General features: G+C 44.3%; 40 protein-coding genes and 2 pseudogenes. 22 read left to right on the plus strand and 20 right to left on the minus strand.

Translation table 11 applies throughout. The annotated features are described in order from the left end of the window. Positions 1-134: 134 nt before the first annotated feature. From QTN94_RS10565 to QTN94_RS10575, 3 genes are all read left to right on the plus strand, one after another. Complete coding sequence (locus QTN94_RS10565) at positions 135-1,352, plus strand: hypothetical protein (RefSeq protein WP_331427620.1); 1,218 nt, start codon at positions 135-137, stop codon at positions 1,350-1,352. Then, positions 1,352-2,362 carry a hypothetical protein gene (locus QTN94_RS10570; RefSeq protein ID WP_331427621.1) on the plus strand — a complete coding sequence of 337 codons (1,011 nt, stop codon included), beginning with the start codon at positions 1,352-1,354 and terminating at the stop codon, positions 2,360-2,362. The genes QTN94_RS10565 and QTN94_RS10570 overlap by 1 nt, the downstream gene beginning before the upstream one ends. A 700-nt stretch (positions 2,363-3,062) precedes the next feature. After that, the gene (locus QTN94_RS10575; protein ID WP_138973198.1) at positions 3,063-3,512 is read left to right on the plus strand and encodes a dCMP deaminase family protein; all 450 of its coding nucleotides are present in this window, start codon (positions 3,063-3,065) and stop codon (positions 3,510-3,512) included. Between the two features lie 121 nt (positions 3,513-3,633). Here the strand turns inward: QTN94_RS10575 and QTN94_RS10580 are convergent. Next, positions 3,634-4,626, minus strand: a pseudogene (locus QTN94_RS10580) (sensor histidine kinase); the annotation flags it as partial. Here QTN94_RS10580 and QTN94_RS10585 point away from each other — a divergent pair. After that, on the plus strand, positions 4,606-4,932 hold the full coding sequence (locus QTN94_RS10585; protein WP_331427622.1) for a hypothetical protein: 327 nt from the start codon (positions 4,606-4,608) through the stop codon (positions 4,930-4,932). The pseudogene QTN94_RS10580 and the gene QTN94_RS10585 overlap by 21 nt on opposite strands. A 337-nt stretch (positions 4,933-5,269) precedes the next feature. After that, complete coding sequence (locus QTN94_RS10590; RefSeq protein WP_331427623.1) at positions 5,270-6,706, plus strand: glyceraldehyde-3-phosphate dehydrogenase; 1,437 nt, start codon at positions 5,270-5,272, stop codon at positions 6,704-6,706. A 195-nt stretch (positions 6,707-6,901) separates the two neighbouring features. On the opposite strand, the gene QTN94_RS10595 is transcribed toward QTN94_RS10590, so the two are convergent. Continuing rightward, positions 6,902-7,108, minus strand: coding sequence for a hypothetical protein (locus tag QTN94_RS10595; protein ID WP_331417481.1), 207 nt, complete (start codon positions 7,106-7,108; stop codon positions 6,902-6,904). Between the two features lie 101 nt (positions 7,109-7,209). After that, the gene (locus QTN94_RS10600) at positions 7,210-8,982 is read right to left on the minus strand and encodes an amidohydrolase (RefSeq protein WP_331417482.1); all 1,773 of its coding nucleotides are present in this window, start codon (positions 8,980-8,982) and stop codon (positions 7,210-7,212) included. 296 nt (positions 8,983-9,278) lie between these two features. Between QTN94_RS10600 and QTN94_RS10605 the strand changes: the two genes are divergently transcribed. Further along, positions 9,279-9,764 (plus strand): acyl-CoA thioesterase, encoded by a 486-nt coding sequence (locus QTN94_RS10605; RefSeq protein ID WP_269375683.1) that lies wholly within the window; start codon positions 9,279-9,281, stop codon positions 9,762-9,764. A gap of 123 nt (positions 9,765-9,887) precedes the next feature. Continuing rightward, entirely contained in the window at positions 9,888-10,133 is a 246-nt protein-coding gene (locus tag QTN94_RS10610; protein ID WP_269375684.1) for a hypothetical protein, read from the plus strand. A gap of 336 nt (positions 10,134-10,469) precedes the next feature. Here QTN94_RS10610 and malG read toward each other — a convergent pair whose 3' ends face one another. From malG to malE, 3 genes are all read right to left on the minus strand, one after another. Further along, on the minus strand, positions 10,470-11,360 hold the full coding sequence (malG, locus tag QTN94_RS10615; RefSeq protein ID WP_331427624.1) for a maltose ABC transporter permease MalG: 891 nt from the start codon (positions 11,358-11,360) through the stop codon (positions 10,470-10,472). A gap of 12 nt (positions 11,361-11,372) precedes the next feature. After that, complete coding sequence (malF, locus tag QTN94_RS10620; protein WP_331427625.1) at positions 11,373-12,947, minus strand: maltose ABC transporter permease MalF; 1,575 nt, start codon at positions 12,945-12,947, stop codon at positions 11,373-11,375. 74 nt (positions 12,948-13,021) lie between these two features. Further along, positions 13,022-14,203 carry a maltose/maltodextrin ABC transporter substrate-binding protein MalE gene (gene malE / locus QTN94_RS10625; RefSeq protein ID WP_331417484.1) on the minus strand — a complete coding sequence of 394 codons (1,182 nt, stop codon included), beginning with the start codon at positions 14,201-14,203 and terminating at the stop codon, positions 13,022-13,024. A gap of 653 nt (positions 14,204-14,856) precedes the next feature. Here malE and malK point away from each other — a divergent pair. Then, positions 14,857-15,975 (plus strand): maltose/maltodextrin ABC transporter ATP-binding protein MalK, encoded by a 1,119-nt coding sequence (gene malK / locus QTN94_RS10630; protein ID WP_138973190.1) that lies wholly within the window; start codon positions 14,857-14,859, stop codon positions 15,973-15,975. Positions 15,976-16,201: 226 nt separating this feature from the next. On the opposite strand, the gene QTN94_RS10635 is transcribed toward malK, so the two are convergent. Further along, positions 16,202-17,032, minus strand: coding sequence for a phosphate ABC transporter substrate-binding protein (locus QTN94_RS10635; protein WP_331427626.1), 831 nt, complete (start codon positions 17,030-17,032; stop codon positions 16,202-16,204). 172 nt (positions 17,033-17,204) lie between these two features. Here QTN94_RS10635 and QTN94_RS10640 point away from each other — a divergent pair, with 172 nt between their 5' ends. After that, on the plus strand, positions 17,205-17,558 hold the full coding sequence (locus tag QTN94_RS10640) for a DUF3024 domain-containing protein (RefSeq protein WP_331427627.1): 354 nt from the start codon (positions 17,205-17,207) through the stop codon (positions 17,556-17,558). A gap of 305 nt (positions 17,559-17,863) precedes the next feature. After that, positions 17,864-18,475 (plus strand): response regulator transcription factor, encoded by a 612-nt coding sequence (locus QTN94_RS10645; protein ID WP_331427628.1) that lies wholly within the window; start codon positions 17,864-17,866, stop codon positions 18,473-18,475. Positions 18,476-18,558: 83 nt separating this feature from the next. On the opposite strand, the gene rnb is transcribed toward QTN94_RS10645, so the two are convergent. After that, the gene (rnb, locus tag QTN94_RS10650; RefSeq protein WP_331427629.1) at positions 18,559-20,565 is read right to left on the minus strand and encodes an exoribonuclease II; all 2,007 of its coding nucleotides are present in this window, start codon (positions 20,563-20,565) and stop codon (positions 18,559-18,561) included. 405 nt (positions 20,566-20,970) lie between these two features. On the opposite strand from rnb, the gene QTN94_RS10655 reads away from it, so the two are divergent. After that, positions 20,971-22,899, plus strand: a complete 1,929-nt coding sequence (locus QTN94_RS10655) for a DEAD/DEAH box helicase (protein WP_331427630.1) — start codon at positions 20,971-20,973, stop codon at positions 22,897-22,899. A gap of 57 nt (positions 22,900-22,956) precedes the next feature. On the opposite strand, the gene QTN94_RS10660 is transcribed toward QTN94_RS10655, so the two are convergent. Then, positions 22,957-23,943: a chemotaxis protein gene (locus QTN94_RS10660; protein ID WP_138973184.1), complete on the minus strand. Its 987-nt coding sequence runs from the start codon at positions 23,941-23,943 to the stop codon at positions 22,957-22,959. A 179-nt stretch (positions 23,944-24,122) separates the two neighbouring features. Then, complete coding sequence (locus QTN94_RS10665) at positions 24,123-24,545, minus strand: hypothetical protein (RefSeq protein WP_331417489.1); 423 nt, start codon at positions 24,543-24,545, stop codon at positions 24,123-24,125. Between the two features lie 135 nt (positions 24,546-24,680). Here QTN94_RS10665 and QTN94_RS10670 point away from each other — a divergent pair, with 135 nt between their 5' ends. Continuing rightward, on the plus strand, positions 24,681-24,818 hold the full coding sequence (locus QTN94_RS10670; protein ID WP_331417490.1) for a hypothetical protein: 138 nt from the start codon (positions 24,681-24,683) through the stop codon (positions 24,816-24,818). Positions 24,819-24,834: 16 nt separating this feature from the next. Here QTN94_RS10670 and QTN94_RS10675 read toward each other — a convergent pair whose 3' ends face one another. From QTN94_RS10675 to rbsD, 6 genes are all read right to left on the minus strand, one after another. Then, entirely contained in the window at positions 24,835-25,839 is a 1,005-nt protein-coding gene (locus tag QTN94_RS10675; protein ID WP_331417491.1) for a substrate-binding domain-containing protein, read from the minus strand. A 27-nt stretch (positions 25,840-25,866) separates the two neighbouring features. Further along, positions 25,867-26,793 (minus strand): ribokinase, encoded by a 927-nt coding sequence (rbsK, locus tag QTN94_RS10680; protein WP_331417492.1) that lies wholly within the window; start codon positions 26,791-26,793, stop codon positions 25,867-25,869. A gap of 123 nt (positions 26,794-26,916) precedes the next feature. After that, a complete protein-coding gene (rbsB, locus tag QTN94_RS10685; protein WP_331427631.1) occupies positions 26,917-27,795 on the minus strand; it encodes a ribose ABC transporter substrate-binding protein RbsB in 879 nt (292 codons plus the stop codon). 60 nt (positions 27,796-27,855) lie between these two features. Beyond that, the gene (gene rbsC / locus QTN94_RS10690; protein WP_331427632.1) at positions 27,856-28,839 is read right to left on the minus strand and encodes a ribose ABC transporter permease; all 984 of its coding nucleotides are present in this window, start codon (positions 28,837-28,839) and stop codon (positions 27,856-27,858) included. After that, the gene (rbsA, locus tag QTN94_RS10695) at positions 28,836-30,341 is read right to left on the minus strand and encodes a ribose ABC transporter ATP-binding protein RbsA (RefSeq protein ID WP_331417494.1); all 1,506 of its coding nucleotides are present in this window, start codon (positions 30,339-30,341) and stop codon (positions 28,836-28,838) included. Before rbsA ends, rbsC begins: the two co-directional genes overlap by 4 nt. Positions 30,342-30,365: 24 nt before the next feature. Next, positions 30,366-30,785: a D-ribose pyranase gene (gene rbsD, locus QTN94_RS10700; RefSeq protein ID WP_331417495.1), complete on the minus strand. Its 420-nt coding sequence runs from the start codon at positions 30,783-30,785 to the stop codon at positions 30,366-30,368. Between the two features lie 309 nt (positions 30,786-31,094). Here rbsD and QTN94_RS10705 point away from each other — a divergent pair, with 309 nt between their 5' ends. Then, on the plus strand, positions 31,095-31,358 hold the full coding sequence (locus QTN94_RS10705; RefSeq protein WP_331427633.1) for a DUF3012 domain-containing protein: 264 nt from the start codon (positions 31,095-31,097) through the stop codon (positions 31,356-31,358). Positions 31,359-31,420: 62 nt separating this feature from the next. Here QTN94_RS10705 and QTN94_RS10710 read toward each other — a convergent pair whose 3' ends face one another. The 4 genes from QTN94_RS10710 to QTN94_RS10725 all read right to left on the minus strand — a co-directional run bounded on the left by QTN94_RS10710 (position 31,421) and on the right by QTN94_RS10725 (position 35,390). Then, the gene (locus tag QTN94_RS10710; RefSeq protein ID WP_331427634.1) at positions 31,421-32,089 is read right to left on the minus strand and encodes a LuxR C-terminal-related transcriptional regulator; all 669 of its coding nucleotides are present in this window, start codon (positions 32,087-32,089) and stop codon (positions 31,421-31,423) included. Positions 32,090-32,296: 207 nt separating this feature from the next. After that, a complete protein-coding gene (locus tag QTN94_RS10715) occupies positions 32,297-33,292 on the minus strand; it encodes a trypsin-like serine protease (RefSeq protein WP_331427641.1) in 996 nt (331 codons plus the stop codon). A gap of 100 nt (positions 33,293-33,392) precedes the next feature. Beyond that, positions 33,393-34,511, minus strand: coding sequence for a glycine cleavage system aminomethyltransferase GcvT (gene gcvT / locus QTN94_RS10720; RefSeq protein ID WP_269375707.1), 1,119 nt, complete (start codon positions 34,509-34,511; stop codon positions 33,393-33,395). Between the two features lie 258 nt (positions 34,512-34,769). Then, positions 34,770-35,390, minus strand: coding sequence for a helix-turn-helix domain-containing protein (locus QTN94_RS10725; protein ID WP_138973173.1), 621 nt, complete (start codon positions 35,388-35,390; stop codon positions 34,770-34,772). Between the two features lie 372 nt (positions 35,391-35,762). Here QTN94_RS10725 and QTN94_RS10730 point away from each other — a divergent pair, with 372 nt between their 5' ends. The 9 genes and pseudogenes from QTN94_RS10730 to QTN94_RS10770 all read left to right on the plus strand — a co-directional run. After that, positions 35,763-37,058: a serine hydroxymethyltransferase gene (locus tag QTN94_RS10730; protein WP_331427635.1), complete on the plus strand. Its 1,296-nt coding sequence runs from the start codon at positions 35,763-35,765 to the stop codon at positions 37,056-37,058. Positions 37,059-37,092: 34 nt separating this feature from the next. After that, positions 37,093-37,473 carry a glycine cleavage system protein GcvH gene (gene gcvH / locus QTN94_RS10735; protein ID WP_138973171.1) on the plus strand — a complete coding sequence of 127 codons (381 nt, stop codon included), beginning with the start codon at positions 37,093-37,095 and terminating at the stop codon, positions 37,471-37,473. Between the two features lie 121 nt (positions 37,474-37,594). Next, a complete protein-coding gene (gcvP, locus tag QTN94_RS10740; protein ID WP_331427636.1) occupies positions 37,595-40,468 on the plus strand; it encodes an aminomethyl-transferring glycine dehydrogenase in 2,874 nt (957 codons plus the stop codon). A gap of 619 nt (positions 40,469-41,087) precedes the next feature. Further along, positions 41,088-42,584 carry an apolipoprotein N-acyltransferase gene (gene lnt / locus QTN94_RS10745; RefSeq protein ID WP_331427642.1) on the plus strand — a complete coding sequence of 499 codons (1,497 nt, stop codon included), beginning with the start codon at positions 41,088-41,090 and terminating at the stop codon, positions 42,582-42,584. Further along, on the plus strand, positions 42,577-43,104 hold the full coding sequence (locus QTN94_RS10750; protein ID WP_331427637.1) for a hypothetical protein: 528 nt from the start codon (positions 42,577-42,579) through the stop codon (positions 43,102-43,104). The genes lnt and QTN94_RS10750 overlap by 8 nt, the downstream gene beginning before the upstream one ends. Next, complete coding sequence (locus QTN94_RS10755; protein WP_331427638.1) at positions 43,101-50,165, plus strand: RHS repeat-associated core domain-containing protein; 7,065 nt, start codon at positions 43,101-43,103, stop codon at positions 50,163-50,165. The genes QTN94_RS10750 and QTN94_RS10755 overlap by 4 nt, the downstream gene beginning before the upstream one ends. Next, on the plus strand, positions 50,143-50,505 hold the full coding sequence (locus tag QTN94_RS10760) for a hypothetical protein (RefSeq protein WP_138973163.1): 363 nt from the start codon (positions 50,143-50,145) through the stop codon (positions 50,503-50,505). Before QTN94_RS10755 ends, QTN94_RS10760 begins: the two co-directional genes overlap by 23 nt. Positions 50,506-50,864: 359 nt before the next feature. Next, a complete protein-coding gene (locus tag QTN94_RS10765) occupies positions 50,865-51,458 on the plus strand; it encodes an outer membrane protein (protein WP_331427639.1) in 594 nt (197 codons plus the stop codon). A gap of 369 nt (positions 51,459-51,827) precedes the next feature. After that, a pseudogene (locus QTN94_RS10770) lies at positions 51,828-51,975 on the plus strand (IS5/IS1182 family transposase); the annotation flags it as partial.

The following is a 51,975-nucleotide window of genomic DNA, read 5'->3' on the forward strand; positions in this document are numbered from 1 at the left end:
AGGCCACGGGCGGCGAAGATGAGAATTTAGATTTTTTCTTCTTCATGCATTAAGCATGACGGCTAGAAATGATCACTCAATTAGGAATGTTGGATCAATTGCGTTAACTCACACTTTTTGTCAATGGACTGCTGGTGAACGCTTACCAAAATTCTACAGATGAGTTATTTGAAGAAGTACAGCTATCGCTACTTGGTGCATTAATTGACAGTGAAGGTGAACCACTAACCACACCAGAAAAGATCAACACTTATCTAGAAAATTCTAGTGTTGATTCTCTTGATCTATTGGTATGGCAATTTGAAGAGCAATTAGCCTCCCCTATCCTTAATAGTAAGGTGTTTAAGGGTGCTATGAGCCACTTGGAGCAGTTTAAAGGTATGTTTAAGGCAATGTTACCAGATGTAGAACAAGACGCTGAGACTGTAGCTGAATCAACATTTAATGCTAAAACTGGTGAGTTTGAGAAGGGTGAAGGTAGTATCCTACTCAACAAACTATTAGAAGCGGGTGTTATTGATGGTAGTAAAGAGTCAGCTAATAAATTTTTTGAGGGTGACAGTGTTGAGGTAGTCAAAAAGATTGCAGCAGCTACTCAAGGGATGGATCAGAAACAACTTACATTTGCACTAGAGGCATTTGGTTCAGACCTTACTAATGTTGTTGTTGGTATGCGCTCAGAGGAATTTAAAACGGCCTCCGCTAATGCTACTACTTTTAACGATAGTGATATGGCAGATGCTAACCGCTTTATGTCTGAGTTGAATAAGTTCACTTCACAGCTTGCTGCTATCCCTCTTGGTATGTTCAAAGAATTTACTAATAGCTTATCCCCTAGCACTCTGGAGATGTTTGGGAAGATTGGTAAAGTGTTAAGTAATGTAGCTACAGTGTTTGGTGAGATGTTAAGTGTAGTTTTAAATGTTATAAGTTTAGCACTTAATCCCCTTCTGGATGTGTTCGTATCCCTAACGGATGCCTCAAAAGCTACGTGGAGCGCATTAGCAGAGGGAGTGGAGGAAATGACTACTTGGTTAGATGACCTACTCAAACCTTTACAAGATGCACTGACAGCAACTATTAACGCTGTGATTGATAGTGTGTTGAGTATTGTTCCTGATTTTATGTTACCTGACGATCTTAAATCAGAGAACCGACAAACTAAGCCTATTATCCCTAATACACCAGTAGCTACAACACCTAAACCTACAACTCAAACGGTTACTGTAAACCAAGGTAACAGTGAAGTAGCTGTGTACAGTACGTTAACCCTAGATGGTAATGTAGTTGCTAGACAAGTGGTAAATACAGAGGCTTTTAAAAATGCACAATATAGTAACGGGTGGTATTAATGTTTTATAAAAAATGGCAAGAATATTGGGGTATTAGTTACCGTATCAGTTTTGGTATTAACACCTCTCTCAAAAGTAACAATATTGATGGGGCTATTGCAGCCCCTGAAAAGCAAGATAGAGATTTACAAGAATTGTTTGTATTACCCTCGAAACACTATGTAAAACATAACCTAGATGACCCAAGAGGTTTTACATTTGAGTTTGAAGGGCAACAAATTGCTAGTGCTCACGGTAACACGACGGAGCAACAAATACTGAGTTTATACAACTTAAGTAAAGAAGAGGTTGCAGAGCTAAGTGATCCTCGTTGTGTTGTACAAATCGAAGCAGGTTGGCAAGGTAAAGTAGTTCCCGTGTTTTTCGGTACTGTTAAGCGTATAAAAACAACAGGTTTACCGCCAGACCTTCGCTACGATATCAGCTTAAGTAGTGCAGGTATGCAGTTTAACAACACATTACTTAACGTTAGATATGCAGAAGGTTTAAGTGAAGCCGATGTTGTAAGGGATTTGATTAAAAAAGGTGGGCTTAATGCAGGTACTTTAGTAATTAATCACCTTGAGCAAAAGAAGCTTAGATCCGGTGGTAGAGGTTACAGAGAAAAGGTAGATACAGCTTTAAACCGTACATTAGATAAGCATGATTTAATTTATAGTGTGGTTAACGGTAAAGTTAATATCTTTCCTAAACTTTGGCAACCTATTCACAACGATTCAACCTTGACCCGTACAGTGTATGATATTCCTGTAGAGGCCATTAAACAGATAACAGATGTTACAGAAAATGAAATGGTAACAGAAGATATGGGTGAAGCTACTGCACGAACACTAACCCTTAATATGTTGTATGAAAATATTAACATCGGGGACTTTATCACTATACCAAACAGCGACTACACAAAAGAGTTTACAGGTAGCTGGATTGTTACAGGTAGACGTACCATTTTACAAAGTGTTGGTGCATGGGATATCGTTTTACAAGTGGAAGAACCGATATTTAAAAACTAGCAACACTAATACTATAGCCTCCCTTCGTGGGAGGTTTATTCATTGCATAAAAATAACCCCACTAGAAAAAAACTTCTTGACTTAAGCTTCGCCTAGTGGGGTCTATTCTTACTCGCAGCAATCCGGCTACTAATAGGTGCTCCCTGCATCTATTCCTTGATAGTACGCTGAATCCTTCAGCACTTTCCTTATCATCGCCTTCCTAGCGGTGTCCTTCGCTTTCCATGCCAATTATTCATCCTGAATAATCGAATCTTCTTCCTGAAGATGACCTATCCTTGGGTCTTTCCTGTTCCGTGTCTGCATCCTGCCGACGAATTAAGATTAAGCGAACGGTATTTTTTCACAACGGGTAAATTTTCATTTTTGATAACTTTTCCTTTGCTCAAGAAACATACAAAACATTTAATATTAATAAGTTACGATTAACTTTACTGTTTTTCTCAAACAACCAAGCTCTCAATGCTCACGACCTCGTGAGAGATCTCGCACAAGGTGACAGGCGCATCACTGCATTCTTCTATTTTGATAAAGTGACTTGGATCACTAAGCCTCCTTGTACGAGAGTGAATCCACCAAACAGAAGCGCTTTTTTCTGGACTAACTGCACTTAAATTAGGATATTATGACCAGATCAATATCACAGAACTCAATTAACCTAGTTCAATTCTAGGCCGATATCTTTTAGAGGACAGACTCAATGATTTCTAAGTGGGCTCAACGTTTTTACCAAATGGCGGAATTAGTCGGCTCTTGGAGTAAAGATCCGTCTACTCAGGTTGGCGCCGTTATTACTAAACAGAACCGAATTGTCTCTGTGGGTTTCAATGGCTACCCACACGGTATTTCCGATAGCGCGATGACCGATGATCGAGAGATGAAATATTTGAAAACGCTTCACGCAGAAGAAAACGCCATTTTGTTTGCTAAACGTGATTTAGATGGATGTGAAATCTGGGTAACTCACTTTCCTTGCCCGAATTGCGCCGCTAAAATTATCCAGACAGGTATTTCCGCAGTCCACTGCCCTGAGCAAACAGCTGACTTTCTATCCCGTTGGGGAGACAAAATCACCGTAAGCCAAGAGATGTTTTTGCAAGCCGGCGTAAAAGTGAACTGGCTGCCATTGAGCGAACTTGGTCAACCTTAATTAAAATTTAAGGTCTCAAACAATTGTTGTGATTTGTAGGGTTTAGGCAGATAAGCGTCCATACCAACGCCAAAACAATTCTGAATTTCTTCAGGCAATACGCTAGCCGTCAAGGCAATAATCGGCGTGTAATACTGCCATCCTCTTGAGTAAATGGCTTGAAAATTTCACTCAGCTTTTCCTGTGAAATGCCTACCCCACTGTCAGCAACATGACAAACGAGGAACCCTTCCTGTGCTGCCACTTCAATACTGACCGATCCCTGTTGGGTGAACTTCACCGCATTACTGAGCAAGTCCATCAGAACTTGTTTAAAGCGAGAGTCATCGATATCAATATGGTTAGAAAGATCATCCGCGAACTCAACTTTCAATTCGACGTCCTGCTTTAGCGCTTTTGAACTAATCATATTAATTGTGTCAAACACCATTTCTCGTAAACTGACGCTGTGAATTGATAGCATCAGGTTTCCAGATTCAATCTTAGACAAATCTAAAATATCGTTGATCAGCACTAGCAGGGCATGAGACAAGGTATCAATGTCCGACAAAATCTCTTTCTGGCTGCTCGATAGATGGCTATCCGAGAGTATTTCCGCCATGCCAATAATTCCGTTTAGGGGCGTGCGAATCTCATGGGACATATTGGCAAGAAAGATACTTTTTGCTCGGCTGGCTGCCTCAGCGTCTTCTTTTGCCATTACCAGTTTTTGTTCATACTCTTTTTGTTGTTCTATGATTTGGTTGAGCTCGCTGTTGATTCGCATCAGGGTGCTATATCCCCAGGTAAACATCACAGTAAAAATGGTAACGCCTAAAATTGCGATTAACCACAGTGCTTGCTGAAAATCTCGGCTAGCCAAAATGTCGAGTAGCACATCGATCTGCTCAGAGTCCGCGCCGAGATTAATAAATTTGTCCAAATAGAACTGCTGCCTTTCACTGATACGAAAGTACTCCTCCGCATAATCTGTGTATACCCAACCGAACCAGTTGATTTCCTGAGTCAGCCAAGCCTCTCTCTCCATCCAGTAATAGAGCCAACTCAAATCAGAAAGCACCAAATCTAAGCTGTGAATCGCAATCGAAGAGTTATGGCTAGCCAGTGGTTGCACTTTCAAGCAGAAGCTATCTTAACCAAGGATATTAGTGCTAACTGGTATGCGGGGCTAGATTACAGTTTGGGGAAAATCACACCTTATATTCAATATGGTCAGGCTCGGGTTTCAAGAACCAGCGAAAGCTACTTAGTCGGATTTCGTTATGACTGGACACCACAAATCAATACATCTCTCGAATGGCAACGGTTCACAGGAGAGCAAAACGTGATCAGTGGACAGTTTACTCAGTTGCAAGATCCGAGCAAACCGCTCGCGTCTAAAGTCGATGTCGTTTCCGCGGGTGTATCGTTTACCTTTTAAGTGTATTAATCAACTCTGATCACAGACAGGAGAGATAAATCGCATTCTTGTTACACATTTTATGTGTGACAAGTATTTTTTATCACGAAATAAGCTACATCCTTTAAAAATGTCAATAGGCGATCCCTCGTACTCATTACAGTATTTTTCGCCAAATCACCCTCAATCTATGGCCTTTAGGTCTCATATTAATTTTACTAGCAGAATAAGATGTTAGACCTTACAATCCTGCCGCATAAAAATTACAAAAATAATACATAGTTTATTTATCTCTACCTGCTCCCCTACAACAGCAAAGTAGAGTCAGTCCCCAAAACGTGAAAGGTCCAAACGAAACATGAGTCCAGAGAAACATCTTTTAGACTGGCAAACTAGCCAAACGATTGCGGAATCTATTTCTCCCCTGCTTGGTCAGCTTTACCGTCAGAAAGGCGTAGAAGTTTTACTTTTCGGTAAAACACTAGTCAACGCGGCAACCATTGATATCATCAAAACTCACCGTCTAGCACGCCGTTACACAGGTACTTCTCTTACCCCAGAACAAACTCTTCCACTGATTAAAGCGTTATCTGAAATGGAACTGTCACCATGTCGTGTCGACGTTGGTCAGCTTGCGCACGAGTTCTGGAAAGGACGAGATGATGAGCATGGCGTAAAGGATTTCCTTCACACTGCTCTAATGGGTGCTATGGATGGCAAGAGCGTTACGGAACCACGTGACGTCGTGCTTTACGGCTTTGGTCGTATAGGCCGTCTGCTTACTCGTCTACTTGTTGAGAAAAGCGGCCCAGGCTACCCACTAAGATTAAAAGCCGTTGTCGTTCGTGGTGGTAAAAAAGGCGATCTAGAAAAACGCGCGAGCTTGCTACGTCGTGATTCTGTTCACGGTCAGTTCAATGGCAGCATCATTGTTGATGAAGAGCGCAAAGCAATCATTGCAAATGGCAACTTTATCCAGTTTATCTACGCAAACAAACCACAAGAAATTGATTACACCAGCTATGGCATCAAGAACGCTCTCGTTGTTGATAACACAGGTGTATGGCGTGATGCTGAAGGTCTGAGCCAACACCTAGAGTGTAACGGCGCAGAAAAAGTTCTGCTGACGGCTCCAGGCAAAGGCGACATTAAGAACGTTGTGTTTGGTGTTAACGACAGCGTTATTCAACCTGAAGACACGATTATTTCTGCGGCGAGCTGTACAACGAACGCTATTACTCCGGTACTAAAAGCGATCAATGATAAATACACTGTCACTTCTGGTCACATTGAAACCGTTCACTCGTTCACTAACGACCAAAACCTAATAGACAATTTCCACTCAGGAGAGCGCCGTGGTCGTAGCGCTTCGCTAAACATGGTATTGACTGAAACGGGTGCAGCGAAAGCGGTTGCCAAAGCACTACCTGAACTAGCAGGTAAGCTAACTGGTAACGCAATTCGAGTACCAACTCCTAACGTCTCTATGGCTGTTGCAAACCTTAACCTAGAAAAAGGGACTAACAAGGAAGAGTTGAACAACTACCTACGTGAAGTCGCTCTGACCTCTGAGCTAGCGGCCCAAATCGATTACACTGAATCTACTGAAATCGTATCAACAGACCTTGTTGGTTCTCGTTTTGCTGGTGTCGTTGATGGCGCGGCGACGATTGCTCAAGATAACCGTTGTGTTCTGTACATTTGGTACGACAACGAATTCGGCTACAGCTGCCAAGTTGTTCATTGTATGGAACAGATGATGGGTGTTCGTTACAAAACGTTCCCTACAAAATAATCTCGCGGGATAAATAAGCGGGTTCTATTGAATAGAGCCAGCTTATAACAGAATATCGCTCTCACCTTCTCGGGAGCAAAACTCCACAACACTAATACCTATAATAATCCCCCGTAGTTGCCACTTCTGTTTTATGGAAGTGGCCTTTTTGTTTTCACCACGAGAGAGTATCAAGTGCCGTCTATGCTACGGTTTTTATTTGGAGACTTCTTCAAATTCACCCTCAATAACGTTTTTACGATTACCTTGGCTGAACATAGGGTGGTTCATTTTAATTGCTCGTTCGAGTTTTTTACCTGTAATAAGCGCCGCTATCGTTAGCGGTATAGCTAGAATCAAGCCAAATATGAGGGTAAATAAACCGATGAAAAGCGCAAATACGCCAGTAATCATTCTATTCATAATCAATCCTCTATTAAGTTAGCTTTAGCTTAACGAACTCAAAATGAATCAAACATGAACAGAAGTTTTAAAAAAACGCCCAACAGTGTTGGGCGTTATTGTTACTTATCGATTGGGAATAATTTGCTTTCAAATACCGTCGCGTAAACGGGTATATCTTTAAGATTGTGTACATCCACTTTGTACGGGTCTTGCTCTAGAATCGTAAAGTTCGCCACTTTACCTACTTCAATACTGCCCAGACTGTCTTCCATTCCCCAAGAGTATGCCGCTTCAATCGTAATACCACGAAGTGCTGCATCCAGTGACAAGGCGAGATCCGGACGCAGGGCTTGTCCTTGGTTTGTTTGACGTGTTACAGCGCTCCACGCTAACAACAATGGATCTGATGGAGCCATAGGCATATCAGAGTGAAGTGACACAGGAATTCCTTCTTTCTCGATCGTGGCTAGGCGCACCATAGAGTGAGCTCGCTCTTCACCTAGACCCACCTCACCAAAACGTTGGCCAAATCCAGTAACGTAATATGGATTGACGCTGATAATAGCCCCTAACTTTTTCAACTCTTTGATCTGTTCATCGGTCGAGTTTGCAAAGTGAACGATTGTAAAGCGGTGATCATCACGAGGATATTCAGCCTGACGACGCTTCATAATCTCTATTAGTTTTTCAACACCTTCGTCACCATTTACGTGTACGAGGATCTGGTAATCTTTTTCCCAGAACGCTTTCGTAATGGCTTCCACATCTTCTGGTGTTTGGATCCACTCTCCATGGTGACCATCCAAGTAGCCATCTTTCATTTTCATCAGCTGTGAAATGATTGCGCCATCAAACAAGATCTTAATCTGCTTGTCGAAATAACGAACTTTTCCCTCTTCCGGTAAGGTTTTAGTCACCTCTTCGACCGCTTTAACCACTCCTTCTTTACCCTTCATTAGGAAAGGCGTTTTGCTCTCAGGAGTGAAGAATGAATACATAGGCGTCGATTCTGCGCCTAATATTCTCAGATACGTTTCTGTCATCTCGGCTGGGATAAATGCCCCTGGCTCATTGTAGGCTGTGACGCCTTTTTGATGCAGCATCTCAACCATCTGATTTAGACCAAACTCGAATCTTTCCTGATTGCCAAGATCTTTGTAGATACGTGGCAGCAAGTAAATAAGCGCCCCACCTTCCCAGAAATGGCCGTTAGCAAGATCAGATTGCCCTTGCACTTCAGTGCCAAGTGTATCTATATCCTGTTGATTTAGACCATAGCGTTCGACAAAGGCGCTATTAACATAGAACTCGTGCGCCGAACGGTGCCAAACGGCGATCGGGCGAGTTTTGGAAACGCTATCCAGTACCTGGCGATTTAACTCACCATGGAAAAAATTGTTATAGCCCCATGTCCAAAGTACCTCATTGGGATCAGTCAGTTCAGCCTCAACCGTTTTGAGTGCAGCTAGATATTCCTCATGACCTTCAACAGCTGGCCATGTGCGGCTTGGAAGTTGCCACTCTTCTGGAGCGATCACTGGCATGCTCAATGTAAGAGCACCTAAGAAGGGGTGAAGATGTTGCTCTATAAAGCCTGGCATAATCACTTTATCACCGAGATCAATCACTTTCGCGCTCGGATAAAGTGCTTTCGCCTTATCTTCTTGACCAACAAATAGAATCTGACCTTGATCATCAGCAAACACGGCTTCCGCTCTCGGCTGCTCGTCGTTCATGGTAATCACAGAGCCCCCCAAGTAAAGCGTACCTGATGGCGCGGGTGAACTGTTTGCAGTATCAACTTTGTCTGCTGGGCTGCATGCACTTAATAACGCAGACATACCGAGTACCGCAGCAGCCAAATATGTTTTTCTAGCCGTAAATAACTTCATATTATCTCTCTTACTTATCTATTCGAATCCTGCATCAAAACAAACGATTTTCTTGGCAGACGATTTCATAACTGACGCGTATTTATCCACATTTAACAAACAAATAATGTAGGGCAATACCTCATTCCCTACGCGTATCAAAAATGAGACTTCTTAAATCTGCATACGACTACAATATCAGGCTTCAGACCTTGTTTTTGCGTCTAAACTCCAATAGATGTTGCAGATAATTGACAGTTTTGTTATCTAGTGTTTTAACGAGTCGCAAACACACCTATAACAATAAGGATTGACAGATGAGTACTGGTCAACGAGATATAACCTTACGTTTTCTAGCTGAGCCCGGAGATGTTAACTTTGGCGGTAAAGTCCATGGTGGCGCCGTAATGAAATGGATAGATTTAGCGGCATATGCTAATGCTGCCGGATGGAGTGGTAAGTATTGTATTACTGCCTACGCAGGCGGAATTCGCTTTGTTCAACCTATTCATGTGGGTAACTTGGTCGAAGTCAGTGCCAAAGTGATTTACACAGGTCGAAGCTCCATGCATATCGCAATCGATGTACAGGCTTGCGATCCTAAAGAGCTCAAAAATCGTCTTACAACTCACTGCATCGTGATCATGGTAGCAGTGGATGAAACAGGTACACCAACGTCTGTTCCAGAATGGATTCCAGAGACACCTGAAGACATCGAATTACGCGACTCAGCCATCCGTCTGATGAATATGCGCAAGCAGATCGGTGAAGAGATGGAAGCTCACGTCAAGTATCTGAAATAACCCATTCAACACACGGTTGTGATGGCAGAGAGTGTTTTGGCACCACAACCCAGCCTCTGTCATTTTTCTTTCATGTTTCTTTGTTTAAATCCTTGAGCACAGACACAATTGAAGGAATAGACCTTGAACCTGAGTCAAACCACATTGAGTGAAACAACGCTGTTAAACCTTAAAGCGATCGAATATCAATGGGTGAGAACAATGTACGTTGAAGGATATAACGACACAGAGATTAACCACTACATTCGTACTTGCTTCGGTGGTGATGAGCTGTTTGCTGATCTCTTTCGCAAAGTGGCGTTATCACAGGAAAGTATCTACGTGCTTCTGCAACATTTAGGCTGTGCACCTTCTAACCGCGAGCTATAAATCCTAGCATTTCTGTGTTTTTTGCCGCAACTATCTGCAACGCGTCTATGCGTTGCATTTTGTAATCACCGCCTCCTCGCAACACAGCTATTCGACCCTGCCGTTCCATTTTTGCCTCCGTATAATCCCTTGGTAGCTGAATTTCAGACATAAAAATACCCGGACAAGCCGGGTAATGGTTACAAAAACTGTTAGTAGTCAATAGTAAGGAATCTAGCTAACAGCCAGCTATGCGTAACGCCAGTTATGCTCTCTTCTTAACTGATCGGCGGCCAAACCAAAAGTGTTAAGCAGAGAAACAAATGGGCGACCTTGCGGTCGCCCTTATCGTTCTTATTAACCTTTCACACCACCGGCGGTCAATCCTCCGACCAACCAGCGCTGAGCAAGTAAGAATACGATGGTTATTGGTAAGGCAGACAGTACTGCTGCCGCTGCAAAATCGCCCCACAAATAGTTTTGAGGGTAGAGGTATTGCTGCATACCAACCGCTAATGTGTAAGAGTTTACATCAGAAAGTAGCAGCGACGCCACAGGAACTTCTCCTACAACACCAATGAACGACAGAATAAACACTACCGCAAGAATTGGCACAGAAAGAGGGAGTAGTACCAATCTAAACGCCTGCCAAGGTGTCGCGCCATCAAGAGCTGCGGCTTCTTCCAATGAGGTGTCAATCGTTTCAAAGTACCCTTTGATGGTCCAAACATGCAGTGCGATACCACCAAGGTAAGAGAAAATTAGACCACCGTGTGTATTCAAACCAAGGAACGGAATGTACTGACCCAACTTATCAAACAGCGCATAAAGTGCCACAAGGGCTAGCACGGCTGGGAACATCTGAAAAATCATCATTGCTTTCAGAATCGTTTCTTTGCCTTTAAAACGCATACGAGCAAAAGCGTACGCTGAAGTAGTAGACAGAGCCACAATAAGCACAGATGTAATACTCGCAACTTTCACAGAGTTCCACAACCAAGTAAGAACAGGGAACGGCGGTGGTGTAACCGAGCCATCAGCGTTTGTAACAGAGAAACCTAATGCCAGTTTCCAGTGCTCCAGTGACGGATTATCTGGAATCAGGCTACCCGTTGCGAAGTTACCTTCACGGAATGAGATCGCAACCACCATCAGTAGTGGGAAGATAATCGCTGACAAGAAAATCCATAGGGCAATATGCGTCGCCCATACGCGGTATTTAAGTGACTTACCTTGTACCATTGCCATTGTCAGTACTCCTTAATCTTGAGACAGCTTAGTGAAGCGTAAGTTGAGTAGTGCCAATCCACCAACCAATAGGAAGATAAGCGTTGCGATAGCACTTGCCAGACCAAAGTCCTGTCCACCACTACCTTCAAAAGCGATACGGTAGGTGTAACTTACAAGTAGGTCGGTGTAACCCGCTGGCTCAGAAGTACCAATCATGTTTGGTCCACCTTGAGTCAACAACTGAATTAGAACAAAGTTGTTAAAGTTGAACGCGAAACTCGCAATAAGTAACGGAGTAAGCGGCTTGATCATCAACGGCAATGTGATAGTACGGAAGTTATCAAAGAAGTTAGCACCATCAATTGCCGAGGCTTCGTAAAGGTCATCCGGAATCGCTTTAAGCAGACCCATACACAGAATCATCATGTAAGGGAAACCTAGCCAAGTGTTAACGATGACGATCATTGCCTTCGCCGTTAGCGGGTCTGAAAACCACGATGGACTGATACCAAATAGTGCTTCTAGTACCATGTTGATCTCACCAAAGCTTTGGTTAAACAAACCTTTAAAGATTAGGATTGAGATAAACGCTGGCACTGCGTAAGGCAAAATTAGCAACACTCGGTAGATTGCACGACCCTTAATCTCCTCCCATTGAACGATACTCGCAAGTACCAGACCAATGATCACGGTCAGACCAACGGTCAACGCTGAGAAAAGAATTGTCCAAATGAAGATGCTGACAAACGGTTCTTTAATACCTTCGTCTTTCCAAACTCGCTCAAAGTTCTTCGCACCAATGTCGACGACAAAACCTGGAGATACCGTCGCACCACTAAATTGGCCGTTCTCATCAATAGGCTGGTAGAAACCAATCTCCATGTTTGGACGTAGAGTTTCACCAGTACGGTTGTTGTAGAGCGTCTCGCCGTCATCTTGCATCGTGTAGAGCGGTACAACCGCAGCAAACTTACGTAAGCCGCTCATGCGGATATCGTCACCATTTGGAAGGTGCAGGTCGAGATTACCCAGTGCCACTTTGTGGCTGATAATCGTCTTAATTTGTTCCTTGTCACCCTCGATCGAGTCAACAGGCTTCAAATCCATATCGGTTGCTGTCAGGGAAGCAAGGTCAAAAACATCAGTTGCTAGCAGTTGATCACCCTTCTTAATTGAAAGAAGGTGACCTGTCTCTGTTTTATACAGAGTGAATGGATAGCTATCACCACTTTGGAATGTACGATCCATCAGTACCACTTGGGCACGGTCAAATGAAAGTTGGTTTTTCGCACTGTAGTTAGTGAAAGCAAGACTGACCGTGTAAGCAAGAGGGAACAGGATGAATAGAATCATGCCTGCGATGCCTGGATAAATGTAACGGTGTGCGTATGTCTTTTTACTACCAAAAATGTACAACGCCAGAGCGGTTAAAATAAGGGTAAGTAGCGCAAAAGCCGTCTCACCACGAGAATACATAAGAACGGTTGCGTAGCCATTAACAATACCAACAGAGGCCAATACGCCCCATTTGATGAATACGCTTTTACTTGATGGCAAGCTCGTTGTTGTAGATGGCATAACATCTGTACCTTGAACTGACTGCATAAGAGAACCTGCTAGCGATAATAAAACTTGAAAAGGAGGAGAGGTTACCCTCTCCTCAAAAGGGTATTACTAAATTATTTGGTCATTTGTTTTTCTGCATCAGCAAGTGCTGCATCTACAGTTTGGCGACCGTCAACAACGTTAATGATTGCGTTTTTAGCGGCACCCCAGAATGCGCCCATTTGTGGGATGTTAGGCATGATTTCGCCATTCATTGCGTTGTCCATTGTGGCTGCAATACGCTTGTCAGCATCAAGTTCACGTTGGAATGAGTTAAGAGCAACCGCACCAAGTGGTTTGTCGTTGTTTACTTTACGTAGACCCTCGTTGGTTAGTAGGTAGTTCTCAATGAACTCAACCGCGAGATCTTTGTTTGGTGAAGCAGTGCTGATACCAGCAGTTAGTACGCCAACAAAAGGTTTTGAAGATTGGCCGTTGAACTTAGGTAGCGTCGTTACACCGTAGTTAATGCCAGACTTTTCAATGTTACCCCAAGCCCATGGGCCATTGATTGTCATTGCTGTTTTACCTTGGTTGAACGCTGACTCAGAGACAGAGTAATCCATGTCTGAAGAAATCACGCCTTTGTCGACAAGACCTTTCACAAAGTTCATTGCGTCTTTAACGCCATCTTTCGCGATACCTGCATCTTTCACATCGTAGCCAGCTGCACCATATTTGAATGCGTAACCGCCATCAGCTGCCATTAGAGGCCATGTGAAGTACGGTTCTTTCAGGTTCCACATGATTGCGGATTTGCCATCTGCTTTTAGCTTAGCGTCTAGAGCCGCGACTTCTTCCCAGCTCTTAGGTGGATTTGGTACAAGATCTTTGTTGTAGATAAGAGATAGAGATTCTACCGCTACTGGGTAGCCGATTAGCTTGCCGTTGTACTTAACTGCATCCCAAGCAAAATCGACAATACCTTCTTTAAGTTGTTTTGACGGGTTCACTTCAGCCAGTAGACCCGCTTCTGCGTAGCCACCGAAACGGTCGTGGGCCCAGAACACAATATCAGGACCGTCGCCAGTTGCAGCAGTTTGTGGGAACTTGTCTTGAAGTGCGTCAGGGTGAGCAACTGTTACCTTGATACCAGTATCTTCTTCAAACTGTTTACCTACTTCAGCAAGTCCATTGTAGCCTTTGTCACCATTGATCCAGATCGTTAGTTGACCTTCTTCGATAGCAGCATTTGCGCCAAATGAGCCAAGAGCAACAAGAGTTCCTAGTGCTACTGTGCTTAGGGCATTTTTCATGTTCATATCCTTTTTATATTTGTGTTGTAGGGCTCAACCAGAGGCTTCACCGTATTTCAGCAGTTATTTTCAGCCAAACGAATCAATGGCTCATCCTCCTACTCCCTACGCCCTCGCTATTATGGACTATTTTCGTGATCTCCATCGATACAGGTTAGCGACCTAAGTCACAAATCAACTCTCGAACGTGATCGAACTCTATATAAATGCAAGCAATAATTTGAACTTGATCTCTTTGTGCTTTCTCATCCCTTGATAACCTCATCCCCTCCTACTCCCCCTACAATTATTGCGTATAGGAGGATGTCGCTGACCTCATTTTTCCGCAAACTGCAGTCATCCAAGAGTGGATGGTAAGAACCCTTTCCAGTAAGACATGAATCATGTCACTGGTTGCAACGCCGCGAGGGTTTGCTAAGAGTACACAAGTGACATAGGTATTCAGGTAACTGATTCAACCGGGGGAGACGCTTGTGTTACACGGGGGAAGTAAACTTGACTTTGGCTTGATGGGTGTCGCGAGGAACTCCTTCACCCATATTTTCTTACCTGTAAAAAATCCATTTTCTTACCTAATTCCTACTATTATTGCCTTGTCCATAATTCATATAATGATAGGCAGTAAAATATAAAATTGATCGAGGACGAGCTAGATGGCGAGTGTCACGTTAAAAAATGTATGTAAAGCTTACGGTGACTTACTGATTTCAAAGAATGTAGATCTAGACATTCAAGAAGGTGAGTTTGTCGTATTTGTTGGTCCATCAGGCTGTGGTAAATCTACACTGCTACGCTGTATCGCTGGCTTAGAGGACATCACTTCCGGCGACCTATATATTGGCGATGAACGAATGAACGACGTTGAGCCATCAAAGCGTGGGGTCGGCATGGTGTTCCAGTCGTACGCACTTTATCCTCACCTAAACCTTTACGACAACATGTCTTTTGGTCTCAAACTTGCCAAAGCGGATAAAAACGAAATAGATAAACGCGTTGAACACGCAGCGGAAATCCTCCAGCTCAGTCATCTTCTAGAACGTCAACCAAAAGCGCTTTCTGGTGGTCAGCGTCAACGTGTTGCAATCGGGCGAACACTCGTTTCGCAACCCGATGTATTCCTACTAGACGAACCTCTGTCTAACCTAGATGCTGCGCTTCGCGTACAGATGCGTTCAGAGATCACAAAGCTACAGCGCAAACTGGGCTGCACCATGATCTATGTAACGCATGACCAAGTAGAAGCGATGACCATGGCTGACAAAATCGTGGTATTGGATGCTGGTTTTGTCTCTCAAGTGGGCAAGCCTTTAGAACTTTACCACTACCCACAAAACCGATTTGTTGCAGGCTTCATTGGCTCTCCTAAAATGAACTTTATGAGTGTATTTATCGAAGCCGTTGAGAAAGAGCGCGTTATGGTTCAGTTGGCAAACGGGACGACTTTCTGGATCCCTGTCGATGGCACGACAGTGACGCGTGGTGAACGTATGTCACTGGGTATCCGTCCTGAACATTTACTACCGTCAAATCAAGGTGACGCAATCATTGAAGGTGAAGTCAATATCGTCGAAAAACTAGGTAACGAGACACAAGCTTATCTACATATCGATGCCGCTGATGCAGACATGATCTTCCGTCAACCGGATACCCTAGCGGTTGAACCAGGTGATAAGTTATCTGTAGGCATTCCAGCTCACCGTTGCCACTTGTTCCACAGTGACGGCAAAGCATGTCGTCGATTGTATAAAGAATCTGGAGTGGAGCTCGACTAACAAGTCTGCTCATTAAAACTCCCGCTGATAGAAAGCCCCTACTCATAGGGGCTTATTTAATCTCTATAGGCGATCATCATTGTTTCAGCCATACCTAGCCCTGTTTTCTTGTTTTGTAACGAGGTTTCAGCATAAGGCTACGCTGATTAACTGATGTAGCTGATCAGATCGTAACTTCCTGATTTAGTTCCATCAAATTACCCAACAAAGTCGTGGAAAATCGCTATTACTTCTGTTTTTTGTCTCTGATGGAGGTATAACCGTACTCATCAATCAGATTTTTCGCTTCATCTTCCGCCAAGTAGTGTACAAACTCTTGAGCGCTTTCGCTCAGACGACTTTGATCGTAAAGCACTAAGAACGGGCGGGCCAATCCATACTTCCCTGACGCAATGTTATTGGTATTAGGATCGACTCCCTCAAACTGAATTGCTTTAATCGAACTATCTACCGAACCCGTTGAAATAAAACCAATCGCCTGCTTGTTATGGTTAATGATCGTTTTAACCATACTATTGCTATTAACGACTAAGTTATCTGGATTGATGTCCGAGACCATTCGACCGTTAATCGTCTTAGTTAAGCCCATTAAGCTTTCAAAGCTATAACGCGAACCTGAAGACGCTTCTCGCGTTACCACAGCAATTTTTTGGTCACTACCACCGATCTGCTTCCAGTTAGTAATCTTGCCCTTGTAGATATCAAACAACTGATCTCGTGTCACATTGTCAACCATATTCGACTTATTCACGACAACAGCGAGTCCATCGTAAGCAATTGGCATCACCGTCAATGATTCAGTTTGTTCACTCTCAGTCAGGTAACGCGAGCTCATTCCTATGTTTGCAACACCCTTATTAACAAGCGTGATTCCCGCACTTGAGCCTACACCTTGAACCGCTATAAAGCTTTCAGGGTGAGTGGCATTGAATTTTTCCGCTAAGACATCCATGATACGTGCAACAGAAGTTGAACCTGATACGTTTACTTCTTTCGCAAATATTGGCGCTGAAACCAATGATGTAGATAAAAGTGCAGCCAGCGCAATGCGAATCATATTTTTCTCCTGATAGTTGATAGACTCGAGTTAGCCGACCTCATAATATTTCCATAAGATGACAATTTTGTGAAAAACTGGGCAGATAAATAGTTCTGATGTAAATAGTATCTGTATACATTAGGTATTCTGCTCTGATTAGAATACAGCACATTACTGAAGTGAGAGTGCAATGGGATTAGTAAGTTTGCTACAACGTCAGGTTGAAAGTCGTGCAGAGTCGATCTGTAAAATGAGAAACCAAAACACACCAGCCGAGTTAGGTAAAGCCCGTTACGAGGTCACCAATAACGGTGTCATCTTCATAAAACAGCATTTCTTACTCGATTCAGCTCACTGCGATTACATGGATTATATTGCGAAACTATCTTGGTGCGCCAATACCCAACGTTGGCAGTTGTTCATCCCCCATGAAACTCAAATAGACACTTGGATACCTTACCCATTTCTACCTCACAGTACCGACTTGACCGCCCTGATACGAGAAATAGATAAAGATCCCAAACAGATGTTCTGGAGTGATTGATAGCGAGCGCATTCCATTGCCCAATAAACAAGGCCACTCCCATTTCTCATCTTCTTTGTGTAGGAAATATCGTATTTAATCCAAAACTATAAATGTTACTCCTATAAATCAGGTTATATTCTATGAAGGTATTATAGAATATGACATGTATTAATATGAACAGTTGAGTAAGAATTGACATACATGAGTCACATCTAAATAAGGATAAGGGAAAAGCAATTACTTAATTACCTATATCGATCATGTAGCTAATGTTTTTATTCAGCTCACGTAACAGTAGCACAAAACTAAAAAGAAGTAATGGAATGGAAAAACACACCGTCCTTATATATGATGACCACCCTATCGTGTGTGAGTCACTTAAAATCATCTTATCCCGAATTAAATCGGTTGATAATATTATCTGTACTAGCAATTACAAACAGGCTATCAGCATTATCTCTTCACATGAGTTTGATCTATTAATCTTGGACGTCAACTTAGATAGCGCCGATGGATTTCAGTTTTTCCGACGAGCAAAATCTCACGGATACAGTGGAAAAACTGTGTTTTTCTCCTGTAATAGCCAAGACTACTGCTCTAAAGTTGCTTATGAACTGGGAGCAAATGGCTACATAGATAAATCGGAGGGTCAGGACGTTATTATTAACGCCTTGGAAACGGTACTGAGTGGTTATAACTTTTTTAAGTCAAATCAGAGAGATATATCATCTAAGGTGCCCAAACTATCCAATCGGGAGGTGATGGTATTGAACTACTTATTGCAAGGAAAATCAAATAATGACGTGTCGCATATTTTGGGGTTGAGTCCAAAAACAGTGAGTACATATAAGCGAAGAATCTTAGACAAATATGGCGTATCAAGCGTTATTGAGTTAATTGAAGTCAGTAAGCGAGAAGCAATTACTGGTGATTAACCTTTTTTGAGAATAAAAAATATGCGCAACGGTTATTTGAAATGCCAGTCAGACGACTGGCATTTTTTCGCAGGTAAGAAAGGTTACGAATCTGTCTCAGAAGCGGCCTCTTCTACACACTCTAAGTCAGCAAATACTTGAGTAGGTTTGGCAACTAAACTACGCGTATCCTGATTAACTTCCGTTAACACCACTTCAAGAACATCACCCAAACGGTATGTTAGTTCTTTGTCGACAGAAACTGTGCCCATGTCACCATTGCAATCCAGACGCTCTTTATTGGCTAAGATGAGAGAACCAGGGATAAAGGCTGCGGCACCATTCTCTAATAAACGAACACGCATGCCTGCACGGTTGATATCAAAGATTTCACCTTGGAATTTGGTTTCTTTCGCTGGCTCTTCCGCCAACGTACGAGCATATAGCCAGTCACCAACGTTACGTTCAGCAATCTTGTGGTGCTTTCTATGAATCGCCAACTCTTCGCCAACGGTTTCATCTGCAACTTGCTCAGGCTCTTTGCCTAAAATATGCGCTTTCAACATACGATGATTGATCATGTCACCATACTTACGAATTGGTGAGGTCCAAGTCGCATAAATGTCTAAACCCATCGCATAGTGTGGTAACGGCTGATTGCCCATTTCACTGTAACTTTGGAATTTGCGAATGCGGTTGTCCAAGTAACTCGTCTCTTGTTGGCTTAACCAACGACGTAACTCAGCAAATCCTTCCAACGTTGCCACAGACTCTACAGTGAACGGCAAATCGCCTTCTGCATTGACGAACGAGATAACATCTTGGAGTTTCTCAGCTTTAAAGCCAGAGTGAGTGTTAAACACACCTGAATTAAACGCCTGCTTCAGTGTACGTCCTGCGCAAATATTGGCGGTAATCATCGCCTCTTCAACCAAACGGTTCGCACTGCGGCGCATATCGGCATGAATCGCGACCACATCGTTGTCTTCACTGAGTTCAAATCGATAGTCTGGACGATCAGGGAACACCACTGCATTCTGTTCACGCCACTGTGCACGAGCCAATGAAAAGTCGTATAAGTCACGGACAACTTGCGCCATTACTTCGCTTGGTTGCCACTCACTGGATGAACCAGACTCTAACCAATCAGACACATGGTCGTACACTAGGCGTGCATGAGACTTGATATTGGCGGCAAAGAACTGGATATCATCCGCAATCACACCATCTTGTCCGACGGTCACAGTACAGCAAAGGGCTGGGCGAACTTCATCTTGCATTAATGAACATAATTCATCAGCAAGGTCTCTCGGCAACATTGGGATATTACGCCCAGGTAAATAGATAGTAAAACCACGTTCGCGTGCCACCTTATCCATTTCACTGTCTGCTGAGATATACGCCGTTGGATCCGCAATAGCGATAGTGAGTTCAAAATCACCGGATTGAGTTCTCTTTGCATACAGAGCATCGTCCATATCTTTGGTAGATGCGCCATCAATTGTGACAAACGGAATGTGAGTCATATCGATACGTTCTAGATCGGCATCATCTTTAATTTCCCAGTGTTCAATACCAGCAGGTTCACTATTGGGTAAATCATTCTGAGCCAGTGTTACCCACCAAGGTGCGATCTTATCGTCCGCATCGGTGATTTTGTGGCTAATCTCGACAAAGAAACCATTGTCACCTTTTAGCGGGTGGCGAGTTAAATGACCGACGACCCAGTCGCCCTCTTTTAGATCATCGCTTTTAATACCTTTGCGTGTCTTCGCTTTTAAAGCCAGCTTTTTAAACTGCGGATGATCGGGGGTGACATTTAGGTTGCCTTTGATCAGTTTCACGCGACCAATAAAACGAGTTAGACCTTGCTCAATCAGCTCCTCAGGTTCCGCTACTTCACGCTCTTTCTCTGTACGGATAATGGCTTTGACTTTGTCACCATGCATACATTTCTTCATATATGGTGGTGGAATAAAGAAGCTCGTTTTACTGTCGACTTCTAAGAAGCCGAAGCCTTTCTCAGTTGCCTTAATCGTGCCTTCTTTCTTAGGAAGCGTTTCTTGAATTTGCTGCTTGAGTTGAGCCAGTAGAGGGTTATCTTGGAACATCTATCTTGTTTTACCGAGTAAGTATCTAACCAAAAACACTCCGCCCACTATATCACTGCGTCTATAGCCTAGCTAGCGCATAAACATGACAACTTATCGTTTCGTCATTAATTCAATCAGTTACCCTATGCCGTAAAATGGTCAGATTTCATGCTATTGGTGTATCGAGATGAGCAAGATATAAACTAGATGACTTAATTCAGGGAATAATTGTGATGAAATTCAATTTTTTCTAGCTTTTTTTATGCTTTTAGGGAATAATCCGCCCCCTTATTTACGTCCCTAGTGGCTTGATGCGATTTACGACTTTTCCGCATCTGAATGGAATCAGCTCTCAACTGGATTGGTATTGGAATTGGTAGAGCTCGTGGGACCTTTTGTTGACATATATAAAGTAGGATCCCAATGACAGATTCCGTAATTCAGTTCAGCGACCTAGCACTTAACGACTCAATCCTTTCAGCTCTTGAAGGTATGGGTTTCGTTTCACCAACTCCAATTCAGGCTGCGGCTATCCCGCACCTATTGGCAGGTAAAGACGCACTAGGTAAAGCTCAGACTGGTACTGGTAAAACTGCGGCTTTCTCTCTACCTCTTCTTAACAAGCTAGACCTAGCACAACGTAAGCCTCAGGCTATCGTTCTTGCACCAACTCGCGAACTTGCGATTCAGGTAGCGGCTGAAATTAAGAACCTAGGTAAAAACATCGATGGCCTTAAAGTGCTCGAGATCTACGGTGGTGCATCTATCGTTGATCAAATGCGTGCACTTAAGAACGGTGCGCAAATCGTAGTCGGTACTCCTGGTCGTGTTCAAGACCTTATCAACCGTGATCGTCTGCATCTAGACGAAGTTCATACATTCGTCCTTGATGAAGCAGACGAAATGTTAAACATGGGCTTTGTTGATGATGTAACAGAGATCATGGAGCACGCTCCAGAATCTGCGCAACGCGTACTATTCTCAGCGACTATGCCTCCAATGCTGAAAAGCATTGTTGAACGTTTCCTTCGTGATCCAGAAACGATTGACGTTGCTGGTAAAAACCACACGGTAGACAAAGTAGAACAACAATTCTGGGTTGTTAAAGGCGTAGAAAAAGACGAAGCGATGTCTCGTCTTCTAGAAACTGAAGAGACTGACGCGTCAATCGTATTCGTACGTACTCGTCAAGACACAGAGCGTCTAGCAGACTGGTTATGTGCACGTGGCTTCAAAGCATCGGCACTACACGGTGATATCCCTCAGTCTCTACGTGAGCGTACTGTTGATCACATCAAACAAGGTGTTATCGATATCCTAGTTGCAACTGACGTTGTTGCACGTGGTCTTGACGTTCCACGTATTACGCACGTATTCAACTACGACATCCCATTCGATGTTGAATCATACATCCACCGTATCGGTCGTACAGGCCGTGCTGGACGTAAAGGTAAAGCAATCCTTCTAGTTCGCACTAACCAGCTACGTATGCTGCGTACTATCGAACGTGTGACTAAATCATCAATGGAAGAGATTCAACTTCCTCACCGTGACAAAGTTGCAGAGTCTCGTCTAGCTAAACTAGGCGCAGAACTAGAAACAGAAAAAGAACACAAAGCACTAGAAAAATTTGCTGAGCTTGTAGAAAAGCTTCAAGAATCTCTAGAACTAGACGCAGCGACATTAGCCGCTATCCTGCTTAAGCGCCAACAAGGTAAACGTCCACTGTTCTACATTGGCGAAGACCCAATGACTGAAGCAATTGAGCGTGACAAGCAACGTCGTAAAGAGCGCCGTGAAGGTGGTCGTGACGGCGGACGCGAAGGTGGTCGCTCATTCAATACTCAAGATTGGGATACTTACCAACTTCAAGTTGGTCGCGAGCAAGGTGTTCAGGTTAAAGATATCGTTGGTGCACTTGCAAACGAGCTGGGGCTGACTAAAGGTTCTATCGGTGCAATCAAACTAGCACAAGGCGAAACTTACGTTCAGCTACCAAAAGCGATGTCTTCTGAAACTGCTGGCAAACTACGTAAGCTACGTATCCGTCAGAAGCAAGTTGACGCTGTAGTCTGTGACTTCAACGATTTCCGTGAGCCACGTCGTAGCGGTCGCGATGGTGGACCTCGTCGTGACGGCGGTTTCCGTGGTAACCGTGAAGGTGGTAATCGTGAAGGCAACCGTGAAGGTGGCTACCGTGGTAACCGTGAAGGCGGTCGTGATGGCAACCGTGAAGGTGGTCGTGCTCGTCGTGAAGGTGAACGTCGCTTTGACCGTAACCGTGGTGGTGATCACCGTGGTAACTACCGTGGCGAACGTGGTCACGGTAGTAGTACTCGCAGCGAAGGTTAATCTACTGCTTGAATACAAAAAAGGATACGCATTGCGTATCCTTTTTTTATTTGTTAATCATTTAGCATTGTCGCGAAAAACATACTTATCCATCATCGACACCATGCGACCAATTTCTGGTTTAGTAATCGTGTCATTTGCACCTAAGGCCAATGCTTTCGCTCGGTTGTCTTCGCTCATCAGTGACGAAAACATCACAATTGGAATGTTAGCGTAAGCTTCACTATCTCGTAACCGTTTGACCAAGTGCATACCATCCATTCGCGGCATTTCCACGTCAGTCACTACGCCGTCGATCAATTCACTGACTGGTAGATTCTCTTCTTTGGCAACTTCAATCAAATTCATTAATTTGTCGTGTGCCTCACCGCCATCTTTACACGCAATGACGTTGTAACCAGAAGAGCTCAATGTATCTTGAATCATCGAGCGGATGAACGCTGAATCGTCAACCACCATCAGAGTCTTGGCGTTGCGCTTCTTGACCATACGTTGGTTAAGATCCACGCTCTTATCCAAAGTCACATCGTATTTTTCCATACTCAGTTCTGGGTTGATGTCAGCAATGATCTTCTCAAAATCCAATATCATGATGAGATTGCCATCTTTACGAACTACAGCAACCACACAATCTTGTTCACCCGCTTCCAAAAACTGGCTAGGTGACTCGACATCATTCCAAGAGATTCGATGAATGCGGCTAATGCTATCGATTAGAAAACCATTAGTCATATTGTTAAAGTCAGTCACAATAACGAATTTACGTGAGTTGTCATTTGAGGTCGGAACACCAAGCCAACCAGCCAAATCCACCAGTGGTGTTAAGATGTCTCTTGACGAGAACACCCCAACCATATGAGGCTGTGCATTTGGGTAATCTGTCGTATCTGGTACTTGAATTACTTCACGAACCTTAGCGACATTAATCCCGTAATAGCAGGTTTTCTTTCGACCGTCCGGCAACTCTTTGACTAAATGGAACTCGATGATTTCCAGCTCGTTGGTGCCGCTTTCCGTTAAAATCGTACTACTTGATCCGCTCATAATTCTACTTTCAATATTTGCTCATTATTAGTTATCGTCATCAATGACTAATACTTTGATACTTTTTAACTGCAATTCAATATTTTGTAAATCTAATCAGCAGACTGACTTCAAACTTCTTACTATCTGCTAGTTTGACTACAACATTTACTCAACTTGCTGCCAGTGGGATGGCATGTTTAGCCCCAACGCGACAGCTCACTTTTCGAATAGATCGCCTTACCTTGGTTTCCGGTCACAATCGGTATTACGGTTGATGCGCCTTGTACTGCAAGTTGAAGGAAGACGATGGAAATTGGCTCATCGTACAGTTTTAGGAGCATGTAGCTAAGTGCATTGTCGTCACCCAGCATGACGATATCAGGCTTAAACTCTTGATAGGCGGTAAAAGCCTGATCTGATTTCCGTTCAAATTGTTCCATCGGTAGACGTTTAGTGTCCATCTGAAATGTTTCGAACTCAATAGAGGGCAACAACGTTTGCTTTATGCCTTCGATGTAACTCGCATCCCAAGAGTAACCTGAGTGATAACTTTCAATAAGTAGCACTTTGGTTGCTAAGGCTTGTGACGAAAAAATAAGGCAAATGACTATCCAACGCATTGGGCTCTCCTACCGTATTTGTTAAGTGTAGTTGCCCTTCCACAACCTTCCACTTTATGTCGTTAATCACAATCAAATCTCGAGGTCTATACTGAACTTCCTGTAGCCCCGAGATTACAAGGAGAACTCTCGGTAATGATGAACAGCTTACCCGGTGTTTTGACTCAGGTTATTTCTAACTTAATCATCAATAGCATCAATCATGCGTTTAATGAACAACCCAATCCGGAGATAAGTATTGAATTTGAACAAGAGACTTCCGTCAACTGTTGAGTAGCGTGTTTCTGGGTTACTTTATGTTTTGTACGGTTGCCCTTTCAACTAGAGTAGGCTCTAGCTGAACCACTTGTGCGTCCGTTGCGCCTTTTTCAAGTCGATTAAGCAGCGCTTCCACCGCCGCTTTTCCTAAGCGGTATTTTGGCTGATGGATAGTCGTCAGTGATGGGCTCATAAACTTAGCAATATGAATATCATCGTAGCCAATAATTGAAATATCTTCAGGAATACGAATCCCTTTCGCGTTAGCTGCGTTGATCACCCCCATTGCCATCATGTCGTTACAGACAAAAATAGCACTCGGTAATCTGCCTTTCGCAAGCATTTTGTTGAATGCCTCAAACCCGCCTTCACATTCAAAGTCCGCTTCAATGATCCAATTGGCGTTAAAGTCTAAGCCTGATTCATTCAGTGCGCGTTTATACCCTTCATAACGCATTTGGGCTTGGTGTTTTACCAACGGGCCGGTAATACAGCCAATCTCGGTGTGACCTGAATCGATAAGATGTTTTGCCGCCAGATATCCTCCGCGCAAAGAGTTATCCTGAATCTTATCGCTGGTAAACAGCATTGGCCCCCAGTCCATCACTACCACGGGAATATCAGGGTACTGTTCGAAGACTTCGATGCGCTCTCCTTCAAGTGAAGAACACATCAGGATCAAACCGTCGACTCGCTTTTGCAACAAAGTATTGATAGACTCTCGCATTCGCTCATGGTCGCCTTCAGTGTTACACAAGATAAGATTGTAGCCTTGATGATAGCAACTGCGCTCAACACCTTTCACGACCTCACCAAAGAAAGGGTTGGTCGAAGTCGTCACCAACATCCCAATGGTCTTCGTCCTGTTAACTTTGAGACTTCTTGCTAAAGCTGACGGACGGTAGTTAAGTTGTTGAGCCGCACTATTCACCCGCACAGAGATCTCTTCGCTCACATAGCGTGATTTGTTTATGACGTGGCTAACCGTGGAAGTCGAGACTCCCGCAAGCTTTGCAATATCTTTCATGGTTGCCATGTCATTTTCTCCATCAAATAACGATCTCTACGACTCACTGTGTTCGGCTAAAAATGTATCCACTTCTTCTCTGGTTGGGATTGACGTCTGTGCACCAAACCGAGTTACTGAGATAGCCGCCGCTGCATGAGCAAACTTAATCGCTGATTTTAGAGGTAAATCTTCCAACAGACCAGTGACCAATGCCCCATTAAAGGTATCTCCTGCGGCAGTGGTATCCGTTGCGTCGACTTTAAAGCCCGAGATCAGCTCGCCTCGGCCATTCTCACTCAACCACACACCTTTGGCACCTAAGGTAATCAAAACAATTTCGATGCCCTTACGGTGTAACGCATTTGCGGCTTCTTGCGCACTCTCGTCGTCAGTCACCGTGATGCCTGTTAACACTTCTGCTTCGGTTTCATTCGGCGTAATCACATCAACACAAGCGAGCAGTTGATCAGACAGTTCACGCGCTGGAGCTGGGTTTAAAATCACGTTAGTTGCGGCGCTTTTTGCAACACTGGCTGCTTTTTCGATACCACACATTGGTGTTTCAAGTTGCATCAGTAGGAATCTTGCACCACGGATGCGCTCCAAATCGGATTCAATCGCTTCAGCGGTCAGTTTGGCGTTGGCTTCAGCAGAAATACAGATACTGTTTTCACCACTATCAGAGACTTGAATCATCGCAATGCCAGTTGGGCAGTTTGGCTCCATTTTGACACCAGCGATATTGATGCGATCCATCTTAAAATTTTCTCGGATATTGATACCGAAAGCATCATCCCCAACACAGGCGATAAAACCGGTATCCGCATTAAGACGTGCAGCAGCCACCGCTTGGTTTGCGCCTTTCCCACCGGGAATAACTTGGTAATTACGACCATGAAGCGTCTCGCCAGGGCGAGGAAAAGAAGGCACTTGAAGAACATGGTCAGCGTTAACACTACCTAAAACCACTAACTTATTCATAAGGTAATCCTCGGCTCAATTGAGCCTTGCAAATGTGAACAGGAGTAATAGCGATAAACTTTGCGACAAAGCTCATGGCTATTCGCCCTCCGCACCCTGTTTAAGCGGGAGGGCTAAGCGATATTATTTAGTGATCACTTTTAGCGGTACTGGGATGTACGCTTCAACCGCTGAACCTTTCAGTACTTTATCCGCGGTTTCAACGCCAAGCGCACCGATTAGGTCTGGTTGCTGCGCGATAGTTGCAGACAATTTGCCACGGTTCACCGCTGCAATACCGTCGTCAGTACCATCGAAGCCGACAATCATCACATCTTTACCTGAAGCTTGAACGGCACGTAGCGCACCAAGAGCCATCTCATCGTTCTGAGCGAACACAGCCTGTACGTCTGGGTTAGCCGCGAGTAGGTTTTCCATCACGTTAAGACCTTTAGTACGGTCAAAGTCTGCCGGTTGGCTCGCAAGAACTTCCATTTCGCTGCCTTTAACCGCGTTCATGAAACCTTCGCCACGCTCACGAGCTGCTGATGTACCCGCGATACCTTCAAGCTGGATAACTTTCGCTTTCATACCCACTTTTTCAACGATGAAGTTACCTGCCATTTCGCCACCAACAATGTTGTCTGAGGCAATGTGACTCACTACTTCACCACGGCTAGCACCACGGTCTAGTGTTAGAACAGGGATATTAGAGCGGTTTGCCATACGAATTGCATTCGATACTGCATCAGAATCTGTTGGGTTGATCAGAATCGCTTTTACACCACGAATGGTTAAGTCTTCAATATTTGATAGTTCTTTGCTTGGGTCGTTCTGTGAGTCCAGAACAATCAGGTCGTAACCTAGCTCTTTAGCTTTCGCTTCTGCGCCATCTTTCATCGTTACAAAAAATGGGTTGTTCAGCGTCGACAGTACGATTGCCATCGTGTCCTGTGCTTGCGCCGATACAGAAACGGTTGAAGAAAGTAGTGCTGCAGAGATTAAAGTTGCGAGTTTTTTCATTTTCTCAGTCCTTGTGTAGGGCGAGCCAAGACACGTCACTTGGCTCTATTTAGTTATGATTTACTTGTTTTTGTTGTCGACCAGTACCGCAAGCAAAATAACAACTGCTTTCGCGATCATTTGGTAGTAAGACGAAACATCGAGTAGGTTGAGCGCATTGTTAAGGAAGCCGATGATTAGTGCACCAATCAAGGTTCCCATAATTCTGCCCTTACCTCCCATCAAGCTAGTGCCACCCAATACCACAGCAGCGATAGCGTCTAGCTCATAGCCCATACCCGCAGTCGGTTGAGCAGAAGAGAGTCGAGAAGTCACGATGATGCCTGCCAATGCAGCGAGTAAGCCACAGATGGCGTATACGCCAATTTTTACACGATCAACGTTGATACCAGATAAACGGGTTGCCGATTCGTTACCGCCCAAGGCATAGACGTAGCGACCAAAACGGGTGTGATTCAGCAGATACCACGCAGCAGCAAACACAATCATCATTAACCAAACCGGTACTGGAATACCTAGTGCGTAGCCCGTACCAAACCAAGCAAACGCATCCGCCGTATCAGTAAAGCCTGTAGAAATAGGACGACCGTCGGTGTAAACCATAGTGACGCCACGTAGCAAAGTCATGGTTACCAAGGTAGCGATAAACGCCTGCACCTTACCTTTAGCGATAATGACACCACTAATAGCACCCAGTGCGGCACCCGCTAGCAGAGCGGTTGGCACCGCAATCAGGACAGGCACTTCCATTGCGATAAGGCTCGCGGCAAACGCACCGCAAAGTGCCAGTACCGAGCCAACGCTAAGGTCAATACCCGCCGTAAGAATGACCAATGTCATACCGACCGCAATAATTGCATTGACGGACGTTTGGCGCAGAATGTTGAGAATATTGTCAACGGTAAAAAAGTTCGGGTTTAAAAACGATACGACGACAATTAAGAATAGAAGTGCGATCAAAGACTTTTGTTCAATCAACCACTCTTTGCTAAACAGCTTCTTGCCGTTTGTTTGTGTTGGTTTGCTCATGGTATTGGTACTCATGCTGCTTCCTCGTTAATCTTTTTGCCTACGGCACAGGCGAGTAGTTTTTCTTGATCGGCGTCTTTAGCATTGAACTCGCCGCTAATTCGTCCTTCATGCATCACTATGATTCTGTCACTCATACCCAGAACTTCCGGCATCTCTGACGAGACAAGAATGATGCTCATACCGTCGGCTTTAAACTTATTGATCAGTTGATAGATTTCTTTCTTGGCACCAACGTCTACACCGCGTGTCGGTTCATCCAAAATTAGGACTTTCGGCTTGGTCATTAGGCCTTTCGCAATCGCCACTTTCTGCTGATTACCGCCTGATAAGTTGCCAATGATCTGATCACGTGTCGGTGTTTTGATGTTGAAAAGCTTGATAAAGTCTTCAACGGCAATAATTTCGTCTTGGTGCTGGATTCGACCACCTTTTGCCAGCTTATCGAGCGCACATAAAGACATGTTTTCTTTGACCGAAAGCCCCAGAATCAATCCGTCTCCTTTACGATCTTCAGAGATGTACGCAATCCCATTCGCCAAGCCATCTTGTGGGCTGACTGGGTTGATGGTTTTATTGTCGAGATTGATGACACCTCGTTCACTTGGCAGTGCTCCGTAGATCACCTTCATCAGTTCAGTTCGACCCGCGCCCATAAGACCGGATACACCCAAGATCTCACCGCGTTTGAGCGTGAAGCTCACATCCTGGATGCCTGAACCCGTTAAGCCAATCACTTCAAGGCAGGTTTCACCATGGCGGACATCAATGCGTGGGTATTGTTCATCAAGCTTACGCCCAACCATCATTTCGATTAGGCCATCTTCATCGGTATCCGACACCTGACATTGACCAATGAACTTGCCGTCACGTAAAACGGTAATATCATCGCAAATTTCAAAAATCTCTTTGAGACGATGAGAGATGTAAACAATGCCACATCCTTGAGCGCGTAACTCGTTGATGACATTAAACAGCGACTCTGTTTCAGTATCAGTCAACGCGTCTGTCGGCTCATCCATAATGATGACTTTTGATTCGAACGACAGCGCCTTCGCGATTTCAACCATCTGTTGTTCGCCCAAGCTAAGCTCGCCAAGCAAGGTGCTTGATGGATGTTTAACGTTAAGGCGGCCAAGCAACCGATCGGCTTCTTGGTACATCTTTTGCCACTGAATGCCACCAAACGCGTTGGTAAACTCACGGCCAAGGAAAATGTTTTCGGCAATCGTCAGTTCAGGGATCAGATTCAGCTCTTGGTGAATAATACTGATGCCCGCCTCTTGAGAGTCGCGAGGTCCTTTAAATGCTGCGGTTTGGCCTTGGTATTGAATGGTGCCCGCATCTTTGCTGTAGATACCAGTCAGTACTTTCATCAAGGTCGATTTGCCCGCACCATTCTCTCCCATCAGGGCCATGACGCGCCCAGGGTAGACATTCAGGCTCGCCTTATCTAACGCCTTAACGCCAGGGAATGCTTTCTCGATCGAGCTCAACTGTAGGATAGCTTGAGTCATAACTCTTCCTTACTATTGCGAGGGTTAGAAAACCACGCCCGCTTGAAATATGACGTTTGCATAAGGAGTACACTCGCCCGTACGAACGACTGCTCGGCTCTGTCGGGTACGTGCTTTAAATTCCTCATGTGACACATAGGAAATAGAGATCTCTTTACCGCAACGCACACTCTCTGCAAGTAGCTCAACTTTCAGCGCCTCATGGAGTTCTGGACTAACCGCTGCAAATTCTTGCGCAACCACTACGCCTTCAATTTGAGATTCAGACAACATCACTTTAACGGTTTCCATAAACGACGGAACACCATGTGTCAGGGCTAAATCAATACGCTGAACCTCGTCTGGTATTGGTAATCCTGCGTCACAAATCGTTATCTCATCGGTATGACCTAACGTCGCTACCAAGTACGAAAGCTCAGAATTTATTAGGGTACTTTTCTTCATCTCATCGACCTATCAAATACACGTTTACACAATGGTGAGTCTTGATTTCACTATCAGATTTGTTATTGAGAAAAAACTCATCGAAACGTTTCGATAGAATAATAGTCGCTCACCTCATAAATTCGAGAGCAAGATAAGTAGAGTGTGAATTTGATCTTCTTTGGCAACCACTATTGTTGGCACAGAGTGATTCAGATCACCTCATCGAAACGTTTCGATAGGCTATTTTCTTTATTTTTTCATTCCCCAAACACCAACCCCGACCGTTTTAGGTATAGTGACGTACACTAACAATCTTTGGAAAACAAAATGAAGAAAATCATACTTTCTGTAGTCACTCTTCTTGCACTAAATGCCTGCAAAACTGAGGTGGGTACTCAAGCGTGGTGTGACGAGATGGCGGACAAACCAAAAAGTGAGTGGAACGCTCAAGGTACCGTCGATTACGCTAAGCACTGTGTGTTACTCGATGCGGTTGGAAGCGAAGCTTGGTGTAGTGATCTCGAAGATAAACCAAAAGGTGACTGGAGCGCCAATGAAGCGACCAGTTACGCGAAACATTGCGTATTCTAAACAACAAAGGTCTGGTGTTATCCAGACCTTTGTATTTCATTGATTGAGATGAGATTGTAAAACTAAACGCGCTCTTCTAGCGAAATGTTGTTATTAGCCCATAACAAGGCTTGCAGGCGATTTTTCGCATTGATCTTCTTAAAGATATTATGAAGATGCGTTTTAACCGTATTCTCACTGACAAACAGTTCGTCTGCAATTTGGATATTTGAAGCACCGTGACCAAGTAAACGCATGATCTCCTTCTCACGTTTAGTGAGGTTGGCATAAGCCTGAGACGTGGTCACTATATTGGCACAGCGGAAATGCTCGATGTAGTCTTGCGCGACTTTTCGCGATAGCCACATCTCATCTCTCATTATTTTTTCCATGCCTTTAAGCAGCAGAGGAACTTCGTCATCAAGGTAAAAGACCCCAACCAAATTGCGCCATTTAAACAGTTGGCTTGAAGACGCATCAATTGGGCAATTGAAAACAATTTCTTTGATCGTAGCATCGCTATGAGATTTGGCGCTGCTATAGTACTCAAACTTGCTATCATCCAAGTAGTGGTAATCAATAAGCACTAAGCTATCTAATTGCCCCTGCCCTTCATCCATTGCTTGCAAAGTATCAGCTGTCACTATGCTAACTTGTAATCCTAAGCCCTTCTCCAAAGAGTCCTTAAGCAGTTTAGATTGCATGCTTACATCAGAAATCAGAGTAATCTTGTCGTTATCACGGTTAGTCATAATGGGTCCCTGCACACGTTGTTGATAAATTAAAACTATCGTTTAGAACTAAATAGTCAACATGTTGATTAATCAAGTGAATTAAACTACCGCTATTTAATTCATGGTAATCATGGGCTTAGAACTAATTTCTTATTTTTGAGAACACACCGAGTTATCTGTTAGGCGATTCACAACAGCAAAAAAATTGTACCAGAAGAATGACGGTTAACTATGCTGTTGCAGATAAGAAGACTTACGACGCCATAGAGCAATACCACTCAAGATAAGTAGTCCCAACCAACTGTTTGCCCCACCTGAGTCTCCACCCGAGCTATTTGCATTTATCGAATTGAGGTAACTGATTCGCTGCGCATCGTTGACCGTCACTTTTGGCGTTTCTGAGCCATTGAGTACTGAACTTATCCAGGCCCGATGGTCTGACACCTCTGTAAATATTGAATTGGCACGCACACTCATATCACCACAAGTCGTTGGACCAAAACTGGTAATGCCTACCTGCTTGTTGTTCCAGAATAATGGGCCACCGGAATCCCCCTGACAGGTTGCATTATCACGACCATTTTGTCTTGACGCTCCGTCCATGCATAAATTCGCTGACGTATCGACATTGTATAAATGACAGTTCGAATTGCTAACGTAGCGCAGCTGAGTTTCCTGAAGAGCCTCGCTATCGTCATAACCAGACTGGGTATTACCATGACCAACCGCAAAGAAAGGATCACCTGAACTGATACCTCGATAGTTGGTCGCATCGGTACTGCTTGCGAGATCGGCGTAATCGAACACGGCGGTAATAGGCTGGGACAGCTTCAAAATAGCAATATCATTGGCTAAAGTATCGTTGTTGTAGTTGTCTGGGTAATAGTATTCACTCACCATCACTCGCTGTGTGATAGCGTTGGGAAAGTCCGACTCATTCTGAAGTTGGGGAACGACTGAGGTAAACAGCTGGGTATTGGTATCGCCATAAATACAGTGCGCCGCCGTCAGTACATAGTACTGTGTTAACAGCGTGGCACCACAGTACGGCGACGTACCATATATACGATCATAATCAATACGATCGTACATGAGACTCGTAAAAGAGGGATACTTGGTTGCACTAATATCATTACCATTTACTACATATGGCGTAATTTCAACACTGGTATAAGCGCTGGTTACATATAAACTAGAAAGTAAAATGGCTAACTTTCGAATCACGGCTCGCTCTCCATAGCACTTGGGTACTATATAAGTATAAAAAAACCTCTCAGAATTGAGAGGTTTTATCACAAGAATTTATTTTGGTCACGAAATGTTAACCTCGGTAATACCTTTGCGGAACAAATGGCATTTTTTCAACAGTCATTGGTAGCTTCTTACCACGTACATCTGCAAACAGTTCTGTGCCAATAGCAGCAAGGTCTGCACGCACATAAGCCATAGAAACTGGCTTACCCGCATTAGGACCAGCAGTACCACTCGTCACGACACCCACTTTATTGTCCTGAGCGTCAAACAGCTCTGTACCTTCACGAACTGGCGCTTTAGTTTGACCAACTAGACCAACACGCTTGCGAGAAACATCTTTACTTTCAATCTGGTTTAGAATGATATCTGCACCAGGGAAGCCGCCTTCGCGCTCACCACCGATGCGACGAACCTTCTGAATACCCCAAAGTAGGCTTGCTTCCACTGGAGATGTGGTTGCATCAAGATCATGACCGTATAAGCATAAACCACACTCTAAACGAAGTGAGTCACGTGCACCGAGACCAATCCACTCAACTTCTTCTTCGTTTGTCAACTTTTGCGCCAGCTCTTGAGCATGGGTGTTCGGTACCGAGATTTCATAACCATCTTCACCCGTGTAACCACTACGGCTCACGATACACTCTACGCCAAGAATCTCTAGCTTCTTCACATCCATAAAGAGCATATCGGCAACTTGTGGGTTGAATCGCTTGAGAACGTCTACAGCCTTAGGGCCTTGAAGCGCAAGAAGAGCACGATCATCAATCACTTCCAGCTCTACGCCAGACGGTAGGTGCGCTTCCAGATGGTCAATATCCTGTTGCTTACATGCCGCATTGACAACAACAAATAGATGATCGCCTAAGTTAGCCACCATCAAATCATCCATAATGCCGCCCTGTTCATTGGTAAAGAACGCGTAGCGCTGGTTGCCAGAAGGCAGATCGATAATATCAACAGGAACCAGTGACTCAAGAAACGCCGCTGCGCCCTCACCATGAAGACGAAGCTGTCCCATGTGCGACACATCAAACAGGCCTGCCTCATCACGCGTGTGTAGATGCTCTTTTTTAACACCAAGTTTGTACTGAACTGGCATATCATAACCAGCGAAAGGTACCATCTTTGCGCCAGCTTCAACGTGCAGTGCGTGCAAAGGTGTTTTGAGTAGTTCTTGAGTCATTGTTGTCTCCATTTAGTCAGGTTCGTTTTCCATTCAAGGAAACCTTGTTTCCAATAATAAACACGAGTAGATAGAATTTGCACGATTAACAAGATCAGAACCGTTCAAAATGTGACATTTAACATCATATTCACAATAAAGACTGAAAATAAAAACGCCACCTTGACGAACAAATCGTCAAGGTGGCGGTATTGCATTCATGTTCAACCCAAAAGCAACCGTTTGCATTCACTATAAGAAATTAACAAACCGTTCACGTTACTTTGCAGTAACCCACAAAATGTGCGCGTCTTGCTCACTGGTTGAGACCAACATATGCCCCATATTGGCATCATAATAGACGCTATCACCTGCATGCATTTCTACTGGTTCATAGAATTCGGAATAGAACATTACTGAACCAGATAAAATCAGTAGAAACTCCTCTCCGTCATGTCGCACCCAATCGGTGTACTCATCAAAGCTTCGAGCGTGGACCTGACTCTTAAATGGCATCATTTTCTTGTTAGATAGTTGCGTAGCCAGAAGCTCATGCTCATAGGTAGGTGTAGGATGCGGTTTACCCTGATTTGCCTTGGTAATATCCCTACGCCCTGTCGCCACCTTTTTTCTAGGCGGTTCAAACAGTTGCGGCATATCTATCTGCAATCCAGATGCCAATTTCTGCATCGCTTGGAAGGTTGGAGAGATCTGCTCATTCTCGATTTTACTTAACGTCGAACGCGCCAACCCTGTACGCTGACTCGCCTCTTCTAATGTAATGCCCAACTTGCCACGAATATCTTTAATTCGCTGCCCCAGTTTTAGCGGTTCAATGTTTTCTTCAGCCTCTTTGGCCAGAGTCAAAGATGGATAATCATCAAAGATATCTTCGGGCATATTTCCCTCTTAATTTCTACTACTTCCTGTCTCATTTTTCATTGTGCACGAAGCGTAAAGTGGAAGAAAGGTTCGAATGAGAAATAAACCGTGCTCTTGTTAACAAAAATAGAAACCTTGTTTCCAATAGGAAATTTTTGGTTGATTGTTCCTTTCACAACCGTTATGTTACCAACTTGTTAGTTGTAGAGATGTTATTTCGGAAGCCAAATGTTGAGGAATTTAACCCTTGGTTTCAGTTTTCCCCGCTATTTTGGGGTATGGAAATTCACCCTGCTCGTGCAGAGTAATGAGCAGACAAAGAAGTAGAACTGACGAGAACCAATTAGCGTATATAAAAATCTCGTTGGCACGAATGGAAGGTCATCTACCATGAACAAACCGTTTCAAAATCATAGCCTAGAGAACTTTTTCTCTACTAACCTTGCTGCTACTGATGATGCTGTATTCGCTGGCATCCAAGCCGAGTTCACTCGTCAAAACGAACAAATTGAGCTTATCGCTTCTGAGAACATTGTTTCTAAAGCGGTAATGCAAGCACAAGGAACGTGTTTAACAAACAAATACGCAGAAGGTTATCCAGGCCGCCGCTATTACGGTGGTTGTGAACACGTAGATACGGTTGAGTCTATCGCTATTGAACGCGCAAAACAGTTGTTCAAGTGTGAATATGTCAACGTTCAGCCTCACTCTGGCGCTCAAGCAAACGGTGCGGTAAAACTGGCTCTACTTCAACCTGGTGATACCATCCTAGGTATGTCTCTAGACGCAGGTGGTCACCTGACTCACGGTGCTCGCCCTGCACTTTCAGGCAAATGGTTCAACGCAGTACAGTATGGCGTTGACCGTGAAACACTTGAAATCAACTATGAAGATGTTCGCGCATTAGCGGTTGAACACAAGCCTAAAATGATTATTGCAGGCGGTAGTGCGATTCCACGCACGATTGATTTCGCTAAGTTCCGCGAAATCGCAGACGAAGTGGATGCAATCCTAATGGTCGATATGGCACACATTGCTGGCCTAATCGCAACGGGCGCTCACCCTAGCCCACTACCGCATGCACACGTGGTGACGACCACAACTCATAAAACACTACGTGGTCCTCGCGGCGGCATGATTCTGACCAACCACGAAGAGATCATCAAAAAGATCAACTCAGCCGTTTTCCCTGGTCTACAAGGCGGCCCACTAATGCACGTAATCGCAGCTAAAGCAGTCGCATTTGGTGAAGCGTTAGGTCCTGAATTTTCAACTTATATTGATTCAGTGATCGACAACGCAAAAGTTCTTGCGGAAGTATTGCAAACTCGCGGTTGTGACATTGTGACTGGTGGTACAGATACGCACCTGATGTTGGTTGACCTACGTCCTAAAGGACTGAAAGGCAACAAAGCAGAAGAAGCCCTAGAACGTGCTGGGATCACATGTAACAAAAATGGCATCCCATTCGACTCAGAGAAGCCTATGATTACATCGGGCATCCGTTTGGGTACGCCTGCAGGAACAAGCCGAGGCTTTGGCGCTGAAGAATTCAAACTCATCGGTAACTGGATTGGCGATGTACTAGACGGGTTGGTTGATAACCCAGAAGGCAACGCTGAAGTAGAGCAACGTGTTCGCAAAGAAGTGAAAACACTCTGCGCTCGCTTCCCACTTTACCAATAAACAATTTAATACAGTTATTTTTGGAGAATAAGCAATGGACAACACACTGAAGTTTGCAGACAGCCATGAATGGGTTCGTGACAACGGTGATGGCACAGTAACTATCGGTATTTCGGAGCACGCACAAGAGATGCTAGGCGACGTTGTATTCGTAGACTTGCCTGCTGTTGAAGACGAAATCGAAGCAGGCGACAGCTTCTCACTTGTTGAGTCTGTAAAAGCAGCGTCGGACATTTACGCCCCAATCACGGGCGAAATCGTTGAAATCAATGAAGATCTAGAAGACAGCCCAGAGCTTATTAACGAAGAACCTTATGAAGGCGGCTGGATTGTTAAAGTGAAGATGTCTGATCCATCAGAGCTAGACAATCTAAAAGACGCAGAAGAGTACCTAAACTCAATCGAAGACGAGTAATTAGGAATACAGCAAAGCTGCCCCGTTTAGGTGGCAGCTTTTTTTCAACGTTCGGACGTATAATCAATATTATCAGCAATGCTGTAATCCGTTACCCGAATGATGGAGTAGGTAAAGGACAATGACTGAATTACTTCAAAGCCTCAGCACACAAAATGAGTTCGTTGCACGCCACAATGGACCAAACAAATCTGACCAACAAAAAATGTTGGAAGCGATCAACGTAGCGAATCTAGACACATTGATCGAAGAGACGGTTCCAGCGCAAATTCGCCTAGAAAAGCCAATGACGCTTGCAGAAGCAAAAAGCGAAGCAGACATGCTGGTTGCCATGCGCGAATTTGCTAACCTTAACCAAATTAAGCGTACCTTTATTGGTCAAGGTTACTACAACACTTTCACACCAAACGTAATTTTACGTAACGTGCTAGAAAACCCAGGTTGGTACACTGCGTACACGCCATACCAACCTGAGATTTCTCAAGGTCGTCTTGAAGCACTGCTTAACTACCAGCAGATGGTCATGGATCTTACTGCAATGGACATTGCGAACGCATCACTGCTTGACGAAGCAACAGCAGCCGGCGAAGCAATGACTCTGTGTAAGCGTGCAGGTAAGAGCAAGAGCAACGTTTTCTTCGTTGCTGATGACGTTCATCCACAAACGCTTGAAGTCGTCAAAACTCGTGCTAAATACATCGGTTTCGATGTTCAAGTTGGCGCAGTTGAAACACTGGCTGACCAAGACGTGTTCGGTGCATTACTTCAGTACCCAGGCACAACGGGTGAAGTTCATGATCTGACTGACATCATCACTAAAGCACATGAAAACAAAATTCTAGTAACGGTCGCAACCGACCTACTCGCCTCAGCTCTTATTAAACCTGCGGGTGAAATGGGCGCTGATGTAGTAATCGGTAGTGCTCAACGCTTCGGCGTACCAATGGGCTACGGTGGCCCACACGCTGCATTCATGGCAACACGTGACCAACATAAACGTACGATGCCTGGCCGTGTTATCGGTGTTTCTATCGATGCCAACGGCAACCAAGCGCTACGTATGGCAATGCAGACTCGTGAACAACACATCCGTCGTGAAAAAGCGACCTCGAACATCTGTACTGCACAGGCTTTGCTAGCGAATATGGCCTCTTTCTACGCCGTTTACCACGGAGCAGAAGGTCTGCGTACTATCGCGCGCCGTACTCACCACATGACAGCGATCCTTGCGGCCGGCCTTAACAAATCCGGCTTTGAACTGGCTCACAACAGTTTCTTTGACACCATCACTATCAACTCGGCAGACAAAACAGACGAGCTATACGCGAAAGCGCAAGCCGCTGACATCAACCTGCGCAAGCTTGATGGTAAGTTAGGCATCAGCTTCGACGAAACAACAACCACGTCGGATATCGAAGCACTATTTGCAGTATTTGCAGTATTTGCAGTTAGCCAAGATGTGAATACCCTTTCTTCAGAAATTGCTAGCAACGAGTTTGCCGCGATTCCAGAAGCATTGCGTCGTACATCTAAGTACTTGACTCACCCTGTGTTCAACACGCACCACAGCGAAACGCAAATGATGCGTTACCTGAAGCAACTTGAGAACAAAGACTTCTCGCTAACACACGGTATGATCCCACTAGGCAGTTGTACAATGAAGCTTAATGCTGCTGCTGAAATGATCCCAGTGACATGGCCTGAATTTGGCTCAATTCACCCATTCGCACCAATGGATCAAGCCGCAGGCTACTCAGCTCTAGCTAAAGACCTAAAAGAGAAGCTATGTGAAATCACAGGCTACGACGCGTTCTCACTTCAGCCAAACTCTGGTGCATCAGGTGAATACGCAGGTCTTATCGCGATTCAGCGCTACCACGAAAGCCGTGGCGAAGGGCACCGTAATGTGTGCCTGATCCCTAGCTCAGCACATGGTACTAACCCTGCGACTGCGTCTATGGTGTCAATGAAGGTCGTCGTTGTTAAGTGTGATGACGAAGGCAACATCGATATGGCCGACCTAGCCGCTAAAATCGAAAAGCACGCAGAAAACCTATCAAGCATCATGATCACCTACCCTTCGACGCACGGTGTGTATGAAGAGCAAGTGAAAGAAGTATGTGAAATGGTTCATGCGGCTGGCGGTCAGGTTTACCTAGACGGTGCCAACATGAACGCACAGGTGGGCTTAACGTCTCCAGGCTTTATCGGCTCAGATGTTTCACACCTGAACCTACACAAAACGTTCTGTATCCCACACGGTGGCGGTGGTCCTGGTATGGGTCCTATCGGTGTTAAATCACACCTAGCACCTTTCCTACCTGGTCACATCGAAAATGGTGTTGAAGGCAACGACTACGCGGTATCTGCTGCGGATCTAGGTAGTGCTTCAATCCTGCCAATCTCTTGGGCTTACATCGCGATGATGGGTGAAGCGGGTCTAACAGAAGCAACAAAAGTCGCGATTCTAAACGCAAACTACGTGATGGAGCGTCTACGCCCTCACTACCCTGTACTTTACCGTGGTACTAACGGCCGCGTTGCTCACGAATGTATTATCGACATTCGTCCGCTTAAAGAAGAAACAGGCATCAGCGAAGAAGATATCGCTAAACGTCTTATGGACTACGGATTCCACGCGCCAACGATGTCGTTCCCTGTTGCGGGTACACTGATGGTTGAGCCAACAGAATCTGAAGACCTAGAAGAACTTGACCGCTTCTGTGATGCCATGATTGCTATCCGTGAAGAGATGGACAAAGTCAAAAATGGTGAGTGGCCACTAGACAATAACCCTCTAGTGAAAGCGCCTCACACTCAAGTTGACCTGTCGAAAGACGAATGGGACCGCCCTTACTCGCGTGAGCTAGGCTGCTTCCCATCACCTGCGACTAAGAGCTGGAAGTACTGGCCAACTGTTAACCGTGTAGACAATGTCTACGGTGACCGTAACCTAATCTGCTCTTGTCCAAGTATCGACAATTACGAAGATTAATTATCTCGTTGATCACAGATAACCAAGTTGGAAACTAACTTGAATAAAAAGGCGAACCGTTTGGTTCGCCTTTTCTTTGGGGGGCGTTGTAGCTCATATGAACAACCAACTTAATAGCGTTAACTTAACTACCATACCGTCCTTAAAGCTGACTGGTTGGTCGGTAAGGATTTCCATTGATCGTTTAGTGTCCACTTTTAGAAATTAGATACAAGTGTTTCCTCGCTCTAGACGAAATCACATAAAGTATGTCTCCTCGCAACCTAGTCCTGATGTGACCTACTACAATCGATAATGTCATTCCAATGCGGGACGAGCATCAGGGTTACCTAAGCCTCACATTTCTCTCTTGCATACGCTGAAAAATGTCCCAAGCAGTCCTGATTCGATAGATGCATTTAGAACTAACTATAAGTGCAATAAAATCACGTTATTCAAGTCAGCATTTACTTAAAATTCACACTGTAAGATGCTCGTTCCGCCTCTGTGTTTTGTACAAAAAAAACACGCTAAATTGCCAGTTGCATATGTTAATAATACCACCTAGTTATTGTGGTTATATTATAAAAAAGAATGATGTATGTGGTGGTTAGGGATAGTCGTAGGCGTTGCTCATGCAATGTCTTATCGCTTTGAATTAATAAGTTTAGGGATAGCACTGATTAGTTTTGCTGTTCTTTTCTTTGTGCATATTCAGCTCAAAACAAAAAGCGCTCGATGTGCCTTATGGATGTTATTTGGATTAGGGTATTACGTTACCTCACTGTTTTGGGTGAACGGTTACCTCGCTGATGAGTACGGTGACGCCAGTTGGATACGTTGGGGACTTTGGCCCTTACTTATCTTCATATTATCACTAAGCTTTCTGATTGTTCCTATTGTTACTCTCGGGCTGTCTCGTCGCAGTGCATTGGTGACGCTTCCCTTTATCTTAGTGTCTATTGATATCTTACGTGAACTTACCAGCTTTTCGTTTTCATGGTTACATCCCGGTTTCTTATTCCAAGATGTCGGTTTGTCCGGCTGGTTAAGTGTTATCGGGGCTTTTGGTGGCAGCTTTTTAGTTTATGTCGTGGCGAGTTTGTTGGTTTATGTGTTTATCAATCGATCGTCACCGACTCGCCCCTTGAGCCAATTTGTGATGAGTATTTTGGTTATCGTTGCGCTCGATAAAGGCATTCAAGCGGTGAATAACTACTACTTCTCGCCTGACCAAGCGAAGGTTCGAATGATTCACGGGAATTTCAGTGGTACACACAAGCTGTCCAAAAATGAGGTCATTGAACGTGTTCAGCGTTACGCATCTCTTTCCTTGCAAGCGCCAAGAGCCGACATTGTCGTGTGGCCTGAATCTTCGATGTCCATGCCGTATCGAGAAATTGCTCCTTTTGTTCAGAAAAGCCTACAGAAAATTGACGACAAACACGTGGTGGTTATTTGGGGTGGACAAGCGAGAAATGGACAGCACTTGCAGAACGTCATTTACCGAAACGATGAGCTTGCCCCTATTTACTATAAGCAGCGTTTGGTGCCTTTTGGTGAGTATCGCCCCACTTGGTTTATTGATTGGATGGAGCGCGTGACGTTATCTAGAGGTGGCGATATGCAAGTCGTCCCCAATACGAGCAACGTCCATAATATTGGGCCGCTCAAAGCAGTGTTAGCCGTATGCTATGAGGCGCTCTATTCCGATGTGTTCGCCTCTAAATTACAGTCCGGTAACGTCGCGATTTTACTGAGTGATGTGGAATGGACACAAACCCCTTGGGTCAAACAGTTTCTACTCAAATTGACGCAGGTGAGAGCGGCTGAAATTGGAAAGTCGATTATTTATCCGACCAATCAGGGCTTTACTTCGCTTGTCGCACCTAATGGCGATGTGCTTTCTCAAGTTACTCATCAAAGAACGCAGGTATTGGATGTCGTTGTGCCACTCCAAACACGCCAAACTCTTTACACGCAGTACGGACACAAATGGCTATTGTGGCTATCAGTCGGTGTCTTGCTGTTACTGCATGCACTTAATCAGCTTGGGCTAACAAATGTTCGCTCTACCCATAATAAGCGCATCTTTAGCGCAGCGAAAAATACCGAAACAAGGATACGTCATGGTTAAACGTTGGTTCACGACAGGGGCTGGTTTTGCTCTTGTTGTCGGCATTGGTATCGTTGCCCTTAACTACGATAAATCGGTACATACTCAGAGAATAGGCACGCCTGTCGCAAGCTCTTCTTCTCCAGATATGGAGAGTGCGTCAGATTCATCAACCATAGCACTCACTGAGTCGAGCCATGACTTTGAGTCTCAAAGCGAGCGCCTTGAAGCTCAGATGCTGGCAGAGCTGGACATGTTTAACCAAGATATTGCTGATGCTAAACGTCAGTTAGATGAAGAGACGGTGATAGCTCAATCTGAAGAAGAGTCCCCTGAATTGGTATTGGCTAAAGCGAGTATGATTTTGTCAGAGCTTGAGCAAGAGGGCATTGTATTCACCTACGACCCTGTATTACTGACTCCTGATACGCCGTCGACTCAAGTTCAAGCAATTGAAAAGCAAGTGATTGAGGTCGAAGACGATCTTATCGATATTGAACAACGATTTAACAATTTGGGTAACAACAAGGAGTCGTTATGATAAGAATTAAATCGAGCTTATGTATCGTTGCGCTCTCTTGTTTCTCCCTCCCTTCTCTTTCCTCTTCTGTGGGGGAACTCAGTGGTAGTGCATTTGTTTCTCAAGGAAAATCAGGTTATCAAGTTGATTTGCAGTTACCGAGTGGCGTCAATGAGCTTGTCCCTTCTTTGTCTGTCAGTTATCAACAGGGCTCAGGGAATGGGCCACTAGGCTTAGGAGTGAGTTTGGATGGCTTATCTAGCATCACTCGCTGTAGCCGAAATGAACAAGATGATGGTGTCAACAGTGGGCTCCGTTTTGATGATACCGATGTCTACTGTTTGGATGGCAAAAGGCTTTTCCTAGTCTCGGGGCAGTTAGGTAAAAATGGCAGTGAATACCGCACTAAGGGAGGTTGGCAAACTAAGGTAGTTGCAAACGGCAGCCTGACTTCGGGGCCTGATAGTTGGACGATTTATTCCGCAGATGGTTATGTGACCCGATACGGTTCAAGAGAGGACGCACAACTTACGGTTGATGGTCATGGGCTCGAATGGTTTATTTCTCAGCAATCTGACCGATTTAATAATGGTATCGACTATCGGTACCGAACTCACCAAGGTCAACATTATCTTGATAAAATCCAATACGCAGATGTAAGCCTTAACTTTAATTACGTCAATCGCCCTGATGTCCTCTCTTCCTATCGGTTTGGTCAGAAACAAACATTGGCACAAAAGCTCGATAATATTCAAATTAACCGCAGTGGTCATGCGCTTCGCCGCATTGAATTCACCTATGGTGAAGTGAACTCTCAAGGCATTGAACTGACGCGTTTAAATAGCTTGCGAGTGTGTGGCTCGGATGAGGAATGTATGCCTGCTCATACCTTTGAGTGGGAAAGTAACCCTTATGCCGGTAGTGAGCCGGAGCAAAAAACGCTCTACCGCCTGGGTGAGTTTAAAGGCTTTGTTGCTGGCGACATCAATCGAGATGGTTTGAGTGATATTTGTTATTTAAAAGACGGCCTCTACTGTGGCTTGAATGAAGGTAATGGCCGTTATGGCAGTGCGGTGAAATGGAGCAGTGATTTCCAAGGTAGTGCATGGGAAGAAGCAGAAAACTACGCATCCATCAGCCTAATGGATATCGACGATGATAGTTTTCAGGATGTCTGTGCATTCAATGAAACGGGCTTTTTCTGCGCATTAAACCGCAATGGACGCTCGTTTGATTCTGGGCATTACTGGAGCCGAAATTATACGATTGATAAAGCGGTACGCCTATTGGATGCCAACAATGATGGATTGGTGGATGTTTGCCGCGTTGAATCGAACCGTGTGGTGTGTGCGAACAATACCGGAAGTGGCCTATCATCAGACTATGTGCTGATTAATCATGGTTATCCTTTAGAAAAAAGCTATGAATCTATGAAATTTCTTTTTCTAGATTTCACGCCAGAACCAGTAAAAATGCCACAAAGCCAATTCATCGATATAAATAAAGATGGGTTTGCAGACCTTTGCGGGGTAAGGCTTGATGGTCACTTTTACTGCTCATTAGGCAAGAAGTCGGAAGGGAACCTGTCATTTGAAGCACCAGATCGCTGGGCTAATCAGTTGCCGATAGGTGGTCAATTGCCCTCAGATCCACAGCCTAATCTCGAGCCATACTTTCAAGATGTGGCTAAGGTCGAACAACTTCAACGCACCATGAACTTGGTGGATATCAGTGGTGATGGTTTGCCAGAACTGTGCTATCGAAGCGGGAATAACTATGTCTGTCATCAAAATACAGGCAAAGGTTTTGAAACTGCCACAACGCGTTTGGTTCTTGGACGCGACCACTTTGAAATCTCTGATGATGATGACGATAATGTTGCTCAAGTGGAAGCCTCTATCATGCTATCTGATCGAAACAGCGATGGGCTAGCCGATTTCTGTTACATCGCTGGAGAGCGAGTGTATTGTGCCTACGGTAATGGCGATCGTTTTAATCAATCAACACTTCTCGCTACGATAAACGCAGACCTTGAACTTCTTGATGATGACATTACATATTCAGATAACTATGTAAAAAAAATCTTTGGTATTAAGACGACCATTTACTATTTGTATTCCAATAACATTTACGGCCCGTTTAAAAAAGGCGTGGATGCGAATGGCGATGGTCTACTTGGCGATTGTTACCGCTCTATCGATGGATTAACGTGTTTGTCTTATGAGTTTGAGCCATTAGCACTACTTAAATCTGTGACATCTGGCTTAGGGATAAAAAGTGAGTTCGAGTATGGCATGACGGGCGATGCTTCGGTGTTTCAAAATGCAGCCCCACCGCAAGGACTCATTGGCTTAACGCCAAACTTCAAAGTAGTGAAAGCCCTCAAGCAAGACAATGCTATTGGTGGCACTAATCGAACTGAATACCTATATAAAGGTTATCACGCACATAAGGACAAGGGACTACTTGGATTTGGTGAAATCCAGACTCATGATGTTGAGCGCAAAACGAAGTCGATTAGTACGACTGCGTACCACGGAGACTGGGTGCCTTATATCGCTAAAACCGAAACTAATATTAACAATCGCAAAGTAGCAGAAAGTCATTTTGTTTATCAAGATGTTAATGCACCTGTATCAGGTCAAACATGGCCTCAATTGGTCGAAACCAACCAGAAGGCGTGGGATTTATCCTCGAACCTGTTAACGAATACGACGACTCAATACCGTGGCTATGATGCGCTTAACTTCCCAGATACGATTACCAAAGTCATTGAAGATGGTAACGGAGGGCAATTCATTGAAACCACGACAACACGCTACCAACACGACACTCAGCGCTGGCTGATTGGTAAACCAACTAATATCAGTGTCACTAAATCGAACCGTCACGACTCCCAAGTAAGGCGTACCTCTTTCTCTTATGACGCTGATACAGGCGCATTAGTTGAACAAACTTTAGAGCCCGGACATGCATTGGCATTAACGACTCGATTTGGTTATAGCCCTAAAGGGTTTAGAACCTCAGAGCAAACAACGGGAAGTGGTGAAACCAGACAATCGGCAACGGCTTACGATGTCTATGGACGAGTGACCAGACACACAAACGCACTCGGTCATGCTGTGAGCACCACCTATGACAACCAATGTGGTCTGCCGCAGAGCATTACCGATGCGAATGGTTTGGTCACACGCTTTGAGTATGATGATTATTGTCGCGAAGTGAAGAAAACACTTCCTGACGGCAATTGGGTTGCGCAGGTGTATGAGTGGAGCGATGGTGCTGATGCAGGGTTAGACCAGCATGGATTAACCCTCGGTGACCGCAGTGTCTTTATGGTGACCACACAAACCTCGCAAGGCGGGCTGTCAACGACGTATTTCGATGGATTAGGCCGAGAAGTTCGCACGACACAACTCAATGGTGATGGTAAAACGGTTATTGTCGATATCGCTTATGATGCCAAAGGGCAAAAAGTGGGCGAAACCATGCCTTACTTTGAGGGCTACTTCGCTGGCGATGCGACTTTCTGGTTGCAAACCGCTTATGATGATTTAGGTCGCCCAATTAGGCAAACCCAGCCTACAGAAGATGTCGGTGACCTAGTATCCACAACGTACTATCAAGGCTTAACCGCGACAATAACTGGTCCTGGTCAGTTTGAAAAAGTCGAGCAAACCAATGGCCTAGGTCAGACGGTTCAAATTACTGAAAATGGGCAATCGACGGTTCGCTATACCTATGACGCAGTAGGGAACCTAACAAAAACCGATACCAATGGTTTGGTGACGGAGCTGACTTATAACCAGCTAGGTTATAAAACTCAAATGAACGACCCTGCAATGGGCGTGTGGACGTACGGACATAACGCTTGGGGCGAGCTTGTTTGGCAACAAGATGCTAAGGGGCAACGCACCACCTTTACTTATGATGCACTTGGCCGAAAAACGGGTGAAACTCGTCCTGATGGTGTAAACCAATGGCAATATGACCAAGTATTGAAAGGTGGTCTTGATGTCGCAAGTAGTGATAGCAGCAATCGCAGCTACACATACGATGCCCTCGGTCGAACAGAGTCTATGACCTTAACGATTGATGGCTCCAGTTACACCACTCAGTATGAGTACAATGAGCAAGGCCGACTAAGTCGAGTGATTTTCCCATCGGGTATGAATCTGGATAAAGATTATGATGTCAATGGCCTACTCAAACGAATGAGTATTCCCTACTCAGACATTTGGGATAGCCAATATTTGCAAATTGAAACTGCGCTGATGGAAACCTCAGAGCGCATCATGGAACTTGAGGCACAGGCCTACGAGCTAGAGCAAAGCGCCCAATTTTACATTGAAGAATCTGAACGTCTTCGCCAAGCCGCAGAGCAGTTATTTGCACAAAGTGCTAGCTATCAAAACACGGCGAATCAGCTAAGCGCCAGTGCACAGTCTTTGTTTAGAAGTGCAAGTATTAATATTCAGAGAGCAAATAGGTATCGTGCCAAAGCTAATTACTATTGGTCAGCGTATAGTGGGACAATATTCAATCATTACAAGACTCAAAACGGTTATGCGTATTATAAATATGATCGCTGTCTGAAGAAAGACTGGAAAGGAAACTGTAAAACCCGAAAAGTGTATACAGAGAGGGTACCTCTGTGGATGGTTCAGAATAATTTTTGTTGGCCTTCTAGTGGCAAGTTAAAAGCAGGTTGTTTTGTAGGGCCTTCTTCATCGGTTAACTTAACGCAAGTCTATAAACGTTGGGCTGACCATTATTATGCCATTGCGAATCGCCAGCGTGCGCAAGCAAACCAAGAACAAAGCCAAGCGAATCATTACCAAGCGTTATCTGATAACGCAGAAGCTAGGGCGGATGAGCTGATTACGCAAGCTCAGAGCTATGCGTCTCTTGCAAGAACGCAAACCGACCTTTTATCAGACTTAACGGATGAGCTGGATGATTTAGTGGTGGCTGAGGCAGAGCTTCAAGAAATCATGGATCAGCGTCTTGAGGATGAAACGGCTGAAATTGTTTGGGTGGCGACCAGCCGTGATAACTTCGGTCGAATCGGTGGTGAACTGTTTGGCAATGGTCTACTAACTCGACGTGATATAGACCGCTCTCGTGGTACGGTTCAACGCATCACTACAGGCATGGGCGATACCTATCTGCGTGATATCAATTATACCTATGACGAGCGCAGTAATGTGTTAAGTAAAGTCAGTGCGATACGCAATCAATCTGAATACTACCAGTATGATGACTTTGACCGTCTAACGCAGTGGAACTTCAGCGATAACAAGAGTGTCTCCTCTATTGAGCGCGACTATCGTTACGATGTCTATGGCAACTTGACGTATAAAACCGATCAAGGTGACTTTGAAGTCAATCCAAATGGTCAGTTAACGAACGGATATACCTATGATGCCAACGGCAACATGCTGACAGGTCGTGGCCGTACACTTGCTTGGAACTCGTTTAACAAAGCTAGACATATCAACGACAATGGCAATATCGTGCAATATCAGTATGGCAGTGAACGTGAGCGTGTGAAACAAAGCGCAAATGGTGTGACGACATACTACATTAGTCCTGAATATCAGCTTGAATTATCAACGGATAACAGCGGTAAGACCGTGACAACAATGCGTCACCGCTTCCTTGCCGATAACCAAGCGGTTGCTGAGCATGTCAAAACGTTAATTGGCAGCGAAAAACAAATTGACCGCACAGCTTATTTCCATCGCGATGCTCTCGGTACGGCTGACCTCATTACAGACCCGAACGGACAAGTGCAGATTGAGCGTGGCTATACGCCATTTGGTGAGCTACTCGCCTCTGCTGAGTTGCAAGCAACCCCAATGTTTACCAACGCAGAAATGCGCGGCTTTACTGGGCATGAAAATGTTGGCAATAGCAGTGGTCTTATTAATATGAACGCGCGTTTGTATGACCCTGTGATTGGTCGTTTCTTAAGTGCCGATACGTTCGTGCCAGAGCCGAGCTTTAGCCAAAGTTACAACCGTTACGCTTATGTACTTAATAATCCGGTGAAATTTAATGACCCTACTGGTCACGTTTGGGGGTGGTTTGTTGCTGGGCTTGTCATTTTTATTGGGTCTCAAACCTTTGAAAATCCGACCATACAGAAAGTCGGCGCAATCGTTGGTACGGTGATGATGGCCTATGGTGCCGGAGGGTTTTATTCGAGTTTAGGAGAAACTGCACAAGTAGCGGCAAGTGGTGCAACTACCTCTTTTACAACTAACTATATAACCACGGGAGACTTTGGCAGCGCATTAGAGGCAGGTGTTATTGGTGGAGCATCAGCGGCTATTACCAATGGGCTCGCCCATGGTGAGGGCAGTCCATTCAATGCACAAACAGGAAGCTTAAGAGCGGCATTACCCCTTGCTCATGGTGTAGCTCAAGGCGGTATCCATGAATTGCAAGGTGGTAGCTTCAAGCAAGGCTTTATCAGCGGTGTCATTGGTAAGCTTGGTGGAGGAATTGTTCATGCCAATGTTCAAACGCAGACTCTTCAAGCTGGAGGTATGATTATCGTGTCAGGTATAGCGGCCGCAGCAAGTGGAGCCAACAGCCGAGATGCGGTGATGCGCTCTGCTGTTAGTGTGATTACAGTTTACTTGTACAATGACTTACGTGGTATGAATGGTATCGCGAAAATGAGTGAAGCAAATACAATCATAAAAGAAGTTAATGATGCTGCTACAAAAGACAGTGTAGAGTTCTTTAAAAAAGAAGGCCCGGCTCTAGCAGTTGACTCTTTAACTGTTACAGTGGGAAGCATTGATTGTATTGCTGGCACTAAAATTGGGTGTGCACCAGCACTATGGGCGGCTGCTAGTATTGACGCTAGATGGAACCAACAACCACATATTGTTGAGCAGGGGTTAACTCAAATGAATGTTCCTTATGCTTCTGAGTTAACAAACTTAATCGGTTTGGGGTTGTCCGTGCAGGGTACAATAAACTTTATGCAAGGTTATACAACATTAGATAACACCATTGATGCGGTGGGAACTGGGGTAATTCTTTATGAGAGCAGCCATAAGCCTTAGAGGTTTGGCAATATATGTTATGTTCGCAGCAACTTGGTTTTTTTTTACAACATATAAAACAAACGGAACTGAATTAACTGTAGATACTAAGCTGGTTTTTTTAGGAGAAGACAGCGAACGATTCGGTGGGGTGTCTTTATATTATCAAACGGTAAAGGGAATCAAGTTAAGAGTTAGAGTGAATAGAGAAAGCTATTTGGCATTAATGAGCTCAGATATCACAGATAAACGTTTGTGCAGCGTTGTTTATTTTAAGAACGAAAGCTTTGTTTTTAATGAATATCAGAGTGTGAAGTCGATTCAATGTGATGGGCGCAATCTCTACCCTCTTTCTGAGTAATAATAGATTATGTTATGAAATTATACTATGTGTCAGTTTTAATGCTAGTTACAGGTTGTGGTGATGGTAGCTCTACCACCTCAAATCCAGACTCAAATGTATCTCGTTACAGTAGTGATTATGCTGCATCTGATTTACACGTGTTCTTCACACTATCAGCAACAAGCACCTCCAATGCTGAGGTTTATGGGTATGTGCAAGATACCTCGTTTAATTACGTTATAATTAATGGAAATAACGGCGTGAAGTTCTTGTTATTAATGTATTTGTGAGTAATGGAGGCTCTAAACAAATAAATCGATAACTAATTTCGGTTTGAAAAATAGACTTTTCCATATATTAAATAGGATGTAACTTTTATGAAATTAATATTTTTACCTTTAATTATTTTTTCCTCAACGCTATTAGCACAAGAGGTGGCAAGTGATGATAAAACCAATAAAGAATATACTTACTTAGGGGCAACATACAACGGTACAACTGATCTGGATGTTCTTTCAAATACGTTAGAGTTAGGGCCGGGGTTTTCTCTGAGTTTTGGGCATGTATGGACAGTCAGTGAGAAGTTTAATGTAAGCTTCGAAGGAGAGTATTTTTACATGGGAGATTTAGAAAGTTATTCATCTTACAAAGGATATTATGCAAGATCTGAGGTTAGTGTTTCTTCTTTGTCAGTCAATGTTAGACCAATTTACAAACCAATGAATAACGGTTTTTACATCGCCGCAGTCGCTGGTATAGGCCAATATACAATAGATGCTAGTGTTGATAGTAACATCCTTCCTTCAGGAAGTGGTGACTCTACAGATTTTGGGCATAGCTTAGGGGCTGAATTAGGGTATGAGTTTGAGAAGTTCGTCTTAAACTTAGGGTATCGCATGATGTATACAGCACCTGATAATATTGCAGTGAATCTTTCAACGGTTAGCTTTGGTGGACGATATAAATTCTAAACCATGTAGTACAGTAACGGATCTTTAACTTGAAAGATACTCAAGCTCAAGCATTGTAGCTAAATGCTTGAGCTATAAATTTTAAGTCATAAAACTGATAAGACGAGATGAAGTTTCGTATCGATCTATGGTTAGAACACCTACCCTAGAAAATACCATTCGAAAAGGTAGGCAATGAGCTTCAAGAAATCCTTGACCAGCGTCTTGAGGATGAAACGGCTGAAATTGTTTGGGTGGCGACCAGCCGTGATAACTTCGGTCGAATCGGTGGTGAACTGTTTGGCAATGGTCGGCGTTGTTGCCTAAATCAGTTGAACCTTTTTCGAGTCTTGCGATCTGACCCTTTATGATGGTTAGAGCGGTGGTGACATGGGTAAGGCAAAAAAGAAGATAACTAACTGGGCGGAGTACAATAAGGCTCTGTGTAAACGGGGCTCGGTTACGTTCTGGATAGATGATTCAGCTGTAGATGCATGGCGATGCAAAACCCATCATGGTAAGCGTGGTAGAGGTTTCC

The organism is Vibrio sp. M250220, from assembly GCF_036533795.1.
Lineage (GTDB): Bacteria > Pseudomonadota > Gammaproteobacteria > Enterobacterales > Vibrionaceae > Vibrio.

What these genes read in the sequence shown, in the direction of transcription:
- QTN94_RS10570 (WP_331427621.1), top strand. Translation starts at nt 1,352, where the DNA reads ATGTTTTATAAAAAATGGCAAGAATATTGGGGTATTAGTTACCGTATC.
- QTN94_RS10575 (WP_138973198.1), top strand. Translation starts at nt 3,063, where the DNA reads ATGATTTCTAAGTGGGCTCAACGTTTTTACCAAATGGCGGAATTAGTC.
- QTN94_RS10585 (WP_331427622.1), top strand. Translation starts at nt 4,606, where the DNA reads ATGGCTAGCCAGTGGTTGCACTTTCAAGCAGAAGCTATCTTAACCAAG.
- QTN94_RS10590 (WP_331427623.1), top strand. Translation starts at nt 5,270, where the DNA reads ATGAGTCCAGAGAAACATCTTTTAGACTGGCAAACTAGCCAAACGATT.
- QTN94_RS10595 (WP_331417481.1), bottom strand. Translation starts at nt 7,108, where the DNA reads ATGAATAGAATGATTACTGGCGTATTTGCGCTTTTCATCGGTTTATTT.
- QTN94_RS10600 (WP_331417482.1), bottom strand. Translation starts at nt 8,982, where the DNA reads ATGAAGTTATTTACGGCTAGAAAAACATATTTGGCTGCTGCGGTACTC.
- QTN94_RS10605 (WP_269375683.1), top strand. Translation starts at nt 9,279, where the DNA reads ATGAGTACTGGTCAACGAGATATAACCTTACGTTTTCTAGCTGAGCCC.
- malG (WP_331427624.1), bottom strand. Translation starts at nt 11,360, where the DNA reads ATGGCAATGGTACAAGGTAAGTCACTTAAATACCGCGTATGGGCGACG.
- malF (WP_331427625.1), bottom strand. Translation starts at nt 12,947, where the DNA reads ATGCAGTCAGTTCAAGGTACAGATGTTATGCCATCTACAACAACGAGC.
- malE (WP_331417484.1), bottom strand. Translation starts at nt 14,203, where the DNA reads ATGAAAAATGCCCTAAGCACAGTAGCACTAGGAACTCTTGTTGCTCTT.
- malK (WP_138973190.1), top strand. Translation starts at nt 14,857, where the DNA reads ATGGCGAGTGTCACGTTAAAAAATGTATGTAAAGCTTACGGTGACTTA.
- QTN94_RS10635 (WP_331427626.1), bottom strand. Translation starts at nt 17,032, where the DNA reads ATGATTCGCATTGCGCTGGCTGCACTTTTATCTACATCATTGGTTTCA.
- QTN94_RS10640 (WP_331427627.1), top strand. Translation starts at nt 17,205, where the DNA reads ATGGGATTAGTAAGTTTGCTACAACGTCAGGTTGAAAGTCGTGCAGAG.
- QTN94_RS10645 (WP_331427628.1), top strand. Translation starts at nt 17,864, where the DNA reads ATGGAAAAACACACCGTCCTTATATATGATGACCACCCTATCGTGTGT.
- rnb (WP_331427629.1), bottom strand. Translation starts at nt 20,565, where the DNA reads ATGTTCCAAGATAACCCTCTACTGGCTCAACTCAAGCAGCAAATTCAA.
- QTN94_RS10655 (WP_331427630.1), top strand. Translation starts at nt 20,971, where the DNA reads ATGACAGATTCCGTAATTCAGTTCAGCGACCTAGCACTTAACGACTCA.
- QTN94_RS10660 (WP_138973184.1), bottom strand. Translation starts at nt 23,943, where the DNA reads ATGAGCGGATCAAGTAGTACGATTTTAACGGAAAGCGGCACCAACGAG.
- QTN94_RS10665 (WP_331417489.1), bottom strand. Translation starts at nt 24,545, where the DNA reads ATGCGTTGGATAGTCATTTGCCTTATTTTTTCGTCACAAGCCTTAGCA.
- QTN94_RS10670 (WP_331417490.1), top strand. Translation starts at nt 24,681, where the DNA reads ATGATGAACAGCTTACCCGGTGTTTTGACTCAGGTTATTTCTAACTTA.
- QTN94_RS10675 (WP_331417491.1), bottom strand. Translation starts at nt 25,839, where the DNA reads ATGGCAACCATGAAAGATATTGCAAAGCTTGCGGGAGTCTCGACTTCC.
- rbsK (WP_331417492.1), bottom strand. Translation starts at nt 26,793, where the DNA reads ATGAATAAGTTAGTGGTTTTAGGTAGTGTTAACGCTGACCATGTTCTT.
- rbsB (WP_331427631.1), bottom strand. Translation starts at nt 27,795, where the DNA reads ATGAAAAAACTCGCAACTTTAATCTCTGCAGCACTACTTTCTTCAACC.
- rbsC (WP_331427632.1), bottom strand. Translation starts at nt 28,839, where the DNA reads ATGAGTACCAATACCATGAGCAAACCAACACAAACAAACGGCAAGAAG.
- rbsA (WP_331417494.1), bottom strand. Translation starts at nt 30,341, where the DNA reads ATGACTCAAGCTATCCTACAGTTGAGCTCGATCGAGAAAGCATTCCCT.
- rbsD (WP_331417495.1), bottom strand. Translation starts at nt 30,785, where the DNA reads ATGAAGAAAAGTACCCTAATAAATTCTGAGCTTTCGTACTTGGTAGCG.
- QTN94_RS10705 (WP_331427633.1), top strand. Translation starts at nt 31,095, where the DNA reads ATGAAGAAAATCATACTTTCTGTAGTCACTCTTCTTGCACTAAATGCC.
- QTN94_RS10710 (WP_331427634.1), bottom strand. Translation starts at nt 32,089, where the DNA reads ATGACTAACCGTGATAACGACAAGATTACTCTGATTTCTGATGTAAGC.
- gcvT (WP_269375707.1), bottom strand. Translation starts at nt 34,511, where the DNA reads ATGACTCAAGAACTACTCAAAACACCTTTGCACGCACTGCACGTTGAA.
- QTN94_RS10725 (WP_138973173.1), bottom strand. Translation starts at nt 35,390, where the DNA reads ATGCCCGAAGATATCTTTGATGATTATCCATCTTTGACTCTGGCCAAA.
- QTN94_RS10730 (WP_331427635.1), top strand. Translation starts at nt 35,763, where the DNA reads ATGAACAAACCGTTTCAAAATCATAGCCTAGAGAACTTTTTCTCTACT.
- gcvH (WP_138973171.1), top strand. Translation starts at nt 37,093, where the DNA reads ATGGACAACACACTGAAGTTTGCAGACAGCCATGAATGGGTTCGTGAC.
- gcvP (WP_331427636.1), top strand. Translation starts at nt 37,595, where the DNA reads ATGACTGAATTACTTCAAAGCCTCAGCACACAAAATGAGTTCGTTGCA.
- lnt (WP_331427642.1), top strand. Translation starts at nt 41,088, where the DNA reads ATGTCTTATCGCTTTGAATTAATAAGTTTAGGGATAGCACTGATTAGT.
- QTN94_RS10750 (WP_331427637.1), top strand. Translation starts at nt 42,577, where the DNA reads ATGGTTAAACGTTGGTTCACGACAGGGGCTGGTTTTGCTCTTGTTGTC.
- QTN94_RS10755 (WP_331427638.1), top strand. Translation starts at nt 43,101, where the DNA reads ATGATAAGAATTAAATCGAGCTTATGTATCGTTGCGCTCTCTTGTTTC.
- QTN94_RS10760 (WP_138973163.1), top strand. Translation starts at nt 50,143, where the DNA reads ATGAGAGCAGCCATAAGCCTTAGAGGTTTGGCAATATATGTTATGTTC.
- QTN94_RS10765 (WP_331427639.1), top strand. Translation starts at nt 50,865, where the DNA reads ATGAAATTAATATTTTTACCTTTAATTATTTTTTCCTCAACGCTATTA.